Genomic DNA, 57,671 nt, shown 5'->3' with positions numbered 1-57,671 from the left:
GCGTGTTTGTATTTTGGAAATGGGGATAACAAGAACTGTATTGCCTATCTAAAAAAGATAATATCCAACAAGCAACTTAAAATGCGCGAGGATTTGATGTGTTTTGCAAGGGTCTTGAGCCTTGTTGCGCATTATGAGGCCGGTATGGATTATCATTTGGAAGTACAACTTAAAAGTACGTACAAGTTTTTGTTGAAAATGAACGATTTACATGAAGTTCAAAAGGAGATGATAAAGTTTCTTCGAAACCTTGGGGACATCTATCCGACCGATTTAAAAGGCGAGTTTCAGAAATTGTACAACGAGCTCAAAAAATATGAGAACCATCCTTACGAGAAAAGGGCATTTCTCTATTTGGACATTTTATCTTGGCTGGAAAGTCATTTGCACAACAAACCCGTTTCCGAAGTCATCAGGGAAAAAGCCTTGGCTCTTACTCGTTAAGGCAAGCGCTCCAAACAGGATCGATCGGTGGTGGGGCCAAAAATGCAATCGGTTCTTTTTTTACCGGGTGCAACATGGCCAAACTTCTGGCATGTAAATGGATTCCACCATCTTTGTTGCTGCGGTCAGCGCCATATTTTAAATCGCCCTTAATAGTGCAGCCGATAGCTGCCAATTGCGCCCTTATTTGGTGGTGTCGGCCAGTTTTAAGGTCAATTTCCAATAAATAATAACTATTCAATTTTTTAATAACCTTATATTCTAAAATTGCTTTTTTGCTATTGGGCACCTCCTTGTTATGGGCGTAGGATTTGTTCTGTTTTGGATTCCTGACCAACCAATGGGTCAGCGTGTCTTTTTCTTTTGGAGGTGCATCCTTAACGACCGCCCAATATATTTTTTTGGTATCACCCTCTGCAAACATTTTATTTAAACGGGGTAAAGCCTTCGATGTTTTTGCAAAAAGAACTATTCCAGAAGTAGGCCTGTCCAATCGGTGCACAACACCCAAGTACACATTGCCAGGTTTGTTATATTTTGCTTTTATGTATTTTTTTACGACTTCGCTCAAAGGGTCGTCGCCGGTTTTGTCGCCCTGGACGATATCCCCGACACGTTTATTTACAACGATGAGATGATTGTCTTCAAAAAGCACTTGAAGGTTCGAGGGGACGGAATACTCTTTATTGCTAACTGACAATTGTAAATTGTAATTTAATACGATTCTTCTTCATTCGGGAAATCCTGACTTTTAACATCATCCACATATTGGGAAATGGCATTGCTCATTTCATCGTAGAGGTTTAAATACCTTCGTAAAAATCTTGGGTTGAATTCATGCGTCATTCCCAGCATATCGTGCACTACCAGAACCTGTCCATCTACATCGCCCCCTGCACCTATTCCAATTATGGGAATGGAGACGCTTTCTGCCACCTCTTTCGCCAATTTTGCAGGTATTTTTTCCAAAACAATGGCAAAACAGCCCAGTTCTTCCAATAATTTGGCATCGGACTTTAATTTTTCTGCCTCTTCTTCTTCTTTGGCGCGTACCGTGTAGGTTCCAAATTTATAGATGGATTGTGGGGTAAGTCCCAAGTGCCCCATTACAGGGATGCCCGCCTCAAGAATTCGGCTAATGGATATCTTTATTTCTTCACCACCTTCCACCTTTACGGCGTGGGCCCCACTTTCCTTCATAATTCGGATAGCGGAACGCAATGCCTCTTTGGAGTCACCTTGGTAACTGCCAAAAGGGATGTCCACCACGACCAATGCCCTTTTTGCCGCTCTTACAACAGAGGTGGCATGATAGATCATTTGATCCAAGGTTATGGGCAAGGTAGTCTCGTGTCCCGCCATAACATTACTGGCGGAATCGCCTACCAAAATAGCATCCACATTGGCACCATCCACGATTTTGGCCATGGAATAGTCGTAGGAGGTAAGCATGCTTATTTTTTCTCCATGCTTTTTCATTTCCACCAACGATTTTACCGTTACCCTCTTGTATTCTTTTTTAGCTGTAGACATCGAAATTATTTTTGATGGTTAAAAGTAAGCAGATTTGTTTAATTTAGGAGGTAATCAAAAAACTAATAAAATGAGAAAACTGTTTAGTACCGTGATTTTTTTTGCGGTAGTGTTATTTGGAAACGCCCAAGGTCCAAACCCATCTAGCGAAGAAACCAAAGCCGAGGTAAAACAGGTTATCGAAACTTTTTTTGATGGATTCCACAAACAAGATTCTACGATTATAAAAAGTACCGTGGCGAATAATGTTGTTTTGCAGACCACGGGTAGGAATCCAGAAGGGAAGACTCTGTTCAGAACGGAGGAATTTTCAAATTTTCTAAAATCGATAGTGGGTATTCCGGACACGATGGAGTTTGATGAAAAACTCACTTCTTTCTCCATTCAGGTGGACAGGACCATGGCCAACGCCTGGGTGGGCTATGAGTTTTGGTTGAACGGGGAGTTTAGTCATTGCGGCATTAATTCTTTCCAATTGATCAATTTTGATGGCGAATGGAAGATTATTTACCTTATTGATACCAGGGGCAAGGAAGGCTGTATGGACTAGCAGTCGCTCAAAAACACACCCACAGCGAGACCACCTTCCGAGGTTTCCTTGTACTTGGAACTCATATCTTTTGCGGTTTCCCACATGGTATTCACTACTTTGTCCAAAGGTACTTTACAATCTTTTGGGTCGGTGTCCAAAGCCAACTCCGCCGCATTAATGGCTTTAATGGCCCCCATTGCATTGCGTTCTATGCAAGGAACCTGGACCAAGCCGCCAATGGGATCACAGGTAAGCCCTAAATGATGCTCCATGGCGATTTCGGCAGCGATCAATACTTGTTCCGGGGAACCGCCCATCAATTCGGTTAAACCAGCTGCGGCCATAGCGGAAGAAACTCCGATCTCGGCTTGGCAACCGCCCATAGCCGCGGAAATTGTGGCACCTTTTTTAAAAATACTGCCCACTTCGCTCGCAACCAACAAAAATTGCTTAACATCGTCAAAGTCGGCGTCGTGGTTCTCGATAACCATGTAGTACATTAAAACGGCAGGAATAACACCTGCACTGCCATTGGTTGGGGCAGTGACCACTCGTCCGAGCGAAGCATTCACTTCGTTTACGCTCAGAGCAAAGCAGCTTACCCATTTTATGATCTGTCGGAACTTCACTTCGGTATCCCGTATGCTCTCCAACCACTCCTGCGGGTTGGAGTAGGGTACATCTCCCTTTAACTTTTGATGAATCTCGAAAGCACGCCGCTTAACGTTCAATCCGCCCGGAAGCTTTCCTTCGGTATGGCAACCCACATACATACATTCCAGCATGGTGTCCCAGATTCGCGCAATACCTTCGTCAATTTCGGGTTCCGTTCGCAATGAAAGTTCGTTTTCCATCACGATCATTGAAATGGATTTGTTTTGTGAACTACAGTGTTCAAGAAGTTCGTTGCCGGTTTTTACTGGGTGGGGGAATGCTTTAAAGGTCTCTTTGTTTTCCTTGGCATGGGTTCGCTCTTCCTTTACCACAAAACCGCCACCAATGGAATAATAGGTTTCGGAAATTACATCTCCCGTGTTCAATGTTGCTTCGAACAACATTCCGTTGGCATGGAATGGCAAAAACTCTTTTTTAAAGAGAATATCGTTCTGAAAGCTAAAGGGAATTGTTCTTTTTCCGCCAAAATTTAATTGGTTTTCTGCTTTTATTCTGTCAATACTTCCTGCAATACTGTCAATATCCACAGTTTCTGGGTCGGTTCCCAATAGTCCCATGACCACGGCAATGTCGGTGGCATGTCCCTTTCCTGTTAGGCATAGTGAGCCATAAAGATGCACTTTTATATGTTGGACGTTGTCAAAGACATTTTGTTCTTCAAGTTCGGCGATCCACCTTTCGGCTGCACGCCATGGGCCAAGTGTGTGGGAGCTGGAAGGTCCCACGCCTATTTTTAGCATATCGAACACACTAATACACTCCATAAACTCAATTTATAGTTTCAAATATAGGAAGCTAAGAAATACAAAAATGAGAATTTTTAAATATTGAGAGTCACATTTTGTGACAATCCGAACAAACCTTGCTGTAACAGGGTTAAAATCAAATAATCCTCAAAAATATGACAGCTTGTCATATTACGGCCCGTGGCATGAACATTGACATTTAAAGAGCAAACGAAAATATTTTTAAACAGACATAACTTTAGATACGATGAGCAAAATTATAGGTATAGACTTAGGTACGACCAACTCCTGCGTCTCTGTAATGGAAGGTAACGAGCCTGTGGTAATTCCAAACGCCGAAGGTAAGCGAACCACTCCATCGATGATTGCATTTGTTGAAGGAGGGGAAATCAAGGTAGGTGATCCGGCAAAAAGACAAGCGGTAACCAACCCTCACAAAACGATTTACTCCATTAAGCGGTTTATGGGCAACAAATACTCAGAATCCAGCAAGGAAGCCAATAGGGTTCCTTATAATGTGGTAAAAGGGGACAACGATACGCCACGGGTGGATATCGATGGTCGTTTGTACACACCTCAAGAATTATCCGCAATGATTCTTCAAAAAATGAAGAAGACGGCAGAGGATTACTTGGGTCAAGATGTTAGCAGAGCGGTAATCACCGTTCCTGCATATTTTAACGATTCGCAAAGGCAAGCTACCAAAGAAGCTGGAGAAATAGCGGGTCTAACCGTAGAACGTATAATCAACGAGCCAACCGCAGCATCTTTGGCGTACGGTTTGGACAAAAAAGACACGGACCAAAAAATAGTGGTATTCGACTTTGGTGGTGGTACGCACGACGTTTCCATTTTGGAATTGGGCGATGGTGTTTTTGAAGTATTGGCTACAGATGGCGATACCCATTTGGGTGGTGACGATGTGGACCAAAAAATAATCGATTGGTTGGCAGAAGAGTTCATTAAGGATGAGGACATGGACCTTCGTAAAGACCCGATGGCCCTTCAACGTTTGAGAGAGGCTGCCGAAAAGGCCAAAATTGAATTGTCTTCTTCTGCACAAACAGAAATCAATTTACCTTATGTAACTGCCACGGCATCAGGTCCAAAGCACTTGGTGAGAACATTGTCTCGTTCCAAATTCGAGCAATTGATCGCGGATCTGGTAAAAAGAACGATCGATCCATGTGAGAAAGCATTGAAATCCGCTGGACTTTCCAAAAGCGATATCGACGAGATCATATTAGTGGGAGGTTCTACCCGTATTCCTGCGGTACAGGAAGCCGTTGAGAAGTTTTTCGGCAAAAAACCGTCCAAAGGTGTAAACCCGGATGAGGTTGTGGCCGTTGGTGCTGCAATACAAGGTGGTGTGCTAACAGGAGATGTAAAAGACGTTCTTCTTTTGGATGTTACCCCGCTATCTTTGGGTATCGAGACCATGGGAAGTGTATTTACCAAATTGATCGAGGCGAATACGACCATCCCGACCAAGAAGTCACAAGTGTTCTCCACGGCGGCGGACAATCAACCTTCGGTTGAAATCCACGTGTTGCAAGGAGAGCGCCCAATGGCAGCCGATAACAAGACAATAGGTAGGTTCCATTTGGATGGAATTCCACCTGCGCCAAGAGGTACGCCTCAGATTGAAGTGACCTTTGATATTGATGCCAATGGTATCATCAAGGTTTCTGCTACCGACAAGGCTACTGGAAAATCCCAAGATATCCGTATCGAGGCTTCTTCTGGTTTGACCGAGGAGGAGATCAAAAAGATGAAGGCGGAAGCCGAGGCAAATGCCGAAGCAGATAAAAAAGCGAAGGAAACTGCCGATAAATTGAACGAGGCCGATGCGATGATCTTCCAAACAGAAAAGCAACTGAGCGAGTTTGGTGATAAATTGTCCGATGACAAGAAAAAGCCAATCGAAGAAGCTTTGGAAGAGTTGAAGAAAGCTTATGAAGGCAAGGACCTTGCGGTTATCACACCAGCTTTGGAAAAAATCAACGAGGCATGGAAAGTTGCTTCCGAAGAAATGTACAAAGCACAGGCCGAAGCGCAAGGTGGTGCCGCAGGAGCATCTGCCGGTGGAGCTGAAGGTGCTACCAATAATGGTGGAGCAGCTGAAGGCGACAACGTGGAAGATGTGGACTTTGAAGAAGTGAAGTAAATCAAATACGTTTTACTATATAGAAAAAACCCTGACGATTATGTCAGGGTTTTTTGTTTAATGAAAGTTTCCGGTTTACGCGGCGTTCAATTGTTGTGTCTCCATTTCCTTGATTTTTCTCAACGCTTCCGATTTCGAGTTCACATTTAACTTTACATAAATGTTCTGTATATGAAAATTCACGGCGCTGGGTGTAACAAATAGCTTGTCCGCAATCATTTTATAGGTAAAGCCCTGGGTGAGCAACTCTATGATCTCGTTCTCCTTTTTAGAGAAGACATCGAACGATTTTGTTTGGAACGAATCGATGATTTTTTTTGCCACATCCAGTTCCAGGGCAATCCCGTGCCGGTCCAGCGCATCGAGGGCATTTAACAACCTATCTTTGGTAATCGGTTTGATCAAGTAGCCATTGGCACCCTTCTTAAAGGCTTCCTTTATGAGTTGAAAATCGTTTTTTCGACTCATCATCAAAACCTTAAGGTCCTTGTTTTTACGATAAAAATAATCTAGGCCCTCTATTCCAGAAATACCGTTGAGCATGGTTTCGCAGATTATAATGTCCGGATGTGAACGAACAAAACTAGATAATAGACCATGAACCGAGGTGTAGACCCCGAGAAGTTCGTAGTCTTCAGTTTCTTGGAAGTACTGGGTGTAAATGCCAGCAAGCGTGTCGTCATTGTCGATGACAGCAATTTTTAATGCATTCTTTTTCATGATAAGAAAGATTTGGGGGTAAACTGTTACATAAATTTTTGTAGGTTAAGTTTAGGACAATATCGTCCGCATCCACAATTTTGAAGTTGGGACAAACCAATAAAATGCTTTACTGCATTGCCTAATACAAGGGCAACAACAGTATGAACACCATATTGGGTTCTCCAAAATCGGGTCTGATCCCTAAAGGGATCAAGAGCTATACATTGTGTAGTTGAGGATTTTACTCGTCAAAAAAGTAAAGTAAAAAGAGGTTTTGGGACGCCTTTTTTTGGAGTGTGGTAATTTTTTTTCATGACATAATAGATTTGGGATTGTATTATTTCACTAACGAATTTAGAAAATTTTAACTATCGCAAGTAATATTTGTAGTCATTTTCGTTCAAATGCACTTTTTTACATTTGCTCCAAAGTGGTTTTTATATGATCTAACACACTATAAATTAGTGTAAATAATATATAATCAAGTAGTTGTAAAAAAAATAGGATGCCGTCCCATCAGCATCCTATTCTTGAAGTAAATCGGTCAGATTGAAATAATACAACCCGCTATTATGATAGTCTGTCAGTTTCCCCCTGTCTTTCTTATCATTGTCATGAGTGTTTCTAATCTCGGCTATGAAACAGTTTCACAAGACACGTATCAGGTTTATTGACCGATTCAGTATGTAAATTGTAACCTATTATTATTGTTGATCTTGGAAAGACGTATCCGCGTATTCACGGGTATCATCGTTCAGCACAGTTTCGAATCCGGCGTTATTGCTGGCAACATCGATATACTGTTTCTGCTTACTTGAACGTCCGTAGGCTACTGTATATTGTGATACCGTGTTGTTGAAACCTCTATTGGACACCACAAACCCCATTTTTTTCTCTGGACTTAGCTGTATCGCATATTCGTCGCTATCACTATTAATATGGGCGCCAAGGTTTACGGATGCGGTGAGTGTGTTTTTTACCACTTGTGAGGCATATAGGTCTAATCCTCCATATCCATCTCTTCCTTCGGAAGCAAAAAACAGTAGAGTTTCATTATAGATGCTTGGGTAAAGTTCATCTTCTTTGGTATTGACTTTGGGGCCCAAGTTTTTGGAAACGCCCACGGAGCCATCGGCTGCAATCTCCGTAACGTAAATATCGTACTTGCCAAATGAGCCTTTCATGTTCGAGGCAAAGAACAAACGCTTGCCATCTGCGGTAACAGTAGGATGTTTGGCAGAGTAGTGTTTTGGACATACCTCCAATTGGGTAATATTGGCCCACTCACCGTTCACTTTTTCGGCACGGTACACGTGGTATACCAATTCTTTTTTGGAAAAAACACCATAAAGGGGCTTCTGGTAAGTGCCCTTGCTAAAATAAGCTGTTTTTCCATCTTCCGTTATCGACATGGAAGGCACATAACCATCAATTGTGGAAACGCTCCCGTTCATCGTATCGTTTATTATTTTTTCGTCTGCCTGTGCAAAAGTAGTCTGGCTGGTTAGCATTAATCCTGAAACAAGTAGGCTGTAAATAGTAGATCGTGTCATGATGTATAGATTTGGGGGTTAATACACAGCAAAGATCAAAAACAATTGCAGGGAATACTTATCAATTTTTCATAGGTTTTTACTTTTAACGACTAAAAAGTGCATTTCACCGATTATTTTTTAACTAATTAACACGGGTGTTCGCTTTAAAATGTATTTAAACGTGGTTTTTGTGTTTTTTGACGACTGTCGCGATATTTTAAAAATCAGCCTTTAAAAACCAAAACTTGATTCAGGTGATTCGTTCGGTGGTAGGATTGTTTATTATGGAGCTAAAATCAAACTAATTGAATTAACTTCGTGATTCTGAAAATTCAGCAAATAATTGATGTTGTCTGTTGTCCTACTTTAAACCCTTACTACTATATGAACATTACCATAGAAAACATCATATTAATAGGTTCGGTATTACTGCTGATCAGTATTTTGGCCGGTAAGACCACCTATCGGTTCGGTATTCCCACTTTATTGTTGTTTTTGACCATTGGTATGTTGGCGGGATCGGATGGAATAGGGGGGATTTATTTCGATAATCCCAAAATAGCACAGTTCGTGGGTGTTGTATCCTTAAACTTTATATTGTTCTCGGGCGGACTGGATACCAATTGGCAGTCTGTAAAACCGGTGTTGAAAGAAGGAATTGCACTGTCCACCTTGGGGGTGTTGTTAACGGCTGTAGGGTTAGGTTATTTTGTGTATTTTATAACCGATTTTACTTTATACGAAAGTCTTTTGTTGGGGGCAATTGTGTCTTCTACGGATGCAGCTGCGGTATTTTCGATATTACGTGGCAAGAATTTGGCGCTAAAGAAAAACCTAAGGCCCACACTAGAGCTGGAAAGTGGGAGTAACGACCCCATGGCCTATGTGCTTACCATTGCTTTTTTAACCTTGGTGCAGTATCCCGAAAAAAACATTGTATCGGTTTTGCCCATGTTTTTACTACAAATGGTGCTCGGTGGAGCAGCTGGCTTTTTGTTCGGAAAACTAAGTAAGATCATTATAAATAAGATTCGGTTGGATTTTGAGGGGTTGTACCCCGTGCTTACCATTGCTTTAATGTTCATTACTTTTTCGGCAACCGATTTTATTGGGGGCAACGGCTTTTTGGCAATTTATATTTGTTCCGTATACCTTGGTAATCAGAATATAATCCATAAAAAAACCATCATGCGAATGTTCGATGGACTCGCATGGCTTATGCAGATTGTTTTGTTCCTTACCTTGGGCCTGCTGGTATTTCCAACAGAAATAGTGCCTTTTATTGGAATAGGAATAATGATCTCCCTATTTCTGATTTTTGTGGCCCGGCCATTGGCCGTACTGATTTCCCTTTTGCCTTTTCGTATGAAGATGAGACGACGATTCTACATTTCTTGGGTAGGGTTGCGGGGAGCAGTGCCCATTGTATTTGCTACCTATCCGCTTTTGGCAGGAATAGATAAGGCAAATGTTATTTTTAATATTGTCTTCTTTGTTTCGATTACATCCGTTTTAATTCAGGGGAGTACGCTGTCCATTGTGGCCAAATGGCTCCATGTGGGATTACCGGAGCGTGTAAAACCCTTGTCCGCTACGGATGAGTTGTTGTCCGAGCACCCAAAGGCGATAATGAAGGAAATAAAAATAACGAAAACCTGTCCTTCCAATGGAGTTAAGATCGTTGACCTTGGATTTCCAAAAAATGCCATTATCGCCATGATCGAACGCGATGGAAACTATATTACCCCGAACGGACTTACCGAAATAGAGGCAAACGATAAATTGGTAGTGTTGACCGATAAGCCCGAAATCCTCGATAAGGTATACGAATCCCTCTCTTTAAAAAAGAAAGAAGAAGAATAAGCTTGAGATTAGAAAATTTTTCTGATCACAGGGATTTGGGACCTGTGCAACCATGCCAGAGCGATACAAAAACTTAGCGTTACCAAAGCCAGAGTAAAAAGTACACCTCCATCATTTTGTACCACTATTCCCAATTCTGTAATATGGGAAAATATGGCGCCCAGCATTATGCCAATGCCCAAAATGGCGCCTATCCAAGTAGTTTTAGGAACCAAAATAAGAATGGCTACGATCAATTCGATTATACCAAGACCAATTCTGCCATAAGGCTCCAAACCGAGTGTTGTAAAAATATGGACGGATTCCGGGGCTGCCGAAAATTTAAAGTAAAGCGTTTGTAAAAGGATAGCTGCTGGAACCAATCTTAAAATTAAATGGACAATGTTTTTTGTTTTCATAATGTTACTGTTTGTGTTGAATGATAGATTGGTCGTTACAACATGGGGTAAATAACCGTAAATCAGTAAATAAGTGTCCGATCTGTGAATTCTTCATTCTCTGGTCAAGCTATTTTTAGAGTTAGGGAAAGAGTAGAATCCAAAGCAGAATTGGTTACTTTTATGACCATGAAAAATTCACTGAAACTTCTCATTTTATTTCTGTTCGCATTGCATTCCTGTTCGGATACTCCATGGCTTTCAGGGTCTCTTCATTTGGAAAATGCAGAAGATTGGAAGCCTATGATTTATGTGGTCCATCCAGAAAAATTTAACGATTTCGCCCAAAGTTTTGTGGGAAAGGTATTGGATTCGGCCGAAGTAAACAGCGATGGGAGCTTTCAATTGGGAAAATTGCCAGACTTTAAAGATAAAACGGTGTTGATGCTTGTGGTGCAGAAAAGAGGGGAGAAGTACCCCAATAAATTACTGAACGAAAACCCGAGTACGGACAATTATTTTCCATTGGTGTATGAGCCAGGTACTTCTTTAAGGGTTGATGCCGAGATGGCAAATTTTCAATCTAGCTTCTCCATTGCGAATCCATCACCTGCCAATGCAGCGATGTTGGAATTGAGGGATTTGCGTAGGGATGCTTATAAATATCACTTTGAAAAGGAAAACAGCTCGAACTTAACCGATGAGGGATTATTGGAGCGCGAGAAAAATCTAAAAGCATATCAAGGCAAGTTAATTGATTTTGCGGATACCACAGCGCACCTATTGCCAGCCTTAATGGCCATTCGTTGGGCGAGTCCGGAAGGTAATTTTGAGCGTATTGCGGAAATGGTCTATGCACAATCCCTAAAATGGAGCAACTTATATCCTGGTCATAAATGGGTACAACAATTTACAGTAACAGTCGATAAAAAAAACTTACCAGTTCTTATAGGGGATTCGATTCCAGAGATACATTTACCCATGATGGATGGAACGGAAACTTCTTTGCGGCAATTGTCCAAAAACAAAAAACTGATATTGTTGGATGTTTGGGCATCTTGGTGCGCACCCTGTAGAGTGGAAAATCGAAATGTACTGGTGCCTTTGTGGGAAAGGTATGGTTCCAAAGATTTTATGATCGTGGCCTATGGTTTGGAGAGTAGCAAGAAAGCATGGGCCAAAGCTATTGAAAAAGACGGAGCATATAGGTGGTTACATGCTTCACATGTGCAAGGCGACCAGAGCCCTGTAATGGAGGAGTTAAGGTTAAAGACAATTCCGGCCAATTTCTTGTTGGACCCAGAGGGAAAAGTCTTGGCCAAAAATTTACATGGTCAGGATTTAGTTCGGTTTGTTGACGAATATATGGTTAAGAAGTAATGTATGTTACAAAAATTGATAGTAATAATTGAAGGAAAGCTCGATTATGGTTCCTAAAACAAAACTGATAATAAGCTCGGGCACGGAAATTTTTCCAAGGTTATACGTATTGGAAAAAGCCAAGTATAATGCCCAAAAAGAACAGCCCAGCAGGATAATTGTGGCATAAACAGGTACGTTGGAAGTAAAAAGACCTGCTAAATCAAAAATGGGGTCCAATACTGCGGTAAAAGCGAACAGGGCAAGCGTAAAATTACTTTTTTTATGCCCTTTGAACAGATAAATGCCGGCAATGAACAATTCAATACAAATGGCAATAGGCCCAAACTGATTGTAAAATTGAGGTTTAAAGTAGGCCTCAAAATCTTTCGGAAAAATACTGTTTGCGTAAAACAGAGCACCCAAAGCAAGGGCAATTGCCATAAATAGTATAGCGTTTAACTTTCTTTTCATCATAATTTGGTTAAGGTATTTCCGCAATCGCCGGAACAGTTTAACCCATTACTCACCAGATTTCCAAATAAAGTTTGGAGCCTGCTGATAGGTATAGGTGTCATCGGTCAAAATTTTCAATTCTTTGGTTTCCCAATTCATCAATCCTATATGAAATTGGGATTGCTCGTTGTCGAAGAGCTCAATGGCCAACCAATTACCATCCGGACTCCAATCGTGCCAGCCTTCATTTTGCTTGTTCTCAGTAAGTTTCCAACTTTTATTTCCATCAAGGCTCACCGCATACAGACTATATTTCCCATTTTGTTTGCTTTGATAGGTCACGAAATTTTCGGTAGGGTGCAATTTAGGAGCTCCCGCCCTGTATCCGTATTGGGCGGCAGTGGTGTCTTGTTCAGGATAATGGGTGAGTTGTTTTAGGTTTTTTCCGTCCTCATCAATTATGTAAAGTTCTTCATTGAATCCTTGGACTCTTTTGCTGTTGGTGCGACCGCCCCTAAAAACAATCTGTTCTTCATTATTGACAAACAACGGATCGGCTGCAAATGGTAGTCCCGTTTCCAGTCTTTTTATGATTTTTCCGTTTTTGTTGAGCACATAAAAAGTAGATTCATCAATAAGTTTGGGTTTAACGATGAGTTCGGAGCCATTATGTCTAGTACTCATCCAACTATCGGCCAACTCCAAATCGGATACTTTTTGGATATTTTTGCCATCAAAGCTGCTTTTGTAGAGAAAGTAGCAGCGTTTACAGGCATTTCTATCCGAAATAAAATATAAGGTGTCCTCTTGAGAAAAGTAGGTCCATTCCAGATCGGGCCGATCGGTAATGTTCGTTTTGTTGGAACCATCGAGTTCCATGGAGAACACCTCATAATTATCAATATCAGCATCCAACAAAACATTATATACCAACCCTAATTCGAGTTGATTCTTTTGTTTGTCCGTATTGCAAGACATCAAAAGCAAAACAATTCCAAGGGAGGTGATAACTTTGACCATGATTCTTCTATTTTTAAGAATATCAGGCTGAAGTTACTAAACTCCCCGAAATATTAAAATGCAGGTACTCTATTAAGCCTTCACTGTTTTATGCGTAAAATATTTTTTCTTGAGCCAAAATGAAACTTTCACCAATAAAATTAGTGCTGGCACCTCTACCAATGGTCCAATAACTCCCGTAAATGCCTGTCCGGAGTTAAGGCCAAAAACGGCAATGGCCACGGCAATGGCCAGCTCAAAATTGTTTCCCGCAGCTGTGAAGGCAACTGCAGCAGTTTTGTCGTACTCGGCTCCCATTGCTTTTGTGATGAAAAATCCAATAATGAACATAAGCGCAAAATAAATCAACAAGGGTACGGCAATGATCAATACATCCATTGGTATTTCAACAATAAGCTCTCCTTTTAACGAGAACATCACAACAATGGTGAACAATAGTGCAATCAAGGTAATCGGTGAAATGGCAGGAATAAAGGTTTCCGTATACCAATCTTCCCCTTTAAGTTTCACCAAAATTTGGCGGCTTAAAATCCCCAATAAAAAGGGTATCCCTAGGTAAATGGCCACACTCTCGGCAATGGTACCAATGGATATATCTACGATCGCACCTTCAAATCCAAAATAGGGAGGGAGGACGGTAATGAAAATCCATGCGTAAAAACTATAGGCAAATACTTGAAAAATACTGTTCAGAGCTACCAATCCGGCACCATATTCGCTGCTGCCTTCGGCCAAATCGTTCCAAACCAAAACCATGGCAATACAACGAGCCAAACCAATTAAAATAAGCCCGACCATATATTCAGGGTAATCCCGCAGAAAGATTATGGCCAGTGCAAACATCAAAACAGGCCCCACGATCCAATTCAGAAAAAGTGATATGGAAAGAATTTTGGTGTTTTTAAAAACCTTTGGGAGCAAGGAGTATTTTACCTTGGCCAATGGCGGATACATCATTAAAATCAATCCAATGGCAATGGGAATATTGGTAGACCCGCTGCTGAAAGAATTTACTAAATCCGGAAATGTCGGAAAAAAGTAACCTATTCCGACCCCAATGGCCATCGCCACAAATATCCAAAGAGTTAGATTTCTATCTAAAAAGCTTAATTTTTTGGTTGCCATTATTTTTGTATTTGAGAAAAAACATAAAACATTTCAGTTGCGATTTGCTCGCTTCGTTCCCTGTATTTTTGAGCCTGTTCGGGTGTGCCATCAAAAGCTTTGGGATCCTCGTATGTAATTGGAATCCGCTTTTCTGCACCCGGAACAAACGGACACCCCTCATCAGCCTGGGAACAGGTCATGATGGCCGCGAAATCTGATTTTGGGTTGAAATCATCATCCATTTTTTTGGAAAAACAGATGACAGGGTGTACGTTTTCGGAAAACTTGATGCCATACACTGGGTTTTTTCCTTCGGAGAGCATGTTTATTTCAAACCCGCAGCTTGCTAAAGTTGAAGCCACCATCGGAAATAGGGCAGTGGCTTCTGTTCCCCCGGAAAAACAGCTCACATTATCAATCCCAAAATAATGGGCCATGGTCTGTGCCCAAACTTGAGATAAATGACTTCTACGTGAGTTGTGGGTGCAGATTAAATTCAGTCGAATGGGTTGGTGGTTATCCAATTTTTCCTGAATGTACTCCACAAGAGGTGATAAGGTTTGTTTTCTTTCCTCAGCAATTGATGTTGTATCCAAATCGGAAACAAATTGGTTTAATTTTTCAAAAAGTGCCATAAGTTGGGTTTTAGCAGCATCCACTTCCAGGAGTGCAAGTTTGTGTGTTTTGCAATTCGGATAACTTTACTTTGGGCTTTTCGGTTGGGATACCACAATTGTCTTTGGCCAAACAGTCGGTTTGTTTGGTGGTCAATAGAAAGTTGGTTCCGTCAAAATCAAGAGCGAATTTTTCAATGGTCTGCCCTTGGTATTCCACTTCTACTTCTAGATTACCGATGCCCAATGTTTTTTGGGACAATTCTATAATATGGACCAATTTCTCTGGATGCAGTCTATGGTCGTAATCATCGGCGTTCCAAAGTTGAAAGTTGACCACCTCCTCGTTGCGAACTGTTCCACCACAGTCAATGAAGTGCTTTGTGATTTTACCCACTTCGGTAACATGAAAATGGTTGGGAACCAAATTTCCGTTGGGTAATTTAAAGGCGATGATGTTCAATTTGCTCAAGGCGGATTTAACTTCTTCTAATTTCATATCTATATATTTATTGTAATATTGCGATTAATTGTTTTAAATTTTTTTAGCAACACTCTTTGGTTTTGGTATCTTGATTCAGAAAATCGGACATTACGGATTTCATTTGTTTCCATTCGTCCTCATCAATACAATAACAGACACTTGTGCCCTCGACATTTCCTTTGATTAGGCCAATTTTTTTCAGTTCCTTCAAATGTTGGGAAATAGTGGGTTGTGCCAAACCAATTTCATCTACCAAATCACCGCACACACAGGTATTGAGCTTAAACAGGTATTGCAAGATAGCCACGCGGGCTGGATGTCCAAAAGCCTTGGCGTACTGCGCAATCCGATTTTCTTTCTCGGTAAATATTTCTGTTTTGGCTAAGCCCATTATCTTATTTGTATATTGCAATATTACGATTAAAGAAGTGCATACCAAAGAAAATAGCTAAATTATTTTAAAACGAAATTTAAAACTCTGTGCAAACTCTTATTATTCTTAGTACATTGCGTTGTGTACATCTATGCATAACGCTAAATTCTTGAAAGTAACACGTAAAATATATTTGGATTATAATGCAACCACACCCACCGACACAAAGGTAGTGGAGGCCATGCTGCCGTATTTTACCCAAAATTTTGGCAATGCGAACAGCGACCATTCTTTTGGTTGGTATGCTGAGGACGCAGTCGAAACTGCTAGAAATCAAGTTGCCAAACTGGTAAATTGTAGGGCAACTGAAATAACATTTACATCTGGAGCTACGGAAGCCGCCAATCTGGCTTTGTTCGGATTTTGCAAAGGGAACAGGAATAAGGGAAATCATATCATTTCCTGTAAAACCGAGCATAAAGCACTTCTAGAATCTTTGGAAGCATTGGAATCTGATGGTTTTGAAGTCACTTATTTGGATGTGGACAGACAAGGAAACTTTGATCTGAATGTATTGAAGGCAACGATAAAGCCGTCCACAATTTTGGTGTGTTTAATGTTGGCCAACAACGAAACAGGCTTGATTCATCCGATTAAAACCATAGCCGAAATAGCGCATTCCAAAAATGTTCCTGTGATGTCCGACATTACGCAAGCTGTTGGTAAAATTCCTGTTGATTTACAAGAATTGGGAATCGATATCGCTATTTTTTCATCACACAAACTCTATGGACCTAAAGGTGTTGGCGCACTTTACTTGAATAAAAGAAAAAATATTTCCATTGATAAACACCTTTATGGAGGCAGTCACGAAAAAGGAGTCAGACCAGGAACTTTGAATGTTCCTGGCATTGTTGGTTTTGGTGCAGCTTGTGAAATTGCAAAGCAAAGCTTGGTAGAGAATCAGCAAAAATTCAAAAGTCTTCAAAACCAATTGGAGGAGGGGTTGTTGACAATAGAAGGAGCAACCATTAATTGCCTGGATGAAGAACGGTTATCCAATACCACAAATGTGTCGTTTAAAGCAATTGATGGCACCAAGCTTCTTCGTTATTTGAACACGTTGGCCGTTTCTCGGGGTTCTGCGTGCACTTCAAATCAAGTAAATACGTCCCACGTGCTAAAAGCGATGGGAATTGAAGATGAAACGGCCTTGGCCAGTCTTCGTATCAGTACAGGGCGAAGCACCTCTTCGGAAGACGTTGAAAAAGCCTTGTCTGAAATCAAAAAAGCCGTTAACCAACTAAAAACAATTGCTGTATGAGAGAGTTGGACATGATCATATCAAAGTATCAAGAGCTCAGGTTGCAAGAAATCCGTTGCATTTTGGCCACCGTAGTACATGTTGAGGGCTCATCATATCGGAGAGCCGGTGCACGAATGTTGGTGGACGAATATGGAAATATCACAGGAGCTATAAGTGGAGGTTGTTTGGAAGGTGATGCGCTCAGAAAAGCACTTTTTGCATTGGACCTACAGGAAAACAAATTGGTCACATACGATACCAGCGATGAGGATGATGCGGTAATCGGTGCACAATTGGGCTGTAATGGAATTATTCAAGTCTTGTTCGAGCCCATTAATTATACCGATAGGCATAATCCCTGTGAGCTATTGAGAACTGTTGCCGAACAGGAAGTTCCAATGGCGGTGTCTGTTGTTTTTAATTTGGATAAATCCCAACAACAACTGGGAACCAGTTTGGTTACGGATGAAAATCAGGCAGTTTCAGGACAGCAGCTTCCCGATGATTTACAACAAGCTTTGCTTGTTAAAAGTAGAGAGGTCATCAATGAAAATGCATCTTGTTTTGCAGAGCTCACAACGGAAGAGAAAACAGATTTTGTGTTCATCCAAATCCAACAACCCCCAGTAAAATTGATTTTGGTAGGAGCAGGGAACGATGCCCAAATCCTGGCGCAACAGGCTGATTTGTTGGGATGGAAAGTAACCGTTACCGATGGTAGACCAACACACGCCAATAAAAAACGTTTTGTCGGATCATGTCAAGTTATTGTTACTAAACCAGAAGAAACACTAAAAAACATCAATATAGATCAACGCACTTGTTTAGTGTTGATGAGCCATAATTATAATTATGACCTAGCGGTACTCAAGTTATTGCTTGGAAATGCAGAGACACCATATATCGGTATCCTTGGGCCGTTAAAAAAGTACAATCGTATGCTTAACGAGCTTTTGGATGAAGATATTGAAGTGTCAAAGGAAGATCTAGCCAAAATCCATGCACCCGTAGGGTTGGAAATAGGCTCAGAGACCCCAGCCGAAATCGGATTAGCCATTTTGGCTGAGATTCAGAGTGTATTGACCAACAAGGGAGCGCGACCCCTAAAACAGAAAACTGAGCCGATTCACGATACAAAACAGAATCAATTTCAAAAAATAACCCTATGAGTTCAGAAGAAAACATTGCGGTGGTTGTTTTGGCAGCAGGTGGCTCTACCCGTTTAGGTCGACCAAAGCAGTTGGTTGAATTCAAAGGGAAAACACTTTTGGAGCATACCCTGAAACAAGTGATTATGCTTGGCTTTGAACACAAGATTTTGGTACTGGGCGCAAAACATCAAGAGATACAGGAGCAAACCGATACAGATGGGTTTACAGTGGTGGTTAACCCCGATTGGGAACAAGGAATGGCATTAAGCATAAAGCTGGGCTTAAAAACCGCCTTGACAGTGAAAGAATTGGACCATGCACTCTTTCTGGTATCCGACCAACCCTTTTTGGAACACATCAACTTAACCAAACTGGTGCAAGCTCAACTCACCAAGAAACCAAAAGCGACCTATTCCAAATACGACGATAGTATTGGAGTTCCCGCTATTTTTAACAAGGAGGCATTTCCGTTGTTGATGGAATTGGAAGGAGACGAAGGAGCGAAAAAGTTGATTTACGCAAAAGAATTCGACTATGGTACTGAAACCTTTAACAAAGGCGGGTTTGATGTGGATACGGAAGAGGATGTTCGACAATTAAAGAAAATGGAAGCATGAATGTGACGATAAAATATTTTGGTTTGGTGGCGGAAGCCGCTGCAAAGTCGGAAGAGATTTTGGAACTGCACGGAGCGATTACCGCTTCGGAGCTGAAAGTACAATGTTTGAACGGATTGGCTATAGCGGACAAAGATTCGGTACAGATAGCCGTGAACCAAAATTTGGATGATACCATATCAATTAATGATGGAGACGAAGTGGCTCTATTGCCACCGTTCGCAGGAGGATGAGCAGGTACGACAGACAAATAAAACTAACGGAAGTTGGACTCGAGGGCCAAGAAAAGCTTCGCAATGCCAAGGTGTTGCTAGTTGGTGTTGGAGGATTGGGCTGTCCTGCTGCGATGTATTTGGTAGGTGCAGGAGTAGGTAAAATTGGTTTAATGGACCATGATAAGGTCGATATGTCCAATCTGCATCGACAAGTTTTGTTTCAAGAATCGGATGTTGGAAAATCGAAAGCTGCGGTGGGTAAACAACGCTTAGAAAAACAAAATAGTGAGGTGCGGTTTGAAGTGTATAAAGAGCCGTTGACCATGGCTAATGCTGAAAACATCATACAGCAATATGATGTTGTTTTGGATGGTACGGACAATTTTGAAACAAAGTATCTCATCAACGATGCTTGTATTTTGGCAGATAAACCTTGGGTATTTGCATCCATTTACAAAAATGAAGGGCAATTGTCGGTCTTCAATTATAAGAATGGCCCTACCTATCGTTGTGTGTTCCCGAAAAGTACGCGACAGAACATCAGTTGTGAGGCTACAGGGGTTTTGGGTGTATTACCGGGCATCTTGGGAACGCTTCAGGCTGCCGAAGTCCTTAAAATCATCCTTGGGGAGGGAGAGGTGCTTTCTGGTAAGCTAAAGTTGATCAATATGATGCAAGCTAGCGAGCAGACCATCAACATAAACAAACGCCCTGCAGAAGTAGAAAAAATTTGCAAAAACGGAATAGCGCCCGTTTACATCGATTGTGATTTAAAAAACAAAGAACATTGGTATCTCGACGTGCGAGAAGTGTTCGAACAACCCAAACCGAAAGGCAAAAAGGTGCTGAGCATTCCAATGGGGGATTTAACATCTCGATACCAAGAAATACCAAGCAATCAGGACGTTTTTGTGTTCTGCCAGTCAGGAAAACGAAGCAAAAACGCCATAGAAATACTTAAAAACGAATTCGGCTTTCACAATTTGAAAAACGTAGAAGGCGGTATAGAAACAATTATTGATGGATAAGAAGAAACCAAAAAAAGTATTTGTACAAGGAGCGATTCCTCCCGAAAAAATAGCAACTTCGGTGGCGAACCACCAGAGCAAGACCAATATTGGCGCCCATAGCATTTTTTTGGGGCAAGTAAGAGCGGACAAAGTGGATGGCAAAACCGTCACCGCAATTGATTACACGGCTTATGAAGAAATGGCGGAAAAAGTGTTCCATGAAATTCGGGAAGAGGCCTTTGCCAAGTTCGATATAACCTGTGCCCATATTTATCATAGTTTGGGCAAGGTAAAGGTTGGCGAGTTGTGCTTGTTCGTGTTCACCTCTTCGGCACATCGAAAAATCACTATTGAAGCGACCAACTTTTTTGTGGAGGGAATAAAGGCGAAAGTACCTGTGTTTGGCAAGGAGATTTTTGAAGACGAAACCCATCAATGGAAAGTAAATAGGTAAATGGTAGACATTACACATAAAGTAACCACTTTGCGGGAAGCCACCGCAGAAGCTATCGTAAAAACGAGTAGTCAAACTACGATTGATGCGATACAAAACAATGCCGTTCCCAAAGGGAATGTGTTTGAAATGGCAAAGGCAGCCGGCTTGTTGGGTGTTAAAAAAACACCAGATTTGTTGCCTGATTGTCATCCCTTGCCCATTGAATACACGGGAATCGATTATGAAATCAACGGCTTGGAGATTATCATTTCCATGACAGTCAAGACCATTTACAAAACAGGGGTAGAGGTGGAGGCGATGCACGGAGCCAGTATAGTAGCACTCACCATGTACGATATGCTGAAACCGATTGATAAAAACGTCGAAATAAGCACCATTCGGTTGAAATCCAAAAAAGGAGGGAAGTCCTCGTTTAAAATAAACTCAGAGGGATTGACTGCTGATGTGGTGGTCTGTTCCGATACCATTTCGAAAGGAAAAGGGGAGGACAAAGCAGGCGAAGCCATTATCGAGAAATTGAAGTCTTTGGGTGTGCCATCCCAAAAAAGCATCATTCCCGATGAAGCTGACGAAATCATCCAAAAATTGAAAAATACCAAAGCCGACCTGTTGATTTTTACAGGAGGAACAGGTGTAGGACCAAGAGATGTCACCCCACAGACCTTGGAGCCCTTGTTGGACATCAAACTAAAAGGAGTAGAAGAACAAATACGAAGCTACGGGCAAAACCGTATGCCGTATGCGATGTTTTCACGTTCCATCGCGGGCATAAAGGACGGCAAATTGATATTGGCACTGCCGGGCTCCACCAAAGGTGCGGCAGAGTCCATGGATGCGATTTTCCCCCACGTGCTGCATGCATTTAAAGTGATAGAAGGAAAAAGGCATGATTGACAAAAAACCACAAATAATAGACAATTTCGGTAGGCCACATACCTATCTGCGTATTTCATTGACGGACCGTTGCAACCTGCGGTGCTTTTACTGTATGCCCGAAGAAGGTATTGAGTTAATGGAAAAACCCAGCATCATGACCTTGGAAGAAATCATTGAGATTACAGGGACATTTCGGCATTTAGGGGTGGATACGGTACGGTTGACGGGCGGCGAACCTTTGGTTCGGAAGAATTTCGGCTATTTGGTCGAAGAGTTGGCCAAGTTGGGTGTCACCCTAAAATTGACTACCAACGGCATTGTGCTGGACAAATATTTGGACTTGTTTGATAAAATTGGCCTGCGTAAAATCAATTTTAGTTTGGATACGTTGGACAAGGCAAAATCGATATTCATCACCAAACGGGATTATTACGAGCGCATTATGCGCAATCTCGAAATGGCGCTCGATATGGACATGCACATCAAACTAAATGTGGTATTGATCAAGGGAGTTAACGATAATGAGATCAACGATTTTATTGCACTGACCCAACTTAAAGATTTAAGTGTCAAATTTATTGAGTTTATGCCTTTTAAGGGGAATAAATGGGACTGGAGCAAGGGAGTATCCAAAGAAGAAATTTTACAGACAGTCGGAGACAAATTCGGGGAAATAGAGACTTTGCAAAACCCAAAACACAGTACGTCCACCAACTTTAAGGTGAAAGGGCACCAAGGCAGTTTTGGGATTGTGAGCACAATTACCAATCCGTTTTGTGATGAGTGCAACCGCATTCGATTGACGGCCGATGGAAAAATGAAAAATTGCCTTTTTGCCACCTCCGAAACCGATTTATTGACCGCGTTTCGTAATGGAGAACCCATAGAAAACATCATTTTGGAGTCCATCAAATTCAAAAAACATTCCCGGGACGGTATGGACGTAAAAATGGATGCCGACCATTATGAGCAGAACCGTTCCATGATTTCAATAGGAGGCTAATGGTTACGATAGAAGAAGCACTTGGCATTATAGAAGACCAGAAAATTGACCTGAAAACTGAGGTTAGACCTCTTGAGGCATCACTTGGGTATGCCCTTTCTAAAAATATTATATCGCCTTTTGATGTCCCCGAGTTTGATAATTCCGCCATGGATGGATATGCCCTGTGTGGACTTTATCAGGAATATAAATTGGTAGGTGAGGTGGCTGCTGGCGATTCCAAGGAAGTTTCATTGCAAAATGGCGAAGCGGTTCGGATTTTTACTGGTGCGAAGGTGCCTGAAAATACTACGGCTGTGATGATGCAGGAGAAAACCTCCGTTAAAGACAAGACGCTATTTCTTGATGAAATGCCCAAAGTGGGTCAGAACATCCGAAAAAGGGGCGGTCAGTTGGCGGAAGGGCAAGAGGTTTTTGAAAAAGGACATATGTTGAATCCACCCTCTTTGGCGTTAATGGGCAGTTTGGGAAGGTCTGAACTGGAAGTTTTTTCCAAGCCGCGAGTCAACATCATCACAACAGGGAATGAACTCGTAAAACCCGGTCAACCAAAGTTGGTGGGACAGATTTACGAATCCAACAGCTACGCAATTTCTGGAGTATTAGAGCAATTCGGGTTTGAGCATCATCAAAAAACACAGATACAAGATGATTTTGAGGCCACAAAGGCGGGCATTCAAACCGCATTGGAGTCTTGTGATGTGTTGATTATTTCTGGAGGTATTTCGGTAGGGGATTATGATTTTGTAAAACAATCCCTCGAAGAAAATGGAGTTAAGGAGTTGTTTTACAAGGTGTTTCAAAAACCAGGAAAACCGCTCTATTTTGGAAGAAAGGACAATAAGTTCGTGTTTGCTTTGCCAGGAAACCCGGCCTCATCGCTGACTTGTTTTTATGTGTACGTGCTTCCGTTGCTTCACAAATTATCGGGATATCGGAGGACTGGTTTGCCAACCTATCAATTCCCAATAAAACATGGGTATGAAAACCGTTTTGGGCGCCCATCTTTTCTAAAAGCTGCTATTTTGGATGGAAAAGTTGAGGTTTTGGACGGTCAAGGTTCCTCTATGATTCAATCCATGGCCAAAGGAAATGTACTTGCTTTTGTGGATGATGGAGAAAAGTTAACAGCAGGTGATTTGATCAGGTGTAAATTAATTTCCTAAGCAATGAGCGTTGAATATTTGCCCATTGTCTTCTTTTTAATCGCGCTGTTTTATAGTTCGGTCGGCTTTGGGGGTGGGTCCAGTTATTTGGCTATCCTCAGTCTTTTTTTGACAGACTTTTACGAGATACGCTCCACAGCGCTAATTCTGAATATTTGCGTGGTCAGCATAGGAACTCTGTTTTATATTAAGAATCGGGTGTTCAACCTTAAAAAGTTTTGGCCTTTTTTGGTGGCAAGCATTCCATTGGCCTATCTGGGTGCGCAATTGCGACTTTCAGAGGCTTCTTTCTTTTTAATTTTGGGAACTGCATTGATCTTGGCAGGTATTTTTATGCTCTTGCGTTTTGTGAAGAAAAAAATGGACACCAAAGCATTTTCAAATCCCAATAAAGTGATATTGGGAGGGGGTATAGGATTACTTTCAGGAGTTTCGGGGATTGGTGGGGGTATTTTCCTTTCTCCGGTATTGAATCTATTAAAATGGGCGAATCCAAGAACGGTAGCTTCGTTGGCATCTGTTTTTATTTTGGTCAATTCCATTTCTGGGTTGATCGGTCTGAATATGTCGGGGACCTTTACATGGAACAGTGAATTGATATGGCAGCTTATAGTTGCCGTTGTGATCGGTGGAAGTATTGGTTCCTATCTGTCCAACAAAAAATTTAATCTTAAGTTTTTGGGAATGCTCACCAGTATTTTGGTGCTCTATGTGGGTTTTCGTTTGATATTACTTCACGGATTTGGTATCCGTATTTAAATCAGCTCTAACATTTCTTGAGTGTGTTGCTCCACAGTTGCCTGAATCTGGGTATTCATCTGTTGAAAGGCAGATAGCACCTTTTTGCCCCTTGGTGTCAATTCGGCGCCTCCACCTTGAGTACCGCCTTTATGAAGTTTCACATAAGGCTGTTGTCCCCGTTGGTTCATATCTTCCACCATGGCCCATGCTTTTCGGTAGGACATGCCCATTTCCTTGGCCGCTTTGGATAGGGAACCGTTTTTATCGATCAAAATTAATAGTTGTGCTCGCCCTGGTCCAAAAAACTTTTTTCCATCGATATCGATCCAGCATCGTACTTTGAGATCTTTTTTATCTGTCATAGTAGTCCAATTTAAGAATCAATTGCAAAAAATAAGAAGAGTTTGGTATAAAAACCACCACTGGGCGAATATCAAACTGAAAGTGTTTAATGTATAGCTAAAAAAGATAGCATCATGCTTTTCCAGAATAAAAAATATTTTGAAGTAAGTCGAGATAAAATATTTATCTAAAGTATTGTTTTATAACCGATAAGAATTAATATCTGTTTTTACGCATATTAGTCATTCTAATTTATAGCTAATATTCAATACTAAAGGCAAGGGTAATCCGTTTAAGTACTTTAAATCAAGAAAAAGACTACAGATCATATAAGATATTCTCATTTCATTTATTGTAGAAGCATAAACCAAAGTTCCCTTACATGATAGAACCTTACTAACCACACCACCCAAATCCGAAAGTTTTATTCCACTCCCCATAGTTGATATATCCATTGTGGCGGAACCAACATAGTTGCCGATAGGTGACCTGGATTTCTTATGTCCTTACCTGGGCAGTTTATTTTAATATTTAACCAACAGTAATGCAATCAACCATTATTTAATATGAAGCAACTTTTAACTCCTATTTTATCCTTCTTTTTTCTGATTCTACTATATGGGTCGGTAAATGGACAGACCGTAACATCCGCAACCTCTTGTGGTGAGTTAACTACAAATTACACGGATAGTTCCCATTCGGGAAATACCAACGATCCGATTTTTCTTTTTGAGGGCGGCACTAGTTCGGGCGAGCTCTCGTTCGAAGAGGTGGTTGGGGCCACTTATGACTGGTATATCTTTAACCCTTCCACAAACTCCTATGACGAACACGCATTGAATTCAACCCCGACCCAAACCAACTTGTCGGACGGCGGCTACCTAGTGGTAAGGACAGATGGAGGGGGCACCATTACAGAAGGCAGAGCTTGGGTATGGAGCACTAGTTTAGTGGCGGATGCAGGAGCCGATATCAATATTTGCAATGGGTCCAGCACTACCATCAATGGGTCTGGAACCGTTCTTAACCCTAGTTTTACGTATTATGATCCTGTCCCGAGACCGTTTAAAATAGATAACAATACCATAATTACAGTAACATTTGATGCTGTTCATAGCTATGTCTCCGATTTGGCCTTCTATTTAATGTCGCCGGATGAGGCAACTATTGTGACTTTAGGTGTGAACGAACCAGGAAATGCTTGTAATGGAGGCAGTAATGTTTCCAATTTGAGTTTTACCAATGACCCCTCCATTGGAACACAAATTTTTGATCTATGTGGAACGGGAGCTCCATTAACGGGCACCTATAACCACTATTATGTCGATTATTCGCCAGCATCGGGCGCAACTGCTATAGATATGTCTTCATTAATTGGATATGATGCCGGACAAGGGGGCTGGAAAGTAATGATATATGATTGTGAAATGTTGGACACAGGCAGTCTTACTGGCGCGTCCATTACTTTTAATGATGGTTTGGGCAATACCAGAACATATAGCAGTGGGGCAATTAATGTAGCTATTAATGACAACTCTTGCAGTTCCGGTTCAGCCTCAATTTATGAAGTCCCATATATTACAGCTGCCCCAGCATCGGAAACCTTGACGATTGCCACAGGTACAGGTGTTAATAGTACGGGTGGTTTTGAATGGTCTTCGAGTACAGTAGGGCCAAACGGTCCTTGGGGGGCATCATTCAATAATTCAACGGCATCGCCGGTTATAAGTCCCGATCAAACAACTTGGTATCGATTGCAAATCGATAATGGTCTGGGTTGTAGCTCCGAAGATGTAATACAAGTCTCAGTTACCGATGCTCCAAATTCTGGAGTGGGAACCGATACGCAGGCATGTATTGGGGATACTGCGATAGACTTGAATGGTTTGCTATCGGGAGAGGACACCGGTGGTGTTTGGTCGGTTTCAGGAACTTCTGTCGATGCACCAGGTATGGATTTCGATGCAGCGGCCGGTACGTATGACCCTACAACAGCAGGCGCCTATACCTTCGAATATAACGTAACAGCGGTATCACCGTGTACCATCGATGCCATTACATCGGTAACTGTTACTGTATCATCATTATCGGACACGGGAACGGATCAGCAACTTTCTATAACAAATGCATCTGGCACTATCGACCTATTTTCTAGTTTGGGAGGTGCTCCAGATGTTGGTGGTATTTGGTCTATGGATGCCACGTCCACCGATGCGGGATCAAGTTTCGATGCAGTTATGGGAACGGTGGATACTTCCGGACTTTCCTTTGGAACTTATGTGTTTAACTATACCATTGCCAGTTGTATTACATCGGTAAGTACAATCACCTTGGAGTACCCAAATCCTTGTGGGGCCGTGGACACCGATGGTGATTTAATCAATGATTTATGTGATGATGATGACGATGGAGATGGATATTCGGATATTATGGAGATTGCTGAGGGCACAGACCCAAAAGATGAAAACAGTGTTCCCTTGGACACGGATATGGATGGGGACCCCAATAGTACCGACCCCGATGATGACGGGGATGGCATTACGGATGCCAATGATGCCTTTCCGTTAGATGATTCGGAAGATACTGACACCGATGGGGATGGAACAGGGAACAATGCCGATACTGATGATGATGGGGACGGATTTTCGGATCAGGCAGAAATTGATAGGGGAACAGACCCTCTGGATGCTACAAGTTTTCCACAAGAGGATGATCTTGAAGAAGAACCAATTGTTCCCGAATCAAAAATAGTGCCCGCCCAGGCATTTACTCCGAATGGTGATGGAAATAATGATTTTTGGGTCGTACCAGGTTTGGCAAATTACCCTAACAATCGAGTAACTATTTTCAACAGGTCGGGCCATGAGGTTTTCAAAACGCAATCCTATCAGAACAATTGGGGGGGCTTTTATAAGAATAACAATAAAAAACTACCAGCTGGCTCATACTTCTATATTATAGATTTAGGTGATGGCAGCGCACCGCTTCAAGGCTGGATTTTCATCAATTACTAATACATACCAAATAACCAAAATGATATTTTTAAAAAATAAACCACAAGTTTTAATCATGGCCCTGCTATTTACCATTATGGCAGCAGGTCAACAAGACCCCAATTATTCTTTTTATCGATATAGTATGAATATTATAAATCCTGCATTCGCAGGTAGTTCAGAGACTTCTGAGCTGGTGTTGGGTTTTAGGAGTCAATGGGCAGGTGTGGAAGGCGCACCAGAAAGCCAAAGTGCTATTTTTGGCATGCCTGTTGGCAAAAAACTTGGATTGGGAGTATCTATCCTAAACGACCAGACCTTTATTGAGAAGCAAACATGGTTGGCTGTGGACGTTTCGTACTTTATTCAACTTAATGAAGAAATAAAACTATATTTTGGTCTAAAAGGTAGTGCAAACTCCTATAAGGCCAATACCGATGGATTGGTAACATACGGGGTAGGGCAAGATGCAGCTTTAACTAACGTAGATAGCCGCTTTACGCCGAACATTGGGGCAGGGACCTACCTCCAACATGAGCGCTATTTTATTTCCTTGTCCACGCCCAAGCTTTTGAGCTCGGACCGTTTGGAGGAGCGTGATGGCAATGCGTATCTAAGTGAAAACCGATTGCATGCCTATTTGAGCGGTGGCTATACATTTTTATTGGGCAAGACCTTGGATTTGAAAACCTCTGGAATGTTTCGTTATGTAGATGCATCGCCTATCTCTTTGGAATTGACCGGTATCCTTGATTTTGGGGAACGGTTTGAGTTTGGAGCTTTGTACAGATTCGATGAGAGTTTTGGAGGGCTGGTGCTGTTCAATATCAGCAACGGTTTTAATATTGGTTATGCCTATGAAGCATCTACCAGTAAAAACATTGATAATCTTAGCGACAATACCCATGAAATGTTCATGAGGTTAAAAATGTAGTAGGTCGATAAACCTACGTTTAGGCCCCATGAACTTCATGGGGCTTTTTTATGTTAATTAACGGATAAATATGGATTACCTTAGGTTTTCCCTATTGATACATTTTGCAAATGCAACTTTGCATTGCTTTTGAATCCTCATCTTAAAAAAACAAAATCCCGTTCAAGAAAACTTGACGGGATTTATTTTTTCAAGCAGAACCAAAGTTGCGCTTGATTGCGGAGGAAGAGGGATTCGAACCCCCGGAGGTGTGACCCTCAACAGTTTTCAAGACTGCCGCATTCGACCACTCTGCCATTCCTCCTAAGCGGGTGCAAATATATAAAGGTTTTTGTTATCCCAAAAGACCTTTTTATAATATTCTGAAAATAAATTCCCCATCCTGCCATCTTTACAAATCACCTTCAAACTTTGGTAGATTCATAAAGCTATTTTAAGGCAATGGTCATACCTTTGCTGTTATGCTAGAATGGTATCATTATTGCCTCTTGGTCGCAGTCGGATTTGCAGTTGGATTTATTAACACTGTTGCAGGAGGAGGTTCCTTACTCTCCTTGCCCACACTTATATTTTTGGGATTGCCTCCCGCTATGGCCAATGGCACCAATCGTGTGGCTATTGTGATCCAGAACGCTATGGCCACCGCTGGGTTTAAAAGCAAGGGGATCAGTACTTATCCATTTAATATTTATTTGGGGATTTCCGCTTTTTTGGGGGCTATAATCGGTGCATATATTGCAGTGGATATTGATGATGAAACCTTCAATAGAATATTGGCCATAGTGATGATGGCCGTGGTGCTCATCATTATTTTTAAACCTAAAATGAGGATAGATGACATTCAAGAGCGACTTACGGGAAAATATCTGTGGATCGCCATTATCGTATTCTTCTTTTTTGGAATTTATGGAGGCTTTATCAATGCGGGCCTCGGGTTTTTAACAATACTTTTTTTGCATTATTTTAATCATATGAGTTTGGTGCGGTCCAATGCTACCAAAGTTGTTGTGGTATTGATATATATGTTATCGGCACTGGCCGTATTTGCTTATAACGATAAAGTAGACTGGAAATTAGGTCTTATACTCGCCATTGGAAATGGCTCGGGCGCGTGGTTCGCCAGTAGGTTTTCGGTAAATAAGGGAGACGGATTTATTAAAACATTTTTAGTTATCGCCGTAGTTTTAATGGCCATTAAACTATGGTTCTTTTAAAATAAGATTAGTATGCCAGGATTTGAACTTTTTGGAGACAAGGAAAGAAAAGAAGTACAGGACGTTATGGACTCCGGAGTGTTAATGCGCTACGGGTTTGATGCCATGCGAAATGGACACTGGAAAACCAAAGAGCTGGAGACTGCTTTGGCGAAAAGAATGCAGGTTAAATATGCCCACGCAGTAAGTAGTGGAACAGCCGCTTTAACAGTGGCGTTGGCCAGTGCAGGAGTGGGGGCGGGTGACGAAGTAATAATGCCAACGTTTACATTTGTTGCAAGTTTTGAATCCATATTGGCACTTGGAGCTGTACCGATTTTGGCCGATATTGATGATACGCTAACATTAAAACCCGAAGCCGTTGAAAAAGCAATCTCTCCAAGAACCAAGGTAATTATGCCCGTACATATGTGCGGATCTATGGCCAATTTGGATGCGCTGAAAGCCATTTGTGATCAACATGGATTGTTGTTATTGGAAGATGCTTGCCAAGCGATTGGGGGCACCTACAATGGTAAACCTTTGGGTAGTATTGGTGATATGGGATGTTTTTCGTTTGATTATGTTAAGACCATTACCTGTGGTGAAGGCGGAGCCATAATCACCAATAATGGCACCTATTATGAAAATGCCCATAAATATGCCGATCATGGCCACGACCATATAGGAAACAACAGGGGAGCAGAAGAGCACCCATTTTTAGGATATAATTTCCGTATTTCTGAAATGAACTCAGCAGTTGGGGTGGCTCAACTTTCTCGGCTGGATGAGTTTTTAAACATTCAAAAACGGAACTATAGTATTTTGCGAGAAGCCTTGTTCAGCATTCCCGAAGTGGTTTTTAGAACCGTACCGAACGGAGGAGAAGAGAACTATTCATTTCTAAGTTTTTTCCTTCCTTCGGAAAATCTAGCCCAAAAAGCGCACCAAGTGTTAGGTGATATGGGAGTAGATGGATGTTTTTATTGGTATAACAACAATTGGCACTATTATAAAAAGTGGGAGCATTTGACCAATATGAAGTCGTTGGGAAATCTTTCAAAAGATGTAAAGGAGGTATTGCCAGATTACAACGAAGCTGATTTCTCTGAATCTGATAAATGGATGTCCAGGAACATTTCCTGTTTGATCAAATTGGGATGGTCGGAAGAGGAGGTTAAAACACGGGCCAAGCAAATGGTCGATGCCATAAAGGCAGTGTTATAAGTGGTCTGTTATCGATTGCATCTAGTTCGGTGATGTTGAACTTTCAAATCAGTATTTTACATACTCCACGATTTCCAAGCCATAGCCTACCATACCAACGCGCCTGGTTTGCCCAGAATTGGTAAGCAAACGGATCTTGGAAATATTTAAGTCGTGTAAAATTTGTGCGCCGATTCCAAAATCCTTGTTGTCCATTTCAATTTTTGGAGCCTTGTTTATGCCTTCTCCTTGTAGTTTTTTAAATTCGGACAACCTGCTCAATAAATTCATGGATTGGTTGCCTTGATTTATAAAGATCATCGCACTTTTGTCTTCTGTGTTCAAGGCATTGAACATACGCTGTAAAGTTTCATCGGGATTATTGGTCAATGTCCCCAGAATATCGTTGTTTACCAAGGTAGAGTTGATACGGGTCAATACTGGTTCACCGCTCTTCCAATTACCTTTCAACAAAGCAACGTGCACCTGGTTGTTGGTGGTTTGCTTGTAGGCCCGCAAACGAAATGCACCAAACCTGGTATTTATGGTAAACGACTCTTTGAGCTCGATAAGGCTATCGTGCTCCATACGATAGGCGATCAGATCCTCTATCGAAACAATTTTTAGGTCAAACTTTTTGGCAACTTTCATTAACTGTGGCAAACGGGCCATAGATCCATCTTCGTTCATTATTTCCACAATTACCCCGGCCGGTTGCAGTCCGGCCAATCTGGCAAAGTCAATGGCAGCTTCGGTGTGGCCTGTACGGCGCAGTACCCCTCCCTCTTTGGCAATCAACGGAAAAATATGTCCTGGACGCGCCAGTTCGTGGGGTTTGGTTTCCTCTTTGGTCAGTGCCAGAACCGTTTTGGCCCTATCGGAAGCCGAAATCCCTGTGGTAACCCCATGTCCTCTTAAATCCACAGAAACAGTAAAAGCGGTCTCCAACGGGTCGGTGTTGTGATTTACCATTTTATGTAGCCCCAGTTCTTTACAACGACCCTCGGTAAGAGGTGCACAGATAAGGCCCCGGCCATGTGTGGCCATAAAATTGATGGTCTCCGGAGTAATCAGTTCTGCCGCCGCCAAAAAATCACCTTCGTTCTCTCTGTTTTCATCATCCACTACAATTATTACCTTCCCTTCCCTAATATCGGCTATAGCATCTTCTATGGCATCCAATTCTATTTTTTTGTCCATGGCGATCATTGGTCTTCTTCTGTGTCTTTCTTTTTAAATAATGATTTGATGCGGTCTATAAAATGACCGAATCCTACCAACCCCTTATCCGCAGTTGCACGTCTGGTAAGCGAAATGCCCAAGGGCAGCATGATCAACGTGGGCAGCCAAGCCCCAATTGCGGGGTGAATGTTTCCTTCTTTGGCGTAATTTCCGGCAAATACACCGATAAAGTAATACGTCAAAAATAAGATTATTGCAACGACCATGGGCAATCCCAGTCCTCCTTTTCGAATAATGGCCCCTAAGGGCGCCCCAACGAAAAACAAAATGATACAGGATAGGGCAAGGGCATACTTTTGGTGCAGGGATAAAATATGGCTATTATAAAATTTATACCTGCTTTGAAGTTCGTTCTTTTTTGATTTTACTGTATTTAAAATACTTGAAATCTCATTTTGGGCCTTTTTCATTACCTGGATCTGTTCCCATTGTTCCAAACTTGCAATAAACCCATCGATGGTTGTAATGGAGTCCTCTTCTTTTTCTGTATTTTTCTTGATTTCGGGTTGGATGAGTTCCAATTTTTTTTGGGTAGTGTCCCGTGGTCTTTTAACCGGAAAAGCTCCCATTCGATTGGTCACGTTTTTGGAAAAGGCTTCCACTTTTTCCAAATTGTTTTCACGAAGAGAGTCGATATCCTTTATCAATCGACCTACATTTTTCATTTTGTTGGTCGTAATATTTTGATCTTCTTCCAGGTCCTGCTCATCGAGCTCGGAAATATCGATATTAATGGTGTACTTTTCAAAATCTGCCCTGGCAAATGGCTGTTTTCGGCGCTCCTTGGAATCTTTTGGGAGATGTTCGAGGTAATAATTTCCATCTTTAAGCACCAGTTGAATGATATCGGATTCCTCACTACTGATCAATTCACCGGATTTCGCCTTGATAACCTCATTGTTTATATTCTGGTCTGTTTTTTTATGGATGATCACATTATCTAGAAAACGGTCTTGTTCACCATATTTTTTATCAACTTTTATGTTCATGCCCTCACCTGTTCCTTCAAAATCACTAAAAACACCTTCTGTAATGGCAGCTGCCGGTTTTACTTTGGCTATATTTTTTCTGAGGTTGAACATTTTCTGCTCCGATTTTGGGATTACATCATTTGCAAAAAAGAAAGTGACCAGGCCAAGGAACAGTACAAAAACGATCAAGCTTCGCATTCCCCGTTGCAAAGATATTCCCGAAGCTTTCATTGCCGCAAACTCATAGTTTTCGGCAAAAGTACCAAAGGTAAGGATGGAGGAGAGGAGAACCGTTAAAGGTAGTACCTTGTCCACCAAGGTTGGGATAAAGTAGAAAATAAACTTGCCAATAATAACCATGCCCAGTCCTTTTCCCGCAAGATCATCTATGAAAAGCCATATTCCCTGAAAGATGAATATGACGATCAGAATGAAGAAGGAACTGAAGAAGTTGTATAAAAATCTTCTTAGTATATACTGATCAAGTATTTTCAATGCCTAGTTTCTTATAATATAGTACCCTTTGTCCTCGTACTTTTTCTCGTCAAAGGTAAACAGAGTACTTGAAATGGGCTGATTGGTTTTGAAAGAATTAACGGTGATAGTGGTTTTTGTACCGTTGTTTCCCGTTTGGATCAATTTATAAATGTGCTTGGTCTGTATGTCGATACCTAGCAGAACGGATTTGATCTCGGTGTTGGAGTCGATGGGGATTAGTTTAACGTACTGTATTTTTCTTCCTCCCACATTTTGTAGGATGTCCCATTTATAGTTATGTCCCGTTTTGTAGAAGGTCAACATTTTGGAAGGGCTTACGTTGTCGTTGTCCTCGTTGACATTTTCTATGGTCACTTCTTCATTTTCTGGAACCACGGTGTACACTTTTTTTCCGTCGTAAAGTTGATTGGCCCCGAAATAGTTAAGTACATATTTTTCGCCGGCAAGGGTTACGTTACCGTTGGTTTCCTGTTTTAGGTTCGCTTCTGTGTTTTCCAAAGTGGATTGGAAATCAATATGTATGTTGTCGTAACTTTGAACTTTGTTGTAAACTTCATCCAAAAGTGCCTTGGCTTTTTCAGAGTTTTGGCCGTAAGAAAAAAGCCCTGTGGCAAACAATACAATTAAAAGAATACTTTTCTTGATCATCATGGTCTTATTTTGCTTCATTTTCTAATAGTTGATCTAGGGCGTACATATCGGGAACCAGAACTTGTCTTGCCTTGCTTCCTTCGAATGGTCCAACAATTCCTGCTGCCTCCAACTGATCTATGATTCGACCAGCTCTGTTGTATCCCAATTTTAATTTACGTTGGATCAAAGATGCGGAACCCTGTTGGGCCGTCACGATAACCTCGGCAGCCTCCCTGAACATGGCATCCCTGTCCGCGATATCATTATCAAGACTTGTGCCACTTTCTTCACCGACATACTCTGGCAGTAAGTGCGCTTCGGGGTAAGCCCGTTGGGAGCCTATGTAGTCCGTTATTTTAGCTACCTCAGGCGTGTCCACAAAAGCACATTGCAGCCTTGTAACATCGTTTCCTTGGGTATAGAGCATATCTCCGCGACCGATGAGCTGGTCGGCACCTTGTGCATCCAAAATAGTTCTAGAGTCAATCTTAGAGGTTACCCTAAAAGCTATACGTGCGGGGAAGTTAGCCTTGATTATACCGGTGATCACATTAACCGATGGTCTTTGTGTAGCAATGATCAAGTGGATTCCGATGGCTCGTGCCAATTGTGCCAATCTGGCAATTGGGGTTTCCACTTCCTTGCCGGCCGTCATGATCAGGTCGGCGAACTCATCAATGACCAATACAATGTAGGGTAAAAACTTGTGCCCATCATTCGGGTTTAATTTTCTTGCCTTGAATTTTGCATTGTATTCTTTAATGTTCCGGACCATGGCAGTTTTTAACAGCTCATATCTATTGTCCATTTCAATACAAAGCGAGTTCAAGGTGTTGATCACTTTTGTGTTGTCCGTAATAATGGCCTCGTCGGAATCGGGCAATTTGGCCAAAAAATGACGTTCGATTTTATTGTAAAGGGTCAATTCAACCTTCTTGGGATCTACGAAAATAAACTTGACCTCTGCTGGGTGTTTTTTATAGAGCAAAGATGTAATTACAGCATTTAAACCTACGGACTTTCCTTGTCCCGTAGCACCGGCCATGAGCAGGTGGGGCATTTTGGCAAGGTCGACCACAAATGTTTCGTTACTGATTGTTTTTCCAAAGGCAATAGGTAGTTCCATTTCGGCCTTTTGGAACTTATTGGATGCAATAACCGACCTCATGGATACAATGGTTGCGTTTTTGTTGGGTACCTCGATACCTACCGTTCCTTTGCCGGGAATCGGGGCAATGATCCGAATGCCCAGTGCAGCCAAAGAGAGAGCGATGTCGTCTTCCAGGTTTTTGATTTTGGAGATACGGATTCCGGCTTCGGGAACAATTTCGTAGAGGGTAACAGTTGGTCCAATGGTAGCCTTGATTTGTGCAATCCCGATTTTATAATTTTTGAGGGTGCTTACTATCCGGTTTTTGTTCTCCTCCAGTTCTTCTTGATTGATGGTAATGCCTCCCGAAGCACCGTGTGCCTCCAAAAGGTCCATTGTTGGAAATTTATAGTTCCCCAATTCCAATTTTGGGTCGAACTCACCAAAGTCTTCTACCAATTTGGCTGCCTTGGCATCGGTTTCCTCTTCGATAGGGGTTTCCTCTACTTTTAGGGATATATCGGATTCTTCCTCCTCGGGAATGTTTACGTCGAGCCCAGCTACATCCAATGGAGGAATATCTTTCTTATGGGTATAGGTGTCTACTTTTTCGGGCACGGTATCCTCTGTGGTCAATACCAAGCCGTCTTCTTCATCTTCAATAGGGGATTCCGTGGTTTTTGTTGATGGTTCGTCCTTCAAGTCCGATTGTATTTTCTGTTTTTGCCTTTTAAAGAAATTGGCAAATCCTTCTGGAGTAAAGTTGAACAATTGCACCAATATTACCATGAGAACAAAAACCAGAATCAAGAAGACTCCGATCTTACCGGTATAGTCCTGAAGAAAATCGTTTATTTCGTAACCAATAAGACCTCCCAAAAGTGGAAAATCGGCAGCAAAGAAACCAAGGGCCACAGCCCCCCAGATTACTCCGACCAATCCCCATACCCATTTAGAGACCAATCGTTTAGTGTTTAGGCCAAGAAATAGGTACAATCCTGTTATGGCCAATAAAAACGGAAATGTAAAAGAGGCCAGCCCGAATCCTTTGTACATAAAAAAGTGGCTCACATTGGCCCCAAATTTGTTGAGCAAATTACTGGCCTCGGCATTGCGGTCCGCAAATTGGGACAGCATACTTTGATCCTCTTGCCAAGTAAAATAAAACGACATAAATGAAAAGAAAAGCGCAATGCTCAGAACAATCAATAGGCTACCAAAAATAATCTTGTTCTGCTTGGAAAGTGTAAAGGACACTTTCTTTTTGGCAGTTTTGGTGGTCTTGCTCGATTTGGATTTTGTTCTTTTTTTGGCCATCAATCGGTTTTAAGCGGGGCTAAGTTACAAATTTACGTTGCTTATTGGGTTGTTGGATTTTTTCTAAAATATCTTGGGTACATAGATGATCAATCCAATGATGCTCGCAATTATGGACACTATCATAACGGCTCCTGCCGAAATATCTTTTATTAGACCAATTTTAGGATCTAAATTCGGTTGAACATAGTCACAGATTTTTTCAATTGCAGTATTTGCGCCTTCAATACCCATAACCATACCTATGGATAAAAGTTGTAAGGCCCATTCGGTTTCCGTTATTTGAAAGTAAAACCCAAGGGCCGTAACTATCAAAGCGATAATAAACTGGATTTTTATGCTGGGTTCTGTCCGTAATAACAAAAACATGCCCTTGAGGGCGTAACCCACGCTTTTGATCCTATTTTTTAAGAAAGATTCTTTAGGCATCCATCAATGCTTCAAGGGCGGCTTTGTAATTGGGTTCGTCCACAGTTTCCGCCACTTGTTCGGAATAGATTACTTCGCCATTTTCGTTGACCACTACTACCGATCGAGAATGTAGGCCTTGCAATGGGCCATCGGTAAATTCCACATTGTAGGATTTACCAAAGTTACCATCCCTAAAATCGGAAAGGGTCTCTACTTTATCAATTCCTTCTGCACCACAAAAACGTGCCTGGGCAAAGGGAAGATCCTTGGATATGCACAATATTTTGGTATTTTCCAATTCGGCCGCTTCTTGGTTGAACTGGCGCACGGATTGTGCACATGTTCCCGTATCGATGCTCGGAAAAATATTGAGAACGACCTTTTGGCCTTTGTAGTTGGATAGGTCTACGGTTGAAAGATCATTTTTTACTAAAGTAAAATTCGGTGCCTGGGCACCTATTTCGGGTAGATTCCCGAGGGTATGAATTTCGTTTCCTTTTAATGTTACAGTTGCCATATTCGTAGTTTTGATTCGAATCCAAAAATACTAAAAAAACCTTCCCGAAGTCTGTTACGGGAAGGTTCTTATTTCTACTTGCAATTCAATGTCCGCTACTTGTCTATGGAGCCGAGTACCCTTGACATAAAACCATTCAGGGCTTCTTTCTTGGGAGTCCCTTTTTTGATTTCGTTGGATACCTCTATGGCACCATAAAGATTGGAGATCAACTCGCCGATAATGTCCAGTTCCTCATCTTTCAAGCTGGAAACCTCACAAACACTTTCCAAAGTGTCCGCCGTTTCTTGAAGATAATCCTCATCGTGCTCTTCGGCAAAGTTGACCATTTGTTTAATTATGGGCAATTTCATTGATCAAGTCTTTTAAAACATCGTACTTATTGGTCTGTACCTGATTTTTCAAGGATCCCTTGGAGAAAGTGGCAAAAGTGGGCAGGTTGTCCACATTGGCCAATTTTCTGGATTCCGGGAATTTTTCGGCATCGACCATTACAAACTTAATATTCTCGTTCAACGAAGCTTCTTTTTTGAACTTCGGCTTCATGATCCTGCAGTTGCCGCACCACGATGCGCTGTATTGCACCACAACGTTGTCGTTGCCGGCAATGACCTCACTCAAATTGTCTTTGTCCAATTCTAGAACCATATCGTCTTAGTTTACGTGGTTGGCCAAGTAATTGGATACACCAGCTCTGTCGGCGTTCATGGCTTCTTTACCTTCTTCCCAGTTTGCTGGACAAACCTCGCCTTTTTCCTGTACGTGGGTATATGCGTCCACCAAGCGCAAGAATTCGCTAACATTTCTTCCCAATGGCATGTGGTTGATGCTCTCATGAAAAACGGTCCCTTCTTCATCGATCAAGTAAGTGGCTCTGTAGGTTACATTGTCGCCCTCTACCATAACGGAATTGGTTTCCTCGTTATAGTCTTCCTTCATAATGTCCAATATCCCCAAGGCAGATGCCAAATTCCTGTTGCTATCGGAAACTAGGGGATAAGAAACACCTTCGATTCCACCATTGTCCTTTTCAGTGTTCAACCATGCGAAATGAACTTCGGCAGTATCGCAAGAAGCACCGATCACTATGGTATTTCTTTTTTCAAACTCGCTTAAGTTTTGCTGAAAGGCAAAGAGTTCTGTTGGGCACACAAAAGTGAAATCTTTAGGGTACCAGAACAACAATACTTTTTTGTTCTCTGCCTTGGCTTTCTCTAAAATATTGATTTTGAATGTATCGCCCATTTCATCGATGGCGTTTACCTCAATACTTGGAAATTTTCTTCCTACTAAAGTCATTTATTGGATTTTTTTGATTTTCTAGTAGCAAAAATAGAGTGGTTTTATGGCTTTTTCAAGAATGTAAATTGCTATTTCTTATAGCTGGATAATCCGTTACTATGCCATAAAAAAGATGTGTTTAAATTGAGCATGTCTCAAAATTGAGCAACATATTTTGAAGAGTTCTCAATAAAATGAAGATGTTTAAAAACCAGGGCGAAAATTTATTCCCCGCTTGGAGTGGCCAGTTGTTTTATCTTGATTCTAAAAGCGGCAAAAAGTAATGTCATAATCGGACTTAACCAGTTAAAAATAGCATATACCGCATATTCGGCTACCCCTACACCCAAAACACCGCTGTGGTATGCCCCGCATGTATTCCAAGGGACCAAAACAGAAGTTACGGTTCCCGAATCTTCAAGAGACCTACTCAGGTTTTCGGGGGCCAGTCCCCTTTCTTCGTAAGCTTTGGAGAACATTTTGCCGGGTACTACAATTGCTAAATACTGATCGGACGCTGTTACATTCAATGCCAAACAACTGCCTACTGTACTGGCAAACAGCCCAAAAGTGGTCTTGGCCAATTTTAAGAGCGATTCCGTAATGCGTTCCAGAGCTCCGATACCATCCATAATACCACCAAATACCATGGCACATACAATTAACCAGATGGTACCGAGCATACCCGACATACCGCCTGAGGAGAACAAATCGTTCAATACGGGATCTTCGGTCGTAATTGCAGCATCAACAGTTATGGCATTTAAAATGCCTTTGTAGCCTGACTCGAAATTTAGGGAGGTCCCGCCACCAATGTTGGCAACAATGTCCGGCTGAAAAATTAGTGCGAATACGCCACCCAGCAAGGTTCCTATCAAAAGCGCCATTAACGGCGGGGCTTTTTTAACGATCAATGCGATTACGGCCAAGGGTACGATAAAAAGCCAACCGTTTATGTTAAAGGTAGAACCTATATTCTCGAGCAGATAACTTGTATCCGCCACTCCGGATGTATCAATGGTGAAACCAAGAATAATAAAAACGATCAGGGTTACCATAATAGTGGGAACTGTGGTGTAGGTCATGTAGCGTATGTGGGAGAACAAATCCCCACCGGCCATGGCGGGTGCCAAATTGGTCGTATCGCTCAAAGGAGACATTTTATCTCCAAAATACGCTCCAGAGAGTACGGCACCGGCCGTCATTCCCAACGAAATGCCCAAAGCATCCCCGATACCGATCAAGGCAATACCAACGGTAGCTGCAGTGGTCCAACTACTTCCCGTGGCAATGGAGATTATGGCACAGATTACAACGCTGGCGGCCAAAAATATGGTAGGATTCAATATTTGAAGGCCATAATAGATCATTGCCGGAATAATTCCGCTGATCAACCAAGTGCCTGACAAAGCACCTACCATTAAAAGGATAAGTAGGGCACCTGTGGTGGACCGAACATTTTCGGCCACTTCTGCAATCATACTTTTGTACGATACCTTATTAAAAATACCAACTACCGCTGCAACGGCACCGCCCATTAAAAGGATAAACTGGTTGGAGCCACTAAGGGCATCGTCCCCAAAAACATAGACATTGTATGCCAACATGGCAACAAGGGCAATAACTGGAATCAGTGCTTCCCCTATTGACAAATTTTTATTTTCTACTATGTTTTCATCTTCCCTAAATTTAGGCTTTTCCGTATTTTTCGGCATTTGGTCTGAGTTTGTTAGAAGGTAATATTACGATTTTGCACTATGTTGTGCAAGCCCCTTACGCTCGAGAACTAGGCCAAACTCGTATCTGGAGCCAAGATTCCCAGCTCTTCCATGCACTCCCGCATGGTTTTGTATGTTTTTTTTATATCGTTGTCCAAACCAATGGAAAAGCGGATAAGTCCTTGCGATAGGCCAATTTCTTTTTGTTCCTCTTCCGGAATTTCGGAGGAGGTCGATGTGCCAGAAGCACTGAAAAGGGTTTTGTAAAAGCCCAAGCTTACAGCTAAATACCCGAGTTTTTTTCGTTGCATAGATTCCATTAGGGCGTTTGCTTTTTCCACTGACCCAACATCTAGGGTGAGCATTCCCCCATAACCGTATTCGGGATTCATTTGGGCGTTCATCAGATCATGGCCAGGATGGTTTTCCAATCCGGGGTACACAACTGTTAAACCATCGTTCTGGAACTGTTTTGCCAAATAATCGGCATTTTCGCTATGCTTTTTGATCCGAATGTGGAGGGTTCGCATATTTTTCAAAATGGAGGCGGCCCTCAAACTGTCCATAGTGCTGCCCAACAACATACCAGCTCCGTTGTTCACATCTTTTAGGCTCAAGCAAAAATCGGTAGAGGCACAAACGGCACCTGCAACACAGTCACTGCTTCCGTTTATAAATTTGGTTAGACTGTGCACAACAATGTCGGCCCCCAATTGTGCAGCACTTATGCTCAACGGGGAAAAGGTGTTGTCCACTACAAGTGGCATACTGTTTTTCTTTGCGATTTTGGAGAGAGAAGGGATGTCCGCTATTTCCAAAAGAGGATTGCTCATCGCTTCGCAATATATCATTTTGGTTTTTGGTGTGATGGATTTTTCGACCGTATTTAAATCGGTGATATCGATAAAGGATACCGAGATATTGAACTTTTTTACGAAATTTTTCAAAAACGCGTAGGTGCCCCCATAAATGGTTCTACTGCAGACAATGTGGTCTCCAGCATTGCATAATTGAAGGATTACCGCAGTTATTGCTCCCATACCACTTGCATAAACATTGGCGGATTCCGTTCCTTCCAATTGCGCCATGGCCTCGCCCAAATACAAGTTAGAAGGGGAGGAGTGACGGCTATACAAATAGCAGCCTTCCGTGTTTCCTTCGAAGGTGTCGAACATGGTTTTTGCAGATAGGAAGGTATAGGTTGATGAATCTGATATAGAAGGGTTTACACCTCCAAATTCACCGAAATATTGAAGGTCCTGTATGTGTTCTGAAGCTTTATAGTCCATTTTGAGTTGTTTTTTGATAAAAATAAGATATCACAGGAATATTGTCAATCCTTGTAGATAAATCAGGAAATATGTTCTTTAAAATGAAAAATATTAGGAAATTGTTCTTAAAAAACACAATTTAGCCAAGCATGTTAGAAAAATTGACGTTATGAAATTGGATAAATTGGATGTTGAATTGATCAGATTGCTTCAAAATGATAGTAAAAAAACCACAAAACAATACGCGGATGCTTTGCATCTGTCCAAAACTGCGGTCTACGAACGAATTCGTCGATTGGAACGCAATGGTGTGGTTACCCAATACACGGCATTGGTGAACAAGCACAAAGTCGGCAGGGATTTTATGGTGCTCTGTCAAATACGGTTGATCCATCATACCAAAGAAAATGTACTAAAATTTGAACAGGAGATTTTACAATTGAAAGAGGTTTCCGAATGCTTCCATGTCGGGGGGGATTACGATTATATTCTGAAAATCTATGTTGCCGATATGAAAAGCTATCGAGACTTTATGCTCACAAAGCTTACTGCCATTGCCAATATTGGCAACACCCAAAGTTCTTTTGTGATCAACGAGGTAAAGAATAGTCCATCCGTTCATATCTAATGCACAATCAACAATTATCAATTGACAAAAGCCAAACAATCCCACTTTGTACTTCTTTAAACGAATCTGCATTGTCGGTAGACAGGTTTCAAAATGCTCAAAGGTTTATGATTCTTTATGTATTACAAAAGGACTGTTTGCGGACAACTGTTCACTAGTAACCTCTCACTTCATACCTCTTACTTCGTACTTCCCCCATCCCCATTTTTAACGATTTCAATCGGCAGCAAATTGTTAAAATATCCTCATCCGTCAATTCAAAACGGTCATCCGTCAATTGAGAGGGTATAAACAGGGTCTTTTTGAGTTGTTTTGCTCAAAATCTTTAAAACTTAGAATAATTATTATGATGAGAAAAAAACCATGTAAAAATGGGTGCAATCATAAAATGAGGTTCTTCACCGGCCTATTTGTTTTATGTGCGGCGCTTAGTTTTACGGATTCCAGGGCTCAGAGCGCTGAGATCGAAGGAGAACTTGCCATTGGCGCCAAAGTAGGTATCGGATTTAGTCAATTTAGTCAGCCAGGAAATGTGGTCGCTGCTACGGCCGGAGGTTTTGTTCGCCGTCAGTTTCTACCATATTTACAGGCCGAAGGGGGATTGTCCTTTGACCTATATGGGGGTGGGCGTGCAGACATGGACAGGGATCTCGGCCTTCTTTCAGGGCAATCATCTTTCTATGGAGCTAATGGTAACATCAGCCGACTGCAATACCTTAATCGTCAGGTATTGTTACATGCAGCCAAGGCACATGTATCTGCCCGATTGGAGCTTCCAGAGCTAAAAGATGCGCCAATGGTACCTAAACTTATTGTTGGTGGGAGCAGCTCTTACATTTTTAGGGCAGTAGAAAACCACGATTCCTATTTTGTTTTTACAGATAATACAAGCATCATCCTTTCCAACCAATGGGAAAATGTAGGCGGTGACTACGACAGTTTTGATTTTGCCGTGCACTTTGGCTTTGCCCTGGACTTTAAAATGCCCAATGGTCAGATTTTCTCCTTGGAAATCATCTATGAAAAGGGGTTAAAGGATATCAACAACATAATGGTGGGGCAGCCCGCGAACATAACCGAACTGCGTGTGCAACGGTTAGGGTTCAATTTTGCATATACCATCTTCTAACACTACAACGAGTTCAATATAAACTATATCCAAATTCCATTACAATTATTTTAAATACACAAATCATGAAAAAAATTATGAAAAAAAGCATGAAAAAAAACAGGCTCATATACAGTTCCATTTTGGCATTGGCCAGTGTGGTATTTGTATCTTCCTGTCAGGATGATTTCTCTGAAGGAGATCTTCTAGAATTGCAGAACGACCTTGCTAAAGAATCCGATTCAATTGCCGCTGCCAAGTCTTTGGAGGCGCTCAACGCCGCTGGTGAAATGGTGAGCTTTCAATTTAAGGTCGTTGATACGGATGGCCTAGGGGTAGAAGGGTTGAATGTATCCATGGTAGCTGCAGCCGAGAGTGGTACGGCAGACAACCAAACCTTGGTGACCGATGCTTCGGGATCCGTGTTCTTTGATCGTGTGGCAGTTGGTGGAAACACGGTTACGGTATCAGGAGAAAGCATTATCGATGTCACGCTTAATGTGGATTTTGGTCAAATTCAGGAAGGGAAGCACTTCCAGATCGTTGATCAACAGATTATTCCAACGCCCGTGACCGAAAATGCGATCATTACCGTTTTGGGGGGCAATTCGGCTACGGCAACCGTTAAAGGTGTGGCCACTATTGAAACTGATTTGACAAACGATACAAAAGAGGTGCCACAGGACATAAGGATTTTGGCCAATTTTGATGATAGCTTGGTAAGCCAGGGTTCCGTTGATATAGACTATTTTTATGCAACCAATGACAATGCATTAAGTTTAGGCTCCGCTATGGTGGACAATGCCACCGGGGAGTACACCATGGAAGTTCCGGCCGGAGTGAATTTTGATTTGATGGTTCCTGAAATCCAAACAGAGCAGCGTTTGGCCATAAATGGTGTTGACGGAAAGGATCTGGACCAACCGGAATACCGAAATATACTGACCAGCTATGGCCCTCAATATGGAACTGATTTTATTCCTACCGTACCTGGCGCAAGAATTGTTTTTGATCAACCGGAGAGTGCCGGAGGCGAAGGCTTTATATTAGCTTTGAGTAAAGTAGGTCGCACTTTGCCAGTGGTAAGCATTTCATCTTCAACACCGCAGATTAACAATTATATGATCAATCAGTTTACAAACCGTGGCTCGGGCTATATAGCATCACCCAAAGTAAGTGTTAGCGATCCAACGGGTTATGGGGCTTACGTAAGGGCTGAAATTAGGGTTAATTCAATTACTGGTGCTACTTTGGCGAATGCCGGTACCGGGTACGTTGCCAATACTGAGTATGACTTTGATTTTGAAATAGATTACACCAATGCAAATGGAGATATCTTTACGTATGAATATCCTTCAGGTGACAACCTAATCGCAGTTACGACCAATGGTACAGGTGAATTTACACAAGCGGCTTTTGATAATGCTTTATCTACTGCTACAGGTAACTTTTTCGATAACCCCATCAGTATATCTAATTTTGATGTTGTAGAAATGAGGATTGTCCAAAACGATAATGCTAACGGAGATGCGGTATATATTGTAACAGCAGCTAATTCTGAAGTGTTTGAGATTCAAGTTATTGATGGGGGAGAAGATTATACCGATCCTTCGTTCACTTTTGATTCTGGTAGTGCAGCGATCACAACGCACGCTTTTGGTACTCAATGGAGGTACGATGTGGATAATTCTGGAGTAACCGCCCCATATACTTTGGTGCCTTCTGATATTAGTATTCATTACCAACCAGTATCAACAGCTAGTGTATTTGAGGATTATGACTATTTGGATATGTCCGATTTTACTATAGATGCAAATGGTAATGTTCAGTTTCAGGACCCATTGGCCAATGACCATATAACAGAATTTTTCTCTTCAGAAATGCCAAGAATAACGGTGGTTGAGCCAGAGTCCACGTCTGCATCCAAGTATATCAATTCTTTCGATATTAATGAAGATGGACAGGTTGAAGACATAAGTACGTATAGCGATGAGTTGAATGATTTCTCTAACAGCAACGGGGAAGGTTATACTGATAACTTTGGGGCGGCCATAGTACCAAGTATTGATGGCGCACCAGGTAGCGGTGCTACAATAGAAATCACAGATGGAATTTATTACTCTAACGGAGAATATCAGTGGTTTGGAGATTATATTATCACCGACCAAGGTAGCGGATACTTGCAGAACCTTAATGTACAGAATTCTACATCTAGCTATAGTTTAGGTGGTGATGCAACAAATGTTACGCTGGAAGAAGGAACTACCCATGTAGTGAACATTAGGTATGGTACAGGTAATAAGAGTGAAGATGTCTATTAATATTTAAAGTGAATTTTTTAGAGTTTACTTTTATAAAAGCCGGATCGTATGGTCCGGCTTTTTCTTTAGATAAGGCCTTAATGGGTTAGTTAAGTGTTATTTGATTGTAGTTTAAAAGAGATTGTCCCAAAACAAGAAGGCAATCTCTTTTTTTTGTTTTGATCAAATCCGTAAAGAAGCTGTGCTATTCGGATAAACATTGTTATTTTTGTTTTGTTTATCGAATCGAAAATAATACTATGAATCAATATGATGTAGCTATCATCGGCTCTGGACCAGGAGGCTATGTAGCGGCCATTCGATGTGCCCAATTGGGGATGAAAACGGCAATAATAGAAAAATATGCCACACTTGGGGGAACCTGTTTAAATGTAGGTTGTATCCCATCCAAGGCGTTATTGGATTCTTCCCACCATTACGAAGATGCCATAAAACATTTTGAAGAGCATGGAATCGAAATACCCGGCGAGATAAAAGTCAACCTCGAGCAAATGATTGCCCGTAAACAAGGTGTTGTGGACCAGACTACAAAGGGTATCGAGTTTTTAATGGGCAAGAATAAAATAGATGTGTATCACGGTATCGGTAGTTTTAAGGATGCCACCCATGTTATCATTGCAAAAGAAGATGGCGAAGAGACGATTGAGGCGAAAAATATAATTATAGCCACAGGTTCCAAACCTTCTTCCTTACCCTTTATCGAAATTGATAAGGAGCGAGTGATTACCTCTACCGAAGCCTTAAAACTGAAAGAGGTTCCCAAGCACTTGATCGTAATAGGTGGTGGAGTTATTGGATTGGAGCTCGGTCAGGTGTACAAAAGATTAGGGGCGGATGTGACCGTGGTGGAGTATATGGATCGAATTATTCCTGGAATGGACGGGGCACTCTCCAAAGAACTTACCAAAGTGATGAAAAAGCAAAAGGTAAAGTTCAATCTTTCCCACAAAGTAAAATCTGTTGAGCGCAAAGGTGATGAAGTAATTGTAAAAGCCGACGATAAAAAAGGAAACGAGGTTACCATTACTGGCGACTACTGCCTGGTAAGTGTTGGTCGTAAACCTTATACCGATGGGTTGAATGCCGAAGCCGCCGGAGTGAAATTGGATGATAGGGGAAGAGTAGAGGTGAACGAACACCTGCAAACCAATGTGTCCAATATTTATGCCATCGGCGATGTGGTGAAAGGAGCTATGTTGGCGCACAAGGCCGAGGAAGAAGGAACTATGGTCGCTGAACTATTGGCAGGGCAAAAACCACATATTGATTATAACTTGATTCCCGGTGTGGTTTACACTTGGCCGGAAGTTGCTGCTGTTGGCAAAACCGAGGAACAACTAAAGGAAGAAGGGGTGGAGTACAAAACAGGGCAATTCCCTATGCGCGCCTTGGGAAGAGCAAGAGCCAGCATGGATATCGATGGTTTTGTAAAAATCCTTGCAGATAAAAATACCGACGAAGTATTGGGGATCCACATGATCGGGGCACGTTGTGCCGATTTGATCGCAGAAGGTGTTACCGCTATGGAGTTTAGGGCGTCTGCGGAGGATATTTCTCGAATGAGCCATGCGCACCCAACTTTTGCAGAGGCAGTTAAAGAAGCGGCATTGGCAGCGACCGATGATAGGGCACTGCACGTGTAATCAAAAAAGTAGGGTTGAATTTGATTCTAATATCAACTTAGAATATACCCGCAAATATATAGAAGAAGATAAGTACAAAAAGAGCATTCAATCTTAGGATTGGATGCTTTTTTTAGCTCCGAACAGTTCGTAATAATCGTCGCAAAAAGAGCCTAAACCGTACATAAAGTTCACGGAAAACAGGGATTGACGCCTCTCTTAATTCCAGTAGCTGGATTCGGGCGAACCTAGCGCCCAAAACAACCTGAGATTTAATAAGTGTCTCGTACTTGTTGTATTGTAGTGCAAAATAACTACAAGCTATCATAAAAAGGATTGCTCCGGGTATAATTATTTCAGGGGATAGCGAACGATTAAAAAATCGGTACAGCCCCAACCCGGTAAAACTGCCGTATAAAATGATGAAGTGTATTACATAAATGGATAAGGTGCTTGCCCCGATTTTTAAAATCGTTTTATTGGTCATTAACTGCCTTAGGACCATAAACACGGCAAAAACAACAAAAACATTGCCTAATCGAATAAATAGGTAGTTATTGGACAAAATCAATTTAAGGAATTCAAACCCGGTCCAATCGTATAGTAGGGCAAACGCGTCGGTGGATTGATAAATTAGCAGGTATCCCATTCCCAGTGAAAGTGCAATGGCGGAGGGATATAAATATTTAAAATCCTTATAACGGGTAAACAATACCGAAATAAAAGCACCTAAAGTGGCATAACCGAACCAAGGTATTATAGTGAACACAGAGCCATTCGCCTTTGTGAAATAGTTGGCAAGGAAATCGGGTAAAAATGCAAAAGACCAATCCTTATAAACCCTCTCAAAAAGGAATAGAATCAAGGTGAAGCTGATCAAAACCAAAGGGAACACCCATTTTTTTCTTTTCGATGTGAATACATAGATTCCAATAAGTCCCAAGATGGACATTCCAATACAATGTAATACGTCGACCAGATAGAAAGCATTGTAAATCTGACCTTTAAATAGTCCTCCGAGGTTTAATCTTAGCAAATATCCAATGGCCAGAAGTTGTAATCCCCGTCGAATTCCTTTGGAAACCCTGGGATTTTCCATACCCGATTGAGGCACTCTAATGAGCAGGTATGTAAATATAAAACCCGATACCGTAAAAAATACCGGAGCGGTAATTCCTCGAAAATACAGCCAAATGCTGTAAACCGGATTGTTCGGGTCTCTAAAAACAGGGTCGAGCAAACCGTCGATAAAGTGACCTTGGAGCATCATTAATATGGCCCAGGCCCGCATGGCATCAATAAAAAATAACCTATTACTTTTGGCTGTCATCTAAATTTACTTCGACCTATATACTTGTTTTGCAGTATGTTTGGATGTTCTGTGCGTCAAAAATATACAAAATAGTCGCATCTCTGCTTTGATCGAGGTATTTTAGCGAAACAATCAACAATTTTATACTATGGCTGCAATTTTGGCACTGGCCGGAAGCAATTCTTCAACATCCATCAATTTTAAATTGGTAAAGCATACGGTTTCATTGGTGCAAGACAATGATATTCAGGTGTTGAACATGGCAGAACACCTTTTTCCGATGTACAGCGAAGATCACGAAAAAGAAAATGGTTTTCCAAAGCAAATACAAGAACTACAAACTAAGATCAAAAATTCCGAGGGGCTTATTTTATCCGTAAACGAACACAATGGAAATCCTTCGGCTTATTTTAAGAACGTATTGGATTGGCTATCTAGATCGAACAGGGGTTTTTTGGAAGGAACCAAGGTTTTTTTAATGTCAACATCAGGGGGAAAAAGAGGAGCCAAGGGCTCTATTGAAGTTGTAGGGAATATGTTGCCGAGATTTGGGGCAGAGATAACAGCGACCTTTTCCTTGCCTTCATTTTATGATAATTTTGATGGTGCAATTGTTGACAAGGCTTTAAAGGAAGATCACCAAAAGGCACTCGACACATTTTTAGATTCGTTAAAATAAATAGGTATTGCGGACGAACCGTTGTTTTAAGATAAGCCCTGACTTACAAAGTAAAATAGCGTTGCTACAGTGGTCCAGGTCGAACAGGGAAGTGGTTTGGCTGGACAGTAACCGGCACCAAGACCCATACTCCACTTTCGAGGCATGTTTGGCAGTTGGCGCTCAAGAATGGGTCAATACCGACGCCGAACTTCAAACATTTATAGAACGAAGAAGGGATTGGTTGTTCGGCTGCTTTTCGTATGATTTTAAAAATGAACTTGAAGATTTAACGTCCAACAATTTTGATGGACTTGGATTCCCTTTACTTCGTTTTTTTTGCCCCAAAAAGATCATCATTATAGCAGACGGACAACTTAGGTTCAACTATTTAAACGATTATGCCTGCGAAATTGATAGCGACTTGGCCAAAATTCGGGAATACGGCTCTCTGGATCTACCCAAAAGTGATGCCGAGCCCATCAAAATAAAAATGCGGATCCACAAGGATGCCTATTTTGAAAAAGCCAATCGCTTTTTGGAACATATTCATCGAGGCGACATTTACGAGGCCAACTTTTGTCAAGAATTTTATGCAGAAGACGTTGTTATAGAACCATTGGAAACCTACATTAGATTGAACAGTATATCCGAACCCCCGTTCGCGGCGTATGTAAAAATGCACGATCAATATTTAATGTGTGCCTCACCGGAACGCTATATAAAAAAGATAGGCCAAAAGGTAATCTCTCAACCGATCAAAGGAACTGCACCGAGGGGAAAAGATGCCAATGAGGATGAAAAAATTAAGGATGAATTGGCAAGGAACAAGAAAGAACGGGCAGAAAATATTATGATTGCCGATTTAGTGCGCAATGATCTTTCCAAGAGTGCCATAAAGGGTACCGTTAAGGTTGAGGAATTGTGCAAGGTGTACACGTTTAAGCAAGTACACCAATTGATTTCAACAATAATTTCAAAAGTGGAAGAAAATAAAAACCCAGTTGAAATCATAAAAGAAACTTTTCCGATGGGCAGTATGACGGGGGCCCCAAAAATTTCCGCCATGAAGATTATTGAAGATTTGGAAGAGACCCGAAGAGGGTTGTACAGTGGAACGGTCGGATATTTTGATCCTCAAGGTAACTTTGATTTTAATGTGGTGATCCGAAGTATTTTGTACAACGCCGAAAAAAAATATATTTCTTATTCTGTTGGCGGTGCCATAACTGCAGAATCCAAACCAGAGATGGAGTATCAGGAATGTCTGCTCAAGGCCAAAGCAATGCGAACCGTTTTGGAAGAAGGCTAAGGTTTATTCGTAAATTCGCGCTATGTTTTTAAAATTCAAGGAGCATATTGCCAAAAATTTACCTTTTTTAAAGGATAATAGGCTATTGTTGGCTTGTAGTGGCGGATTGGACAGCATGGTGCTTGTACATTTATGTCTTGGACTGGGATTGGATATAGAATTGGCCCATTGCAATTTTAAGCTCAGGGGAGCAGAGAGTAACGGTGATGAAGATTTTGTTCGTAATTCGGGAAGGCAATGGGGGGTTCAAGTGCATGTAAAACATTTTGAAACAGAAGAGTATGCCAGGAATCATGGCATTTCCATTCAAATGGCGGCACGTGACCTTCGCTACCAATGGTTTACCGAGATATTGGACAACACAAGTTGTGGGTATGTGCTTACGGCGCATCATGCAGACGATAGTCTCGAAACCTTTTTGATCAATTTGTCACGTGGAACAGGGCTCGATGGGCTGTCTGGAATTCCTGAAATCAATGGAAAGGTGATACGTCCTCTCTTGCCATTTTCTCAAAAAGAACTTTTGGGATATGCTAAATCAGAAAATATAAATTGGCGAGAGGATAGTAGCAATGCCAGCACCAAATATCTTCGAAATAAAATTCGCCATCAAATAGTTCCTCTCTTAAAGGAACTGCACCCTACTTTTCTTCAAAACTTTTTGCGTACGCAGAATAATCTGGGCCAATCCAACGGTATTCTTAAAAACTCCATACTAGAATTAAAGGATCGCGTGTTCCAGCCTTGGAAAGGTGACATCAAAATAAGAATTGAAGATTTACGGCAACTCGACCCATTGGATGCCCATCTATATGGCCTATTTAATGATTTTGGGTTTACGGAGTGGGATGATGTAAAAGGTCTACTGTCCGCGGAGAGTGGAAAACAAGTGTTTTCAAGAACTCATCGGATGGTAAAGGATAGGGATTGTCTAATCCTGTCAAAACTGCAAAGTAATGCGGGTCAATCCTACTATGTCCATATAGCGGACACTCGCATTGATCGACCTGTTAAATTACTGTTGGAAGATGTGCGATGCATTGATGAAAGGGCTAAAAATGTCGTATTTTTGGACAAGGAAAAGTTAAACTTTCCGTTAGTGTTAAGGAATTGGATAAATGGCGACTATTTTTATCCATTCGGTATGAAAGGAAAGAAAAAAGTGTCCAAATTTTTCAAGGATGAAAAAATGGATCTTGTTTCCAAAGAAAAACAGTGGCTTCTCTGCTCGGACAACAAAATTGTTTGGGTTGTGGGCAAACGGGCCGACGAACGATTTAAGGTTGATGATTCAACCCGGAAAATACTTAAGATTACCCAAATTACATGAGATTAGCAGTACTCTTTCTAGGATTTCTCTTTATTAATTTTACCATTTTTGCCCAAACCGATGAAAACCCTGCAGTTTGGAGCCACGAAGTGCATGAAATTTCGGATACTGAATACGAATTGGTGTTCAAAGGGAAGATCATGGACGGGTGGCATGTGTATTCCCAATATACCGCAGAAGGAGGTTCACTGCCCAGTGAGTTTACTTTTGAAAAGGCCGGAGAGGATTACGAGCTTTTAGGAAAGACCCAGGAAAGTGAAACTATCAAAGAGTACAGCGATATCTTCGAAGTTGAGGAGACCTTTTTTAAAGAGGAAGCCATTTTTACCCAAAAAATAAAACTACTGGATACCTCCGTCAATCAAATTTCGGTGAACCTTTTTTATCAAATCTGTAAAGAAGTTTGCCTTCCAGTGGATGAATATTTTCAGATATCGTTGGACGGTAGCGGTTTTGTGGCCGAAGAAACTGCTTTGGACGACCGGAGTGCTGCTCTTGGGGAGTCTCTTAAAGTTGATTTTAAAAACAAACAGTTGTTGAACCAAAATGGAGTAGGGGGATCTGATGGAAAATCCAGTCTTTGGGTGATTTTTGGGCTTGGTTTTTTGGGAGGTCTGATCGCTTTGTTGACCCCATGTGTTTTTCCAATGATTCCATTAACGGTTTCCTTTTTCACCAAACAATCGCAGAATAGGTCTAAAGGAGTGGGCAATGCCATATTGTACGGTTTCTTTATTGTGTTGATCTATTTTCTGTTGAGCCTGCCCTTTCATCTGTTCAATTCGGTCGATTCTCAAATATTGAATACCATCGCCACCAATATTTGGCTCAATGTGTTCTTCTTTGTCATTTTTGTGTTCTTTGCCTTTTCATTTTTTGGTTATTACGAATTGACGTTGCCAAGTTCATGGGCCAACAAAATGGACGCCGCCTCGTCCAAAGTAGGAGGTGGGTTGGGCATCTTTTTTATGGCGTTGACCCTTGCCATCGTATCCTTTTCCTGTACCGGGCCCATTTTGGGAGGACTTTTGGGGAGTACAACATTGGCAGAAGGCAATGTGGCCACAAATCTAACCATGGGAATGGTAGGGTTTGGCCTGGCTTTGGCGCTCCCCTTTGCTCTGTTCGCCATGTTCCCGGCCTGGTTAAATTCTTTGCCCAAGTCCGGCGGTTGGATGACCACAGTTAAGGTGGTTCTCGGATTTTTGGAATTGGCCCTCGCATTCAAATTTTTGTCGAATGCTGATTTGGTGGGCAATTGGGGTATTTTTAAAAGAGAAATATTTATTGGGATATGGGTCGTACTTTTTGTGTTGACCACACTGTATTTGTTCGGTGTGATTAGATTTCCTCATGACGGACCAAGAAAAAATCTTTCACCAGCACGAAAGCTAACGGGAATAGTAAGTTTGGTTTTTACGGTGTATTTGGTTTTAGGGCTATTTAATGTCAACCAATTGCAATTGTTGAGCGGTTTCCCGCCACCAAGCTTTTATAGTGTAGTGGAAACGGAAAGTGATTGTCCCTTGGGATTGGATTGTTTTAAGGATTTTGACGAGGGCGTGGCCTTTGCCAAAGAAGTAAACAAACCCATTCTGCTCGATTTTACGGGATGGGCATGTGTCAATTGCAGAAAAATGGAAGAAAATGTATGGAGCGATCCAAGCATCTATCCAATTCTAAAAGAGGAATACGTGCTAATTTCACTTTATGTGGACGATAGAAAGGAGCTGCCTAAATCGGAACAGTTCAATTTTAAATTCGACTCCGGAAGAATTAAAGCTATCGAGACCATCGGTCAAAAATGGGGTACCTTCCAAACTGTTAACTTTAATGCGGCCTCTCAACCCTATTATGTGTTATTGTCCCCAAATATGGAAATCTTGAACCAAGCGGTACAATATGTAGATGTGGAAACCTACGGGGCATGGTTAAGATCGGGATTGGAAAAGCATAACCTTTCCATGGGAAATTAGTTGACATTCGTCAAATTTTTTTAAGTGGATTAAGAAAATAATTATAACTTAGGATGGACAAATTGACTTAACCCATCTTCGTGAAAAAACTCAAAAAGGTACTCTTTGTACTTCTAGGATTACTTCTACTAACAATTATTGGCGTTGCCATATTTTTAAACAGCCTTAAACCCGATTATGGAGGAAAAAAAACGTTGCCTGGCATATCTAGCGAGGTAACCACTTATTTTGATTCATACGGAATACCTCATATTTATGCCAAAAATGAAAAAGATGCCCTAAAAGCGCTTGGATATGTACACGCACAGGACAGATTGTGGCAAATGGAGTTGTTGAGACGTGTGGCAAAAGGAAGGCTGGCAGAGGTTTTTGGAGAAGATATGGTTAAAACGGATAAATTTTTTCTATCCCTTGGCATTGATGACCATACCAAAAAAACAGTTAGTGAACTGGATAAGGATAGTGAGGCCATTGTACTTACGCAAGCCTATTTGGATGGTATTAACGAATTTGTAAAAAACGGTCCGACCCCCATCGAATTTTATTTAACGGGTCTGGAAAAAGAGCCATTTACCATTGACGATGTCTACAATGCCGTAGGATATATGGCCTTTAGTTTTGCCATGGCTCACAAAACGGACCCCTTGTTGACTAGTATGCGCAATAAATTGGGAGACGATATTATAAAGGACCTGGCGATCACGTCCGATACTTCTACCGTTTGGATAAAAAATTATAAAGGAGTCAAAACCGATACACTGGGCACTCAAATTACCGCAAGTGTCACGGCTGCCCTAGAAAACCTGCCGATTCCAATGTTGGAAGGAAGCAACAGTTGGGTATTGGCGCCCGATAAGACCAAAAACGGTAAAGTCCTTTTTGCGAACGACCCGCATATAGGATTTGCACAGCCATCCGTTTGGTACGAAGCGCACATTAGCACGCCTACCTACGAGAAATACGGGTATCATATGGCAGGGATTCCTTTTCCTTTATTGGGTCACGATAGAAACTTGGCCTACGGTATGACGATGTTCGAAAACGACGACATCGACTTTTACTACGAGGAGACCAATCCCACCGATAGCACGCAGTATAAAACAGTTGAAGGCTGGAAAAACTATGAGGTCGTTAACAAGACCATTAAAGTAAAAGATGGGAAAGACGTTGCTTTTACTTATCGGAAAACACATCACGGTCCTATTTTAAATAATATAGCGGATCAAATTACGGGCGATCGACCGGTTGCCATGTCCTGGATCTATACCAAGCCAAAAAATAAGGTAATGCATGCATTGCATGGGATCAGCCATGCAAAGAACATGGAGGAGTTTAAAAGTGCTTTGCCCAATATACATGCGCCCGGACTTAATATTATGTACGGCGATGCAGAAGGGAATGTTGCTTGGTGGGCGAGTGCTCAGCTGTACCAAATGCCGGATAGTTTATCTACAAAATTTATTTTGGACGGAGCCTCGGGAAAAGACGAACCCTTGCGCTATTTGGACTTTTCAGAGAATCCAATGGCCGAAAATCCACCCTGGAACTATGTGTATTCGGCGAACAATCAACCCGATTCCATCTCCGGCATGTTGTATCCAGGGTATTATCTGCCCGAAAACAGGGCCAAACGTATAGTTCAGCTGCTCGATGCCAAGAACGATTGGGACAAGGAAGCCATGTCGGAAATGATTCTGGATGTAACCTCCCCGGTAAACAAAGAAGTTATCAATGAGTTGATCAAGTTGTTCGATGTTACCCATTTGTCCGGTAAACAATTGGTCCTTTTGGACTCCTTAAAAAATTGGAACGGAGAATATACGCTTAACTCAACAAGCCCGGTAATTTATCACCGAACATTGTACCAAATGGTCAAAAACACAATGGAAGATGAGATGGGGCCAGAGATGTTCAAACAATTCTTGTCCACCCATTTATTCAAAAGACAGATTGCCTGGGGTGCCCAAATGAAGGAAGGTGAATGGTGGGATAACATTAACACGCCCAATGTGGTCGAAACCAGGGAAGATATTGTAATGATATCCTTTGCACAAACTTGGGAATCGTTGGTCAAGGATTTTGGAGACGACCCGAGCCAATGGACCTGGGACAAGGTACATACTTTGGAGCACCAGCATCCATTCGGGCAAGTGGAATGGCTCCGTAAGTATTTTAATGTAGGTCCTTTCCCCATTGTAGGAACAAGGGAAGTAATCAACAACCTAGCTTTTCCTTATGATGAAACTGGTTTTTACAAAGTAAACTCGGGACCATCTACCAGAAGAATCATCGATTTTTCAGATATTGAGAACAGCATCAGTATTTTACCTACCGGTCAATCCGGGAACCCATTGAGCAAGCATTACAAAGATCAAGCGGAAATGTATGTGAACGGCGAATTCCGTAAAATGATGATGAACAAACAAGAGATCGAGGAAACCGCAGAATCGGTATTGATCTTTTATTGATCCAGATGGGCCATCCATCAATTCAAAACAGGGCATTCATCAAAAAGCGATTCTTTTTGAAACAGGATTGATTACTTTTTCAATCATTTTCAACAAGAATGCTTATGCTCATAAAAGTTTACGGAAGTGCCGTGTTCGGTATCGAGGCAACTACCATTGCTGTGGAGGTCAACATCGATAAGGGAATCGGGTATCATTTGGTAGGATTGCCGGACAATGCCATAAAAGAAAGTAATTATCGAATTGCTGCAGCACTCCAAAACAACGGTTTCAAAATACCGGGAAAAAAGATTACCATAAACATGGCCCCGGCCGATTTAAGAAAAGAAGGCTCGGCCTACGACCTTACTTTGGCCCTGGGTATTTTGGCGGCATCCAACCAGATAAAATCCGACAACATTGAAAACTATTTAATTATGGGCGAACTTTCGCTGGATGGTAGTCTGCAACCCATAAAAGGAGCCCTGCCGATAGCTATAAAAGCCCGGGAGGAAGGCTTTGAAGGATTCATCCTCCCTTCCGAGAACGCAAGCGAAGCCGCCATAGTGGACGGTCTAAAAGTTTACGGGGTTGAAAATATTGAACAGGTCATAAATTTTTTTGACACCAAGGCTCCTTTGGTGCAAACCCATGTGGATACTCGCCAGGAGTTTTATGAGCATCTTCAATTTCCAGAATTTGATTTTGCCGATGTAAAAGGACAGGAAAGCATTAAACGTTGCATGGAAATAGCAGCGGCCGGTGGGCATAATATAATTTTAATCGGTCCGCCTGGAGCCGGTAAGACCAT

General features: G+C 41.7%; 54 protein-coding genes and 1 tRNA gene (2 of these 55 running past the window's edge). 29 read left to right on the top strand and 26 right to left on the bottom strand.

Translation table 11 applies throughout. The features are described 5' to 3' along the window. Nucleotides 1-444, top strand: partial view of a hypothetical protein gene (locus AB9K32_RS05905; protein WP_252079898.1) — the 3' end only. Its footprint begins 1,101 nt before the window's first position; only the last 444 of its 1,545 coding nucleotides appear in the window; its start codon lies beyond the left edge, outside the window; the stop codon is at nt 442-444. Here AB9K32_RS05905 and AB9K32_RS05900 read toward each other — a convergent pair. Together AB9K32_RS05900 and panB are read right to left on the bottom strand one after the other, a co-directional pair. Next, on the bottom strand, nt 434-1,144 hold the full coding sequence (locus AB9K32_RS05900) for an RluA family pseudouridine synthase (RefSeq protein ID WP_338195470.1): 711 nt from the start codon (nt 1,142-1,144) through the stop codon (nt 434-436). The two genes, AB9K32_RS05905 and AB9K32_RS05900, sit on opposite strands and share 11 nt — an antisense overlap. Nucleotides 1,145-1,158: 14 nt before the next feature. Then, the gene (gene panB / locus AB9K32_RS05895) at nt 1,159-1,977 is read right to left on the bottom strand and encodes a 3-methyl-2-oxobutanoate hydroxymethyltransferase (protein WP_224836742.1); all 819 of its coding nucleotides are present in this window, start codon (nt 1,975-1,977) and stop codon (nt 1,159-1,161) included. Nucleotides 1,978-2,047: 70 nt separating this feature from the next. Here panB and AB9K32_RS05890 point away from each other — a divergent pair, with 70 nt between their 5' ends. Further along, entirely contained in the window at nt 2,048-2,527 is a 480-nt protein-coding gene (locus AB9K32_RS05890; protein ID WP_338195468.1) for a nuclear transport factor 2 family protein, read from the top strand. Here AB9K32_RS05890 and AB9K32_RS05885 read toward each other — a convergent pair. Then, nucleotides 2,524-3,948 carry an L-serine ammonia-lyase gene (locus AB9K32_RS05885; protein WP_369884649.1) on the bottom strand — a complete coding sequence of 475 codons (1,425 nt, stop codon included), beginning with the start codon at nt 3,946-3,948 and terminating at the stop codon, nt 2,524-2,526. The two genes, AB9K32_RS05890 and AB9K32_RS05885, sit on opposite strands and share 4 nt — an antisense overlap. 229 nt (nt 3,949-4,177) lie before the next feature. Between AB9K32_RS05885 and dnaK the strand changes: the two genes are divergently transcribed. Further along, nucleotides 4,178-6,097 (top strand): molecular chaperone DnaK, encoded by a 1,920-nt coding sequence (gene dnaK, locus AB9K32_RS05880; protein WP_369884648.1) that lies wholly within the window; start codon nt 4,178-4,180, stop codon nt 6,095-6,097. Between the two features lie 75 nt (nt 6,098-6,172). Here dnaK and AB9K32_RS05875 read toward each other — a convergent pair whose 3' ends face one another. After that, on the bottom strand, nt 6,173-6,817 hold the full coding sequence (locus AB9K32_RS05875; RefSeq protein WP_224836746.1) for a response regulator transcription factor: 645 nt from the start codon (nt 6,815-6,817) through the stop codon (nt 6,173-6,175). Nucleotides 6,818-7,503: 686 nt separating this feature from the next. Next, nucleotides 7,504-8,352 (bottom strand): hypothetical protein, encoded by an 849-nt coding sequence (locus AB9K32_RS05870; RefSeq protein WP_369884647.1) that lies wholly within the window; start codon nt 8,350-8,352, stop codon nt 7,504-7,506. Nucleotides 8,353-8,718: 366 nt separating this feature from the next. On the opposite strand from AB9K32_RS05870, the gene AB9K32_RS05865 reads away from it, so the two are divergent. Continuing rightward, the gene (locus tag AB9K32_RS05865; RefSeq protein ID WP_369884646.1) at nt 8,719-10,197 is read left to right on the top strand and encodes a potassium/proton antiporter; all 1,479 of its coding nucleotides are present in this window, start codon (nt 8,719-8,721) and stop codon (nt 10,195-10,197) included. An 8-nt stretch (nt 10,198-10,205) separates the two neighbouring features. Here AB9K32_RS05865 and AB9K32_RS05860 read toward each other — a convergent pair whose 3' ends face one another. Next, nucleotides 10,206-10,595, bottom strand: coding sequence for a DoxX family protein (locus tag AB9K32_RS05860; protein WP_369884645.1), 390 nt, complete (start codon nt 10,593-10,595; stop codon nt 10,206-10,208). 84 nt (nt 10,596-10,679) lie between these two features. Between AB9K32_RS05860 and AB9K32_RS05855 the strand changes: the two genes are divergently transcribed. Beyond that, the gene (locus AB9K32_RS05855) at nt 10,680-11,954 is read left to right on the top strand and encodes a thioredoxin-like domain-containing protein (RefSeq protein WP_369884644.1); all 1,275 of its coding nucleotides are present in this window, start codon (nt 10,680-10,682) and stop codon (nt 11,952-11,954) included. Nucleotides 11,955-11,960: 6 nt separating this feature from the next. Here the strand turns inward: AB9K32_RS05855 and AB9K32_RS05850 are convergent, their stop codons facing one another. The 6 genes from AB9K32_RS05850 to AB9K32_RS05825 all read right to left on the bottom strand — a co-directional run bounded on the left by AB9K32_RS05850 (nt 11,961) and on the right by AB9K32_RS05825 (nt 16,005). Beyond that, nucleotides 11,961-12,407, bottom strand: coding sequence for a hypothetical protein (locus AB9K32_RS05850; RefSeq protein WP_369884643.1), 447 nt, complete (start codon nt 12,405-12,407; stop codon nt 11,961-11,963). Between the two features lie 48 nt (nt 12,408-12,455). Beyond that, nucleotides 12,456-13,409 (bottom strand): hypothetical protein, encoded by a 954-nt coding sequence (locus AB9K32_RS05845; protein ID WP_252079889.1) that lies wholly within the window; start codon nt 13,407-13,409, stop codon nt 12,456-12,458. 72 nt (nt 13,410-13,481) lie between these two features. Next, complete coding sequence (gene arsB / locus AB9K32_RS05840) at nt 13,482-14,534, bottom strand: ACR3 family arsenite efflux transporter (RefSeq protein WP_252079888.1); 1,053 nt, start codon at nt 14,532-14,534, stop codon at nt 13,482-13,484. After that, nucleotides 14,534-15,151: a low molecular weight phosphatase family protein gene (locus AB9K32_RS05835; RefSeq protein WP_252079887.1), complete on the bottom strand. Its 618-nt coding sequence runs from the start codon at nt 15,149-15,151 to the stop codon at nt 14,534-14,536. Before AB9K32_RS05835 ends, arsB begins: the two co-directional genes overlap by 1 nt. A 10-nt stretch (nt 15,152-15,161) precedes the next feature. Next, nucleotides 15,162-15,629, bottom strand: a complete 468-nt coding sequence (locus tag AB9K32_RS05830) for a DUF6428 family protein (RefSeq protein WP_252079886.1) — start codon at nt 15,627-15,629, stop codon at nt 15,162-15,164. Between the two features lie 46 nt (nt 15,630-15,675). Further along, the gene (locus AB9K32_RS05825; RefSeq protein WP_224836756.1) at nt 15,676-16,005 is read right to left on the bottom strand and encodes a helix-turn-helix transcriptional regulator; all 330 of its coding nucleotides are present in this window, start codon (nt 16,003-16,005) and stop codon (nt 15,676-15,678) included. A gap of 151 nt (nt 16,006-16,156) precedes the next feature. Here AB9K32_RS05825 and AB9K32_RS05820 point away from each other — a divergent pair, with 151 nt between their 5' ends. Genes AB9K32_RS05820 through AB9K32_RS05775 form a run of 10 tightly spaced genes read left to right on the top strand, consistent with a single transcriptional unit; the run spans nt 16,157 to nt 24,547 of the window. Then, a complete protein-coding gene (locus AB9K32_RS05820; protein WP_369884642.1) occupies nt 16,157-17,311 on the top strand; it encodes a cysteine desulfurase family protein in 1,155 nt (384 codons plus the stop codon). Next, nucleotides 17,308-18,462 carry an XdhC family protein gene (locus AB9K32_RS05815; protein ID WP_252079884.1) on the top strand — a complete coding sequence of 385 codons (1,155 nt, stop codon included), beginning with the start codon at nt 17,308-17,310 and terminating at the stop codon, nt 18,460-18,462. Before AB9K32_RS05820 ends, AB9K32_RS05815 begins: the two co-directional genes overlap by 4 nt. After that, on the top strand, nt 18,459-19,061 hold the full coding sequence (locus tag AB9K32_RS05810; protein ID WP_252079883.1) for an NTP transferase domain-containing protein: 603 nt from the start codon (nt 18,459-18,461) through the stop codon (nt 19,059-19,061). The genes AB9K32_RS05815 and AB9K32_RS05810 overlap by 4 nt, the downstream gene beginning before the upstream one ends. Further along, nucleotides 19,058-19,294 carry a MoaD/ThiS family protein gene (locus AB9K32_RS05805; protein ID WP_252079882.1) on the top strand — a complete coding sequence of 79 codons (237 nt, stop codon included), beginning with the start codon at nt 19,058-19,060 and terminating at the stop codon, nt 19,292-19,294. The genes AB9K32_RS05810 and AB9K32_RS05805 overlap by 4 nt, the downstream gene beginning before the upstream one ends. After that, nucleotides 19,291-20,304, top strand: a complete 1,014-nt coding sequence (locus AB9K32_RS05800; protein ID WP_252079881.1) for a HesA/MoeB/ThiF family protein — start codon at nt 19,291-19,293, stop codon at nt 20,302-20,304. The genes AB9K32_RS05805 and AB9K32_RS05800 overlap by 4 nt, the downstream gene beginning before the upstream one ends. After that, the gene (locus AB9K32_RS05795; RefSeq protein WP_252079880.1) at nt 20,297-20,740 is read left to right on the top strand and encodes a molybdenum cofactor biosynthesis protein MoaE; all 444 of its coding nucleotides are present in this window, start codon (nt 20,297-20,299) and stop codon (nt 20,738-20,740) included. The genes AB9K32_RS05800 and AB9K32_RS05795 overlap by 8 nt, the downstream gene beginning before the upstream one ends. After that, nucleotides 20,741-21,637 (top strand): bifunctional molybdenum cofactor biosynthesis protein MoaC/MoaB, encoded by an 897-nt coding sequence (gene moaCB / locus AB9K32_RS05790; protein ID WP_252079879.1) that lies wholly within the window; start codon nt 20,741-20,743, stop codon nt 21,635-21,637. Beyond that, complete coding sequence (gene moaA / locus AB9K32_RS05785) at nt 21,630-22,622, top strand: GTP 3',8-cyclase MoaA (protein WP_369884641.1); 993 nt, start codon at nt 21,630-21,632, stop codon at nt 22,620-22,622. The genes moaCB and moaA overlap by 8 nt, the downstream gene beginning before the upstream one ends. After that, nucleotides 22,622-23,788: a molybdopterin molybdotransferase MoeA gene (locus AB9K32_RS05780; RefSeq protein WP_369884640.1), complete on the top strand. Its 1,167-nt coding sequence runs from the start codon at nt 22,622-22,624 to the stop codon at nt 23,786-23,788. Before moaA ends, AB9K32_RS05780 begins: the two co-directional genes overlap by 1 nt. 3 nt (nt 23,789-23,791) lie before the next feature. Continuing rightward, nucleotides 23,792-24,547, top strand: coding sequence for a sulfite exporter TauE/SafE family protein (locus AB9K32_RS05775; protein WP_338195425.1), 756 nt, complete (start codon nt 23,792-23,794; stop codon nt 24,545-24,547). On the opposite strand, the gene AB9K32_RS05770 is transcribed toward AB9K32_RS05775, so the two are convergent. Next, nucleotides 24,544-24,891, bottom strand: coding sequence for a winged helix-turn-helix domain-containing protein (locus AB9K32_RS05770; protein ID WP_252079875.1), 348 nt, complete (start codon nt 24,889-24,891; stop codon nt 24,544-24,546). The two genes, AB9K32_RS05775 and AB9K32_RS05770, sit on opposite strands and share 4 nt — an antisense overlap. 546 nt (nt 24,892-25,437) lie before the next feature. Here AB9K32_RS05770 and AB9K32_RS05765 point away from each other — a divergent pair. Together AB9K32_RS05765 and AB9K32_RS05760 are read left to right on the top strand one after the other, a co-directional pair. Next, a complete protein-coding gene (locus AB9K32_RS05765) occupies nt 25,438-27,885 on the top strand; it encodes a gliding motility-associated C-terminal domain-containing protein (protein WP_369884639.1) in 2,448 nt (815 codons plus the stop codon). 55 nt (nt 27,886-27,940) lie between these two features. Then, a complete protein-coding gene (locus tag AB9K32_RS05760) occupies nt 27,941-28,798 on the top strand; it encodes a type IX secretion system membrane protein PorP/SprF (protein WP_369884638.1) in 858 nt (285 codons plus the stop codon). A 219-nt stretch (nt 28,799-29,017) separates the two neighbouring features. Here AB9K32_RS05760 and AB9K32_RS05755 read toward each other — a convergent pair. Further along, a tRNA-Ser gene (locus AB9K32_RS05755) sits at nt 29,018-29,102 on the bottom strand. Between the two features lie 157 nt (nt 29,103-29,259). Here AB9K32_RS05755 and AB9K32_RS05750 point away from each other — a divergent pair. After that, nucleotides 29,260-30,012: a sulfite exporter TauE/SafE family protein gene (locus tag AB9K32_RS05750; RefSeq protein WP_224836770.1), complete on the top strand. Its 753-nt coding sequence runs from the start codon at nt 29,260-29,262 to the stop codon at nt 30,010-30,012. Nucleotides 30,013-30,024: 12 nt separating this feature from the next. Continuing rightward, entirely contained in the window at nt 30,025-31,218 is a 1,194-nt protein-coding gene (locus AB9K32_RS05745; protein WP_369884637.1) for a DegT/DnrJ/EryC1/StrS family aminotransferase, read from the top strand. 48 nt (nt 31,219-31,266) lie between these two features. Here AB9K32_RS05745 and ribB read toward each other — a convergent pair whose 3' ends face one another. From ribB to AB9K32_RS05690, 11 genes are all read right to left on the bottom strand, one after another. Next, nucleotides 31,267-32,397, bottom strand: a complete 1,131-nt coding sequence (gene ribB, locus AB9K32_RS05740) for a 3,4-dihydroxy-2-butanone-4-phosphate synthase (RefSeq protein WP_369884636.1) — start codon at nt 32,395-32,397, stop codon at nt 31,267-31,269. 5 nt (nt 32,398-32,402) lie between these two features. Continuing rightward, nucleotides 32,403-33,905, bottom strand: a complete 1,503-nt coding sequence (locus tag AB9K32_RS05735; RefSeq protein ID WP_369884635.1) for an LptF/LptG family permease — start codon at nt 33,903-33,905, stop codon at nt 32,403-32,405. A 3-nt stretch (nt 33,906-33,908) separates the two neighbouring features. Then, nucleotides 33,909-34,556: an outer membrane lipoprotein carrier protein LolA gene (locus tag AB9K32_RS05730; RefSeq protein ID WP_369884815.1), complete on the bottom strand. Its 648-nt coding sequence runs from the start codon at nt 34,554-34,556 to the stop codon at nt 33,909-33,911. 7 nt (nt 34,557-34,563) lie between these two features. After that, nucleotides 34,564-36,948 carry a DNA translocase FtsK gene (locus AB9K32_RS05725; protein WP_369884634.1) on the bottom strand — a complete coding sequence of 795 codons (2,385 nt, stop codon included), beginning with the start codon at nt 36,946-36,948 and terminating at the stop codon, nt 34,564-34,566. A 63-nt stretch (nt 36,949-37,011) separates the two neighbouring features. Next, nucleotides 37,012-37,377: a diacylglycerol kinase family protein gene (locus AB9K32_RS05720; RefSeq protein ID WP_369884633.1), complete on the bottom strand. Its 366-nt coding sequence runs from the start codon at nt 37,375-37,377 to the stop codon at nt 37,012-37,014. Next, nucleotides 37,370-37,876, bottom strand: a complete 507-nt coding sequence (gene tpx, locus AB9K32_RS05715) for a thiol peroxidase (protein ID WP_224836776.1) — start codon at nt 37,874-37,876, stop codon at nt 37,370-37,372. Before tpx ends, AB9K32_RS05720 begins: the two co-directional genes overlap by 8 nt. Before the next feature lie 95 nt (nt 37,877-37,971). Continuing rightward, nucleotides 37,972-38,229, bottom strand: a complete 258-nt coding sequence (locus tag AB9K32_RS05710) for a hypothetical protein (RefSeq protein WP_224836777.1) — start codon at nt 38,227-38,229, stop codon at nt 37,972-37,974. Continuing rightward, nucleotides 38,210-38,524, bottom strand: a complete 315-nt coding sequence (locus tag AB9K32_RS05705) for a co-chaperone YbbN (RefSeq protein WP_224836778.1) — start codon at nt 38,522-38,524, stop codon at nt 38,210-38,212. Before AB9K32_RS05705 ends, AB9K32_RS05710 begins: the two co-directional genes overlap by 20 nt. Before the next feature lie 6 nt (nt 38,525-38,530). Then, complete coding sequence (locus AB9K32_RS05700; protein WP_224836779.1) at nt 38,531-39,175, bottom strand: peroxiredoxin; 645 nt, start codon at nt 39,173-39,175, stop codon at nt 38,531-38,533. A 206-nt stretch (nt 39,176-39,381) separates the two neighbouring features. Further along, nucleotides 39,382-40,872: a Na+/H+ antiporter NhaC gene (nhaC, locus tag AB9K32_RS05695; protein ID WP_252079866.1), complete on the bottom strand. Its 1,491-nt coding sequence runs from the start codon at nt 40,870-40,872 to the stop codon at nt 39,382-39,384. A gap of 71 nt (nt 40,873-40,943) precedes the next feature. Then, nucleotides 40,944-42,164, bottom strand: a complete 1,221-nt coding sequence (locus tag AB9K32_RS05690) for an aminotransferase class I/II-fold pyridoxal phosphate-dependent enzyme (RefSeq protein WP_369884632.1) — start codon at nt 42,162-42,164, stop codon at nt 40,944-40,946. Between the two features lie 151 nt (nt 42,165-42,315). On the opposite strand from AB9K32_RS05690, the gene AB9K32_RS05685 reads away from it, so the two are divergent. The 4 genes from AB9K32_RS05685 (at nt 42,316) to lpdA (ending at nt 47,846) form a co-directional block, all read left to right on the top strand. Further along, nucleotides 42,316-42,774, top strand: a complete 459-nt coding sequence (locus AB9K32_RS05685) for an Lrp/AsnC family transcriptional regulator (RefSeq protein WP_369884631.1) — start codon at nt 42,316-42,318, stop codon at nt 42,772-42,774. Nucleotides 42,775-43,120: 346 nt separating this feature from the next. Continuing rightward, nucleotides 43,121-43,903 (top strand): outer membrane beta-barrel protein, encoded by a 783-nt coding sequence (locus AB9K32_RS05680; RefSeq protein ID WP_369884630.1) that lies wholly within the window; start codon nt 43,121-43,123, stop codon nt 43,901-43,903. A gap of 65 nt (nt 43,904-43,968) precedes the next feature. Beyond that, nucleotides 43,969-46,203, top strand: coding sequence for a hypothetical protein (locus tag AB9K32_RS05675; RefSeq protein ID WP_369884629.1), 2,235 nt, complete (start codon nt 43,969-43,971; stop codon nt 46,201-46,203). Nucleotides 46,204-46,442: 239 nt separating this feature from the next. Then, complete coding sequence (lpdA, locus tag AB9K32_RS05670) at nt 46,443-47,846, top strand: dihydrolipoyl dehydrogenase (RefSeq protein ID WP_224836785.1); 1,404 nt, start codon at nt 46,443-46,445, stop codon at nt 47,844-47,846. A 112-nt stretch (nt 47,847-47,958) separates the two neighbouring features. Here the strand turns inward: lpdA and AB9K32_RS05665 are convergent, their stop codons facing one another. Continuing rightward, nucleotides 47,959-49,155: a heparan-alpha-glucosaminide N-acetyltransferase domain-containing protein gene (locus tag AB9K32_RS05665; RefSeq protein WP_369884628.1), complete on the bottom strand. Its 1,197-nt coding sequence runs from the start codon at nt 49,153-49,155 to the stop codon at nt 47,959-47,961. 130 nt (nt 49,156-49,285) lie between these two features. Here AB9K32_RS05665 and AB9K32_RS05660 point away from each other — a divergent pair, with 130 nt between their 5' ends. The 6 genes from AB9K32_RS05660 to AB9K32_RS05635 form a co-directional block, all read left to right on the top strand. Further along, nucleotides 49,286-49,816, top strand: coding sequence for an NADPH-dependent FMN reductase (locus AB9K32_RS05660; protein ID WP_369884627.1), 531 nt, complete (start codon nt 49,286-49,288; stop codon nt 49,814-49,816). 7 nt (nt 49,817-49,823) lie between these two features. Next, the gene (locus AB9K32_RS05655) at nt 49,824-51,107 is read left to right on the top strand and encodes an anthranilate synthase component I family protein (RefSeq protein ID WP_369884626.1); all 1,284 of its coding nucleotides are present in this window, start codon (nt 49,824-49,826) and stop codon (nt 51,105-51,107) included. Nucleotides 51,108-51,129: 22 nt separating this feature from the next. Beyond that, nucleotides 51,130-52,437, top strand: coding sequence for a tRNA lysidine(34) synthetase TilS (gene tilS, locus AB9K32_RS05650; RefSeq protein WP_369884625.1), 1,308 nt, complete (start codon nt 51,130-51,132; stop codon nt 52,435-52,437). Continuing rightward, the gene (locus AB9K32_RS05645) at nt 52,434-54,413 is read left to right on the top strand and encodes a protein-disulfide reductase DsbD family protein (RefSeq protein WP_369884624.1); all 1,980 of its coding nucleotides are present in this window, start codon (nt 52,434-52,436) and stop codon (nt 54,411-54,413) included. Before tilS ends, AB9K32_RS05645 begins: the two co-directional genes overlap by 4 nt. A gap of 80 nt (nt 54,414-54,493) precedes the next feature. After that, on the top strand, nt 54,494-56,881 hold the full coding sequence (locus AB9K32_RS05640) for a penicillin acylase family protein (protein ID WP_369884623.1): 2,388 nt from the start codon (nt 54,494-54,496) through the stop codon (nt 56,879-56,881). A 104-nt stretch (nt 56,882-56,985) separates the two neighbouring features. After that, nucleotides 56,986-57,671: the 5' end (the start) of a YifB family Mg chelatase-like AAA ATPase gene (locus AB9K32_RS05635; protein ID WP_224836792.1), read on the top strand. It continues 850 nt past the right edge of the window; the window shows 686 of its 1,536 coding nt (coding positions 1-686); it begins with the start codon at nt 56,986-56,988; the stop codon falls past the right edge of the window.

Origin of the sequence: Allomuricauda sp. XS_ASV26, from assembly GCF_041224615.1 — a bacterium.
Classification (GTDB): Bacteria; Bacteroidota; Bacteroidia; order Flavobacteriales; family Flavobacteriaceae; genus Flagellimonas; species Flagellimonas alginolytica.
Note: the sequence above shows the minus strand (reverse complement) of the source record. Positions and strands in the feature narration are given on the sequence as shown.

Excerpts from the sequence above, each read along its gene's own strand:
- AB9K32_RS05865 (WP_369884646.1), top strand. The coding sequence starts at position 8,719 with ATGAACATTACCATAGAAAACATCATATTAATAGGTTCGGTATTACTG.
- AB9K32_RS05690 (WP_369884632.1), bottom strand. The coding sequence starts at position 42,164 with ATGGACTATAAAGCTTCAGAACACATACAGGACCTTCAATATTTCGGT.
- AB9K32_RS05850 (WP_369884643.1), bottom strand. The coding sequence starts at position 12,407 with ATGAAAAGAAAGTTAAACGCTATACTATTTATGGCAATTGCCCTTGCT.
- AB9K32_RS05760 (WP_369884638.1), top strand. The coding sequence starts at position 27,941 with ATGGCCCTGCTATTTACCATTATGGCAGCAGGTCAACAAGACCCCAAT.
- AB9K32_RS05810 (WP_252079883.1), top strand. The coding sequence starts at position 18,459 with ATGAGTTCAGAAGAAAACATTGCGGTGGTTGTTTTGGCAGCAGGTGGC.
- arsB (WP_252079888.1), bottom strand. The coding sequence starts at position 14,534 with ATGGCAACCAAAAAATTAAGCTTTTTAGATAGAAATCTAACTCTTTGG.
- ribB (WP_369884636.1), bottom strand. The coding sequence starts at position 32,397 with ATGGACAAAAAAATAGAATTGGATGCCATAGAAGATGCTATAGCCGAT.
- AB9K32_RS05675 (WP_369884629.1), top strand. The coding sequence starts at position 43,969 with ATGAAAAAAATTATGAAAAAAAGCATGAAAAAAAACAGGCTCATATAC.
- AB9K32_RS05685 (WP_369884631.1), top strand. The coding sequence starts at position 42,316 with ATGAAATTGGATAAATTGGATGTTGAATTGATCAGATTGCTTCAAAAT.
- AB9K32_RS05830 (WP_252079886.1), bottom strand. The coding sequence starts at position 15,629 with ATGAAATTAGAAGAAGTTAAATCCGCCTTGAGCAAATTGAACATCATC.
- AB9K32_RS05870 (WP_369884647.1), bottom strand. The coding sequence starts at position 8,352 with ATGACACGATCTACTATTTACAGCCTACTTGTTTCAGGATTAATGCTA.
- moaCB (WP_252079879.1), top strand. The coding sequence starts at position 20,741 with ATGGTAGACATTACACATAAAGTAACCACTTTGCGGGAAGCCACCGCA.
- AB9K32_RS05645 (WP_369884624.1), top strand. The coding sequence starts at position 52,434 with ATGAGATTAGCAGTACTCTTTCTAGGATTTCTCTTTATTAATTTTACC.
- AB9K32_RS05765 (WP_369884639.1), top strand. The coding sequence starts at position 25,438 with ATGAAGCAACTTTTAACTCCTATTTTATCCTTCTTTTTTCTGATTCTA.
- AB9K32_RS05845 (WP_252079889.1), bottom strand. The coding sequence starts at position 13,409 with ATGGTCAAAGTTATCACCTCCCTTGGAATTGTTTTGCTTTTGATGTCT.
- AB9K32_RS05825 (WP_224836756.1), bottom strand. The coding sequence starts at position 16,005 with ATGGGCTTAGCCAAAACAGAAATATTTACCGAGAAAGAAAATCGGATT.
- AB9K32_RS05805 (WP_252079882.1), top strand. The coding sequence starts at position 19,058 with ATGAATGTGACGATAAAATATTTTGGTTTGGTGGCGGAAGCCGCTGCA.
- AB9K32_RS05730 (WP_369884815.1), bottom strand. The coding sequence starts at position 34,556 with ATGATCAAGAAAAGTATTCTTTTAATTGTATTGTTTGCCACAGGGCTT.
- AB9K32_RS05860 (WP_369884645.1), bottom strand. The coding sequence starts at position 10,595 with ATGAAAACAAAAAACATTGTCCATTTAATTTTAAGATTGGTTCCAGCA.
- AB9K32_RS05700 (WP_224836779.1), bottom strand. The coding sequence starts at position 39,175 with ATGACTTTAGTAGGAAGAAAATTTCCAAGTATTGAGGTAAACGCCATC.
- AB9K32_RS05720 (WP_369884633.1), bottom strand. The coding sequence starts at position 37,377 with ATGCCTAAAGAATCTTTCTTAAAAAATAGGATCAAAAGCGTGGGTTAC.
- AB9K32_RS05835 (WP_252079887.1), bottom strand. The coding sequence starts at position 15,151 with ATGGCACTTTTTGAAAAATTAAACCAATTTGTTTCCGATTTGGATACA.
- AB9K32_RS05750 (WP_224836770.1), top strand. The coding sequence starts at position 29,260 with ATGCTAGAATGGTATCATTATTGCCTCTTGGTCGCAGTCGGATTTGCA.
- AB9K32_RS05725 (WP_369884634.1), bottom strand. The coding sequence starts at position 36,948 with ATGGCCAAAAAAAGAACAAAATCCAAATCGAGCAAGACCACCAAAACT.
- tpx (WP_224836776.1), bottom strand. The coding sequence starts at position 37,876 with ATGGCAACTGTAACATTAAAAGGAAACGAAATTCATACCCTCGGGAAT.
- AB9K32_RS05710 (WP_224836777.1), bottom strand. The coding sequence starts at position 38,229 with ATGAAATTGCCCATAATTAAACAAATGGTCAACTTTGCCGAAGAGCAC.
- AB9K32_RS05665 (WP_369884628.1), bottom strand. The coding sequence starts at position 49,155 with ATGACAGCCAAAAGTAATAGGTTATTTTTTATTGATGCCATGCGGGCC.
- AB9K32_RS05775 (WP_338195425.1), top strand. The coding sequence starts at position 23,792 with ATGAGCGTTGAATATTTGCCCATTGTCTTCTTTTTAATCGCGCTGTTT.
- AB9K32_RS05885 (WP_369884649.1), bottom strand. The coding sequence starts at position 3,948 with ATGGAGTGTATTAGTGTGTTCGATATGCTAAAAATAGGCGTGGGACCT.
- AB9K32_RS05770 (WP_252079875.1), bottom strand. The coding sequence starts at position 24,891 with ATGACAGATAAAAAAGATCTCAAAGTACGATGCTGGATCGATATCGAT.
- panB (WP_224836742.1), bottom strand. The coding sequence starts at position 1,977 with ATGTCTACAGCTAAAAAAGAATACAAGAGGGTAACGGTAAAATCGTTG.
- tilS (WP_369884625.1), top strand. The coding sequence starts at position 51,130 with ATGTTTTTAAAATTCAAGGAGCATATTGCCAAAAATTTACCTTTTTTA.
- AB9K32_RS05780 (WP_369884640.1), top strand. The coding sequence starts at position 22,622 with ATGGTTACGATAGAAGAAGCACTTGGCATTATAGAAGACCAGAAAATT.
- nhaC (WP_252079866.1), bottom strand. The coding sequence starts at position 40,872 with ATGCCGAAAAATACGGAAAAGCCTAAATTTAGGGAAGATGAAAACATA.
- AB9K32_RS05680 (WP_369884630.1), top strand. The coding sequence starts at position 43,121 with ATGATGAGAAAAAAACCATGTAAAAATGGGTGCAATCATAAAATGAGG.
- moaA (WP_369884641.1), top strand. The coding sequence starts at position 21,630 with ATGATTGACAAAAAACCACAAATAATAGACAATTTCGGTAGGCCACAT.
- AB9K32_RS05795 (WP_252079880.1), top strand. The coding sequence starts at position 20,297 with ATGGATAAGAAGAAACCAAAAAAAGTATTTGTACAAGGAGCGATTCCT.
- AB9K32_RS05890 (WP_338195468.1), top strand. The coding sequence starts at position 2,048 with ATGAGAAAACTGTTTAGTACCGTGATTTTTTTTGCGGTAGTGTTATTT.
- AB9K32_RS05800 (WP_252079881.1), top strand. The coding sequence starts at position 19,291 with ATGAGCAGGTACGACAGACAAATAAAACTAACGGAAGTTGGACTCGAG.
- AB9K32_RS05745 (WP_369884637.1), top strand. The coding sequence starts at position 30,025 with ATGCCAGGATTTGAACTTTTTGGAGACAAGGAAAGAAAAGAAGTACAG.
- AB9K32_RS05660 (WP_369884627.1), top strand. The coding sequence starts at position 49,286 with ATGGCTGCAATTTTGGCACTGGCCGGAAGCAATTCTTCAACATCCATC.
- AB9K32_RS05815 (WP_252079884.1), top strand. The coding sequence starts at position 17,308 with ATGAGAGAGTTGGACATGATCATATCAAAGTATCAAGAGCTCAGGTTG.
- dnaK (WP_369884648.1), top strand. The coding sequence starts at position 4,178 with ATGAGCAAAATTATAGGTATAGACTTAGGTACGACCAACTCCTGCGTC.
- AB9K32_RS05705 (WP_224836778.1), bottom strand. The coding sequence starts at position 38,524 with ATGGTTCTAGAATTGGACAAAGACAATTTGAGTGAGGTCATTGCCGGC.
- AB9K32_RS05875 (WP_224836746.1), bottom strand. The coding sequence starts at position 6,817 with ATGAAAAAGAATGCATTAAAAATTGCTGTCATCGACAATGACGACACG.
- lpdA (WP_224836785.1), top strand. The coding sequence starts at position 46,443 with ATGAATCAATATGATGTAGCTATCATCGGCTCTGGACCAGGAGGCTAT.